48 protein-coding genes and 4 pseudogenes (2 of these 52 cut by a window edge) are annotated in these 57,671 nt (G+C 64.1%); 28 read left to right on the top strand and 24 right to left on the bottom strand.

Annotation, left to right across the window (positions count from 1 at the left end):
* From CU110_RS03645 to CU110_RS03705, 13 genes are all read right to left on the bottom strand, one after another.
* Positions 1-688 carry the 5' portion of a beta-ketoacyl-ACP synthase gene (locus tag CU110_RS03645; RefSeq protein ID WP_127734581.1) on the bottom strand. 632 nt of this gene lie to the left of the window's left edge, so the window shows 688 of its 1,320 coding nt (coding positions 1-688); the start codon lies at positions 686-688; its stop codon lies off the left edge, out of view.
* The gene (locus CU110_RS03650) at positions 681-1,256 is read right to left on the bottom strand and encodes a DUF3261 domain-containing protein (RefSeq protein ID WP_164850262.1); all 576 of its coding nucleotides are present in this window, start codon (positions 1,254-1,256) and stop codon (positions 681-683) included. The genes CU110_RS03645 and CU110_RS03650 overlap by 8 nt, the downstream gene beginning before the upstream one ends.
* Complete coding sequence (locus tag CU110_RS03655) at positions 1,198-2,610, bottom strand: tryptophan 7-halogenase (RefSeq protein WP_127734585.1); 1,413 nt, start codon at positions 2,608-2,610, stop codon at positions 1,198-1,200. The genes CU110_RS03650 and CU110_RS03655 overlap by 59 nt, the downstream gene beginning before the upstream one ends.
* A 36-nt stretch (positions 2,611-2,646) precedes the next feature.
* A complete protein-coding gene (locus tag CU110_RS03660) occupies positions 2,647-5,004 on the bottom strand; it encodes a hypothetical protein (RefSeq protein WP_084207996.1) in 2,358 nt (785 codons plus the stop codon).
* Positions 5,001-5,543: a LolA-related protein gene (locus CU110_RS03665; protein WP_127734587.1), complete on the bottom strand. Its 543-nt coding sequence runs from the start codon at positions 5,541-5,543 to the stop codon at positions 5,001-5,003. The genes CU110_RS03660 and CU110_RS03665 overlap by 4 nt, the downstream gene beginning before the upstream one ends.
* A 48-nt stretch (positions 5,544-5,591) precedes the next feature.
* Positions 5,592-6,155: an acyl-CoA thioesterase gene (locus tag CU110_RS03670; protein ID WP_276317885.1), complete on the bottom strand. Its 564-nt coding sequence runs from the start codon at positions 6,153-6,155 to the stop codon at positions 5,592-5,594.
* Between the two features lie 78 nt (positions 6,156-6,233).
* A complete protein-coding gene (locus CU110_RS16525; protein ID WP_164850263.1) occupies positions 6,234-10,472 on the bottom strand; it encodes an aromatic amino acid lyase in 4,239 nt (1,412 codons plus the stop codon).
* Positions 10,394-11,305, bottom strand: coding sequence for a hypothetical protein (locus CU110_RS03680; RefSeq protein WP_164850264.1), 912 nt, complete (start codon positions 11,303-11,305; stop codon positions 10,394-10,396). The genes CU110_RS16525 and CU110_RS03680 overlap by 79 nt, the downstream gene beginning before the upstream one ends.
* The gene (locus tag CU110_RS03685; protein WP_240665467.1) at positions 11,194-11,877 is read right to left on the bottom strand and encodes a hypothetical protein; all 684 of its coding nucleotides are present in this window, start codon (positions 11,875-11,877) and stop codon (positions 11,194-11,196) included. The genes CU110_RS03680 and CU110_RS03685 overlap by 112 nt, the downstream gene beginning before the upstream one ends.
* A complete protein-coding gene (locus CU110_RS03690; RefSeq protein WP_240499665.1) occupies positions 11,874-12,146 on the bottom strand; it encodes an acyl carrier protein in 273 nt (90 codons plus the stop codon). The genes CU110_RS03685 and CU110_RS03690 overlap by 4 nt, the downstream gene beginning before the upstream one ends.
* Positions 12,136-12,405 (bottom strand): phosphopantetheine-binding protein, encoded by a 270-nt coding sequence (locus CU110_RS03695; protein WP_077375262.1) that lies wholly within the window; start codon positions 12,403-12,405, stop codon positions 12,136-12,138. The genes CU110_RS03690 and CU110_RS03695 overlap by 11 nt, the downstream gene beginning before the upstream one ends.
* Positions 12,398-12,967, bottom strand: coding sequence for a lysophospholipid acyltransferase family protein (locus CU110_RS03700; protein ID WP_240665468.1), 570 nt, complete (start codon positions 12,965-12,967; stop codon positions 12,398-12,400). Before CU110_RS03700 ends, CU110_RS03695 begins: the two co-directional genes overlap by 8 nt.
* A gap of 8 nt (positions 12,968-12,975) precedes the next feature.
* Positions 12,976-13,608 carry a beta-ketoacyl synthase chain length factor gene (locus tag CU110_RS03705; RefSeq protein WP_127734595.1) on the bottom strand — a complete coding sequence of 211 codons (633 nt, stop codon included), beginning with the start codon at positions 13,606-13,608 and terminating at the stop codon, positions 12,976-12,978.
* 79 nt (positions 13,609-13,687) lie between these two features.
* Between CU110_RS03705 and CU110_RS03710 the strand changes: the two genes are divergently transcribed.
* Positions 13,688-15,151, top strand: coding sequence for a TrkH family potassium uptake protein (locus CU110_RS03710; RefSeq protein WP_127734597.1), 1,464 nt, complete (start codon positions 13,688-13,690; stop codon positions 15,149-15,151).
* 52 nt (positions 15,152-15,203) lie between these two features.
* On the opposite strand, the pseudogene CU110_RS03715 reads toward CU110_RS03710, so the two are convergent.
* A pseudogene (locus CU110_RS03715) lies at positions 15,204-16,412 on the bottom strand (1-acyl-sn-glycerol-3-phosphate acyltransferase); the annotation flags it as partial.
* 54 nt (positions 16,413-16,466) lie between these two features.
* Complete coding sequence (locus tag CU110_RS03720) at positions 16,467-17,387, bottom strand: recombination-associated protein RdgC (RefSeq protein WP_084208005.1); 921 nt, start codon at positions 17,385-17,387, stop codon at positions 16,467-16,469.
* 603 nt (positions 17,388-17,990) lie between these two features.
* Here CU110_RS03720 and CU110_RS03725 point away from each other — a divergent pair.
* From CU110_RS03725 to rpsA, 8 genes and pseudogenes are all read left to right on the top strand, one after another.
* Positions 17,991-18,833 (top strand): YHYH protein, encoded by an 843-nt coding sequence (locus CU110_RS03725; RefSeq protein ID WP_164850265.1) that lies wholly within the window; start codon positions 17,991-17,993, stop codon positions 18,831-18,833.
* 120 nt (positions 18,834-18,953) lie between these two features.
* Positions 18,954-19,445 (top strand): annotated as a pseudogene (locus CU110_RS03730) (thioesterase family protein); the annotation flags it as partial.
* Positions 19,446-19,590: 145 nt separating this feature from the next.
* The gene (gene gyrA, locus CU110_RS03735; RefSeq protein WP_127734602.1) at positions 19,591-22,293 is read left to right on the top strand and encodes a DNA gyrase subunit A; all 2,703 of its coding nucleotides are present in this window, start codon (positions 19,591-19,593) and stop codon (positions 22,291-22,293) included.
* A 129-nt stretch (positions 22,294-22,422) separates the two neighbouring features.
* The gene (gene serC / locus CU110_RS03740; RefSeq protein ID WP_077375238.1) at positions 22,423-23,517 is read left to right on the top strand and encodes a 3-phosphoserine/phosphohydroxythreonine transaminase; all 1,095 of its coding nucleotides are present in this window, start codon (positions 22,423-22,425) and stop codon (positions 23,515-23,517) included.
* A 45-nt stretch (positions 23,518-23,562) separates the two neighbouring features.
* A complete protein-coding gene (gene pheA / locus CU110_RS03745; RefSeq protein ID WP_077375694.1) occupies positions 23,563-24,669 on the top strand; it encodes a prephenate dehydratase in 1,107 nt (368 codons plus the stop codon).
* Positions 24,670-24,707: 38 nt separating this feature from the next.
* Positions 24,708-26,963: a bifunctional prephenate dehydrogenase/3-phosphoshikimate 1-carboxyvinyltransferase gene (locus CU110_RS03750; protein WP_127736691.1), complete on the top strand. Its 2,256-nt coding sequence runs from the start codon at positions 24,708-24,710 to the stop codon at positions 26,961-26,963.
* Positions 26,960-27,679: a (d)CMP kinase gene (cmk, locus tag CU110_RS03755; RefSeq protein ID WP_084208009.1), complete on the top strand. Its 720-nt coding sequence runs from the start codon at positions 26,960-26,962 to the stop codon at positions 27,677-27,679. The genes CU110_RS03750 and cmk overlap by 4 nt, the downstream gene beginning before the upstream one ends.
* A gap of 295 nt (positions 27,680-27,974) precedes the next feature.
* Entirely contained in the window at positions 27,975-29,654 is a 1,680-nt protein-coding gene (rpsA, locus tag CU110_RS03760) for a 30S ribosomal protein S1 (protein WP_077375230.1), read from the top strand.
* Positions 29,655-29,767: 113 nt separating this feature from the next.
* Here the strand turns inward: rpsA and CU110_RS03765 are convergent, their stop codons facing one another.
* From CU110_RS03765 to CU110_RS03780, 4 genes are all read right to left on the bottom strand, one after another.
* Positions 29,768-30,610, bottom strand: coding sequence for an RNA methyltransferase (locus CU110_RS03765; protein WP_127734604.1), 843 nt, complete (start codon positions 30,608-30,610; stop codon positions 29,768-29,770).
* A gap of 147 nt (positions 30,611-30,757) precedes the next feature.
* Positions 30,758-32,407, bottom strand: coding sequence for a chaperonin GroEL (groL, locus tag CU110_RS03770; protein ID WP_065392449.1), 1,650 nt, complete (start codon positions 32,405-32,407; stop codon positions 30,758-30,760).
* 56 nt (positions 32,408-32,463) lie between these two features.
* Positions 32,464-32,757 carry a co-chaperone GroES gene (locus tag CU110_RS03775; protein ID WP_043331438.1) on the bottom strand — a complete coding sequence of 98 codons (294 nt, stop codon included), beginning with the start codon at positions 32,755-32,757 and terminating at the stop codon, positions 32,464-32,466.
* A 188-nt stretch (positions 32,758-32,945) separates the two neighbouring features.
* Positions 32,946-33,410 (bottom strand): FxsA family protein, encoded by a 465-nt coding sequence (locus CU110_RS03780; RefSeq protein ID WP_127734606.1) that lies wholly within the window; start codon positions 33,408-33,410, stop codon positions 32,946-32,948.
* 219 nt (positions 33,411-33,629) lie between these two features.
* On the opposite strand from CU110_RS03780, the gene CU110_RS03785 reads away from it, so the two are divergent.
* The 6 genes from CU110_RS03785 (at position 33,630) to rsd (ending at position 40,576) form a co-directional block, all read left to right on the top strand.
* Positions 33,630-34,391 carry an SDR family oxidoreductase gene (locus CU110_RS03785; RefSeq protein WP_084208013.1) on the top strand — a complete coding sequence of 254 codons (762 nt, stop codon included), beginning with the start codon at positions 33,630-33,632 and terminating at the stop codon, positions 34,389-34,391.
* 23 nt (positions 34,392-34,414) lie between these two features.
* Positions 34,415-34,912, top strand: coding sequence for a peptide-methionine (R)-S-oxide reductase MsrB (gene msrB, locus CU110_RS03790; RefSeq protein WP_084208014.1), 498 nt, complete (start codon positions 34,415-34,417; stop codon positions 34,910-34,912).
* Positions 34,913-35,051: 139 nt separating this feature from the next.
* A complete protein-coding gene (locus CU110_RS03795; protein ID WP_084208015.1) occupies positions 35,052-37,475 on the top strand; it encodes a Tex family protein in 2,424 nt (807 codons plus the stop codon).
* 164 nt (positions 37,476-37,639) lie between these two features.
* Positions 37,640-39,238 carry a glutamate--cysteine ligase gene (gene gshA, locus CU110_RS03800; RefSeq protein ID WP_084208016.1) on the top strand — a complete coding sequence of 533 codons (1,599 nt, stop codon included), beginning with the start codon at positions 37,640-37,642 and terminating at the stop codon, positions 39,236-39,238.
* 156 nt (positions 39,239-39,394) lie between these two features.
* Positions 39,395-39,955 carry a disulfide bond formation protein B gene (locus CU110_RS03805; RefSeq protein WP_084208017.1) on the top strand — a complete coding sequence of 187 codons (561 nt, stop codon included), beginning with the start codon at positions 39,395-39,397 and terminating at the stop codon, positions 39,953-39,955.
* A gap of 126 nt (positions 39,956-40,081) precedes the next feature.
* Positions 40,082-40,576, top strand: a complete 495-nt coding sequence (gene rsd, locus CU110_RS03810) for a sigma D regulator (RefSeq protein ID WP_077375202.1) — start codon at positions 40,082-40,084, stop codon at positions 40,574-40,576.
* Between the two features lies 1 nt (position 40,577).
* Here rsd and CU110_RS03815 read toward each other — a convergent pair whose 3' ends face one another.
* Together CU110_RS03815 and CU110_RS03820 are read right to left on the bottom strand one after the other, a co-directional pair.
* Positions 40,578-41,969: an FAD-dependent oxidoreductase gene (locus CU110_RS03815; protein WP_077375199.1), complete on the bottom strand. Its 1,392-nt coding sequence runs from the start codon at positions 41,967-41,969 to the stop codon at positions 40,578-40,580.
* 254 nt (positions 41,970-42,223) lie between these two features.
* A complete protein-coding gene (locus CU110_RS03820) occupies positions 42,224-42,880 on the bottom strand; it encodes an HAD family hydrolase (protein ID WP_077375196.1) in 657 nt (218 codons plus the stop codon).
* A gap of 220 nt (positions 42,881-43,100) precedes the next feature.
* Here CU110_RS03820 and CU110_RS03825 point away from each other — a divergent pair, with 220 nt between their 5' ends.
* Together CU110_RS03825 and ptsP are read left to right on the top strand one after the other, a co-directional pair.
* The gene (locus CU110_RS03825; protein WP_127734608.1) at positions 43,101-43,616 is read left to right on the top strand and encodes an RNA pyrophosphohydrolase; all 516 of its coding nucleotides are present in this window, start codon (positions 43,101-43,103) and stop codon (positions 43,614-43,616) included.
* Positions 43,609-45,963, top strand: a complete 2,355-nt coding sequence (ptsP, locus tag CU110_RS03830) for a phosphoenolpyruvate--protein phosphotransferase (protein ID WP_127734610.1) — start codon at positions 43,609-43,611, stop codon at positions 45,961-45,963. The genes CU110_RS03825 and ptsP overlap by 8 nt, the downstream gene beginning before the upstream one ends.
* Positions 45,964-45,994: 31 nt before the next feature.
* Here the strand turns inward: ptsP and CU110_RS16530 are convergent.
* Positions 45,995-46,252 (bottom strand): annotated as a pseudogene (locus CU110_RS16530) (NRDE family protein); the annotation flags it as partial.
* 64 nt (positions 46,253-46,316) lie between these two features.
* Between CU110_RS16530 and CU110_RS03840 the strand changes: the two are divergent.
* The 11 genes and pseudogenes from CU110_RS03840 (at position 46,317) to CU110_RS03890 (ending at position 56,020) form a co-directional block, all read left to right on the top strand.
* Positions 46,317-47,342 (top strand): hypothetical protein, encoded by a 1,026-nt coding sequence (locus tag CU110_RS03840; RefSeq protein ID WP_127734614.1) that lies wholly within the window; start codon positions 46,317-46,319, stop codon positions 47,340-47,342.
* On the top strand, positions 47,306-47,965 hold the full coding sequence (locus CU110_RS03845) for a response regulator (protein ID WP_127734616.1): 660 nt from the start codon (positions 47,306-47,308) through the stop codon (positions 47,963-47,965). The genes CU110_RS03840 and CU110_RS03845 overlap by 37 nt, the downstream gene beginning before the upstream one ends.
* Positions 47,923-48,705, top strand: a complete 783-nt coding sequence (locus CU110_RS03850; RefSeq protein ID WP_077375183.1) for a sulfite exporter TauE/SafE family protein — start codon at positions 47,923-47,925, stop codon at positions 48,703-48,705. The genes CU110_RS03845 and CU110_RS03850 overlap by 43 nt, the downstream gene beginning before the upstream one ends.
* A gap of 27 nt (positions 48,706-48,732) precedes the next feature.
* Entirely contained in the window at positions 48,733-49,536 is an 804-nt protein-coding gene (gene lgt / locus CU110_RS03855) for a prolipoprotein diacylglyceryl transferase (RefSeq protein WP_077375180.1), read from the top strand.
* A 160-nt stretch (positions 49,537-49,696) separates the two neighbouring features.
* On the top strand, positions 49,697-50,491 hold the full coding sequence (locus CU110_RS03860; RefSeq protein WP_084208021.1) for a thymidylate synthase: 795 nt from the start codon (positions 49,697-49,699) through the stop codon (positions 50,489-50,491).
* Entirely contained in the window at positions 50,488-51,039 is a 552-nt protein-coding gene (locus tag CU110_RS03865; RefSeq protein ID WP_077375174.1) for a dihydrofolate reductase, read from the top strand. The genes CU110_RS03860 and CU110_RS03865 overlap by 4 nt, the downstream gene beginning before the upstream one ends.
* A gap of 273 nt (positions 51,040-51,312) precedes the next feature.
* A pseudogene (locus CU110_RS03870) lies at positions 51,313-51,546 on the top strand (ProQ/FINO family protein); the annotation flags it as partial.
* Between the two features lie 193 nt (positions 51,547-51,739).
* Entirely contained in the window at positions 51,740-52,729 is a 990-nt protein-coding gene (locus CU110_RS03875; protein WP_077375169.1) for a TRAP transporter substrate-binding protein, read from the top strand.
* A 6-nt stretch (positions 52,730-52,735) separates the two neighbouring features.
* On the top strand, positions 52,736-53,329 hold the full coding sequence (locus CU110_RS03880) for a TRAP transporter small permease (RefSeq protein WP_084209616.1): 594 nt from the start codon (positions 52,736-52,738) through the stop codon (positions 53,327-53,329).
* Complete coding sequence (locus CU110_RS03885) at positions 53,326-54,711, top strand: TRAP transporter large permease subunit (RefSeq protein ID WP_077375166.1); 1,386 nt, start codon at positions 53,326-53,328, stop codon at positions 54,709-54,711. The genes CU110_RS03880 and CU110_RS03885 overlap by 4 nt, the downstream gene beginning before the upstream one ends.
* Before the next feature lie 280 nt (positions 54,712-54,991).
* The gene (locus tag CU110_RS03890) at positions 54,992-56,020 is read left to right on the top strand and encodes a porin (protein WP_084208024.1); all 1,029 of its coding nucleotides are present in this window, start codon (positions 54,992-54,994) and stop codon (positions 56,018-56,020) included.
* Between the two features lie 65 nt (positions 56,021-56,085).
* Here the strand turns inward: CU110_RS03890 and CU110_RS03895 are convergent, their stop codons facing one another.
* Both CU110_RS03895 and pgi read right to left on the bottom strand, forming a co-directional pair.
* Entirely contained in the window at positions 56,086-57,069 is a 984-nt protein-coding gene (locus CU110_RS03895; RefSeq protein ID WP_084208025.1) for a carbohydrate kinase, read from the bottom strand.
* On the bottom strand, positions 57,069-57,671 hold the 3' end of the coding sequence (gene pgi, locus CU110_RS03900; RefSeq protein WP_127734618.1) for a glucose-6-phosphate isomerase. 1,032 nt of this gene lie beyond the right edge of the window; the window shows 603 of its 1,635 coding nt (coding positions 1,033-1,635); the start codon falls outside the window, past its right edge; it ends in the stop codon at positions 57,069-57,071. Before pgi ends, CU110_RS03895 begins: the two co-directional genes overlap by 1 nt.

Below are 57,671 nucleotides of genomic sequence, written 5' to 3' on the forward strand. Positions count from 1 at the left end.
GGCTGACGGCCTCCAGACTCATGAAGCCCTTCACCGTCATGTGGCACAGGCTGTCGGCCCCACCGGCGATCACCGCATCACACTGCCCGGAGGCCAGCAGACGCCGTGCGCTGGCCAGGGCCTTGGCGCTGGAGGTGCAGGCGGTGGAGAGGGTGTAGACCGGCCCGCGCGCGCCGCTCAACCAGGCCACGCACTCGGCGGGCGCGCCCAGTTCCTGACGGCGGTATTCAAAGCTCTCCGGCCAGCTGTCGGCGCTCGGCGTGCCCTGGGCAACGGCGGCGCGCTGGGCGTCCATCGCAGCTTCCGTCTCACCGATACCGGAGGTACTGGTGCCCAGCACCACGCCGATGCGCTCCGGCGCGATGCCCTGGCGCTTGAGGGCCTCAAGCTCCGGTGTCAGCTGCTCAAGCGCGGTGGCCAGCAAGCGGTTGTTGCGTGAGCGCAGCGGGGCCGGCCAGTCGCTGTCATCCACCAGCCGCGCGGTGACACGGCCCAGTGACAGCGGCGTGCCGGGACTGAAGTCATCACTGACGCGCAGGCCGCGACTGGCGCTGAACAGCGCACTGCTGATCAGCCCGTGGTCGGCGCCCAGCGGACAGACGATACCGGGCCGAGACAGACGGCATGGGCTGCGAGGGGTGAGGCCATGGCGGGTATCAGGTGCCTCGGGTGTGACGGGTTCAGTCATGCGGGGAAGCTTCCGGTGAGTCGTCAGGGGCGCTGGGGGAAGACAGGGGATCTAGCGTCATCTGCATCTCGGTGGCCGGGTCCCGCAGGATTACGCGGCCTTCGGCGTCGCGGGTCAGCTCGGCCATGCGCTCGCCATCGCGCAGGATGAGGCGCTGCGCGGTCTGGTGAGGCGTGTCCCACTCGCCGTGCTGCACCAGTTGCCAAACGCTGCCGGCAAAGGCGTCATCGATCGCGGCCTGTGGCCAGTGGACCCAGGCGATGCGACGGGCCAGCCAGTCGGCGGTGAAGGGCAGCTTCTCGAGCACCTCGGGGCGGGCCTTCTCGAAGCGGCTGCCATCGGCGTCATGCACCAGTGTCAGCAGTCGCTGGCCCTGCACGCTGAGCAGCACCAGCCGCATGGCCTCGGGCGATTGGCGCAGCACGCCGATGAGGGGCGGCAGGTCGCGAGCCTCGTCCTCAGCGGCGTCTGCTGCCGCGCGATTCTCGCTGGCCTCACTCTTGTTACGCTCAACGCGCAGAATCAGACGTTGGGTGCTGCTCTCCTGCAGGCTCGTCAGGGCCGGCATCGGGCTCTCGGCGCTGAGCGGACCGGGCACGAGCAGGCTGCAGCCGCTCAACAGCAGGCTGATCGCCAAGCGTGGCCAGTGCGGTCAGGCGACGACGACTGGCGCTGACGAAGGGATTGGCCTCGTCCCAGGCGTAGCCGGCGAGGACCGAGCTGATCATCTGGCGAATGCGGTCCGGCGAGCGAGGGTGATAGATGATGTCGGTCAGGCGGCTGTCGTACCAGGCGGTGACAAACTCGCGGAACACCTCGATGCCACGTCGCAATGGCAGCTCGTATTCGCTGGCCCAGTCCGGGCGCTGCTCATCGCGGGTCGCGGTCAGTTCGCGCGCGACCAGCGGCGCGGCGCGCAGGGCGGATTCCAGCGCGATGGTCACGCCGGAGGAGAACACCGGGTCCAGAAACTCGCCGGCATTGCCGAGCAGCGCATAGCCCGGGCCATGCAGGCGGCTGACATCGGCGCTGTAACCGCCCAGCGACTGCACGGCATTGGCGGGCGTGGCATCGCGCAGCAGCTCCGCCAGGCGCGGTTCTTCCATCACCCACTGCCACAGGTGTGTCTGCGCATCGTCCCCGGCGGCAGGCTCGATCAGCTCACGCGGGCCGACCACGCCCAGCGAGGCGCGGCCATTGGCGAAGGGAATCAGCCAGTACCAGACATCCGGATGCCCCGGGTGCGAGGCGATCAGGATAGTGTCGCGACGATAGCCCTCGGCGGGCGGCGCGAGGTCGGCGATGCCATCGTGGACATGGCCGAACAGCGCCATGCGCGGCTCCAGACGCGGATCACGCTCAAGCGATTCGAGCCGCGCCAGCACGCGCCCATAGCCGCTGGCATCCAGCACGAAGGCGGCCTTGAGCTCGCGGCCATCTTCCAGCGTGAGGCAAGGCCCCTGGGCATGGCCGGTGGCGTCGCTCTGCGTGGGGCGAGCGGGAGTGAAGCCCGTGACCGTGACGCCGAATTCGACCTCGGCGCCTGCCGCCCGTGCGCCCTCGATCAGACGCTGATCAAAGTCGGCGCGCTCCACCTGCCAGGTGGTGCCGGGGCCGTCGCTGAACTTGTCGCGGAAGTCGATCACGCGATGCTCGCCGCGCCGGGTGAAGGCCGCACCGGTCTTGCGCTGATAGCCACCGGCGGCGGCGGCCTCCATCAGGCCACAGGCCTCCAGATGCTGCATGCAGCGCGGCAGCAGGCTCTCGCCGATGGAGAAGCGCGGGAAGTGGCTGCGCTCCAGCACGCGTACCGCATGGCCGGCGCGCGCCAGCCAGGCCGCCGCCGCCGCCCCGGCAGGTCCGGCGCCGATGATGATGACTTCCTTGCGTGGTGGGTTGTTGCTGTGATCTGCCGATTCCATGGCATCGTCCCCTGTCGTTGTCGTTATGTGTTCATGTCAACTGCGGGCGAAGGGCACCAGGCACCAGGTGGCCGTCAGCCCCAGCAGGCAGGCCAGCCCCAGTGCGGCCAATGCCGGTGTCTGACTGAAACTCAACAATCCGAAGGCTAGCAGGCTGGAGGCACATGACAGCGAGATCGCCAGCAGACTGGCCTGCGAGGCGCGGCTGGCGGTGTCTCCGCTCCTGTCTTTTTCTGCGCTGCGCGCAGGATGCTCGGCACAGAAGATACCCGCATCCAGGCCAATCCCCAGTACCAGCAGCAGGCCCAGCAGGTGGAACAGGTTGAGGCCGACGCCCGCCAGCGTCAGGGCGGCGAGCGTCAGTACCAGTCCGCCCAGCGGCGGCAGCAGGGCGCGCCAGGTGCTGCGGCGATAGCGCAGCGCCAGCAGCAGGCTGATCACCACCACCGCAGCACTGACCAGCCAGGCCATTTCGCTGCGAATGCTGCCGAGCGTCGTCGAAAGCCTGGCGACCTGATCGACGTACTCGAGGCGGTCATCGCCTGCCGCGAGGCGTGCCAGGGCGGCGCTGCCCTCGGCCGTGACATCACCAAAGCGCACGATGCCGATGGCGGCGGTGCGGGAGTCGAGCCACAGTCGCTGGCCCATCTCACCGGCGGGCAGTGTGACCCAGTCGGCCGGGCGCAACGGATGGGCGCTTTCGATGGCCTGCTCGGCACGTTTCACCAGCGCGGCGGGCAGGCCCGCCTGACGAAGCACCTGGGGCAGCAGGGTGCGGGTGCGTTCACGCATGGCGCCGAGGTTGGCCTGCTGCTGTTCAAGCGTCGGCAGTTGCTGGGCGAGGCTCGCCCAGTGCCCCAGTTGCTGCTGGGCATCCAGCTGCTGGAAGGTGTCTTCCAGTGCCTGCAGGCGCGTGAGCAGCGCGGCATCATTCTCGGCCTGCACGATCAGGTAGCGCAGGCCGTCCGGTTCGGCGAGCAGACGCTGGACCTCGCGCTGCTCGTTGATCAGCGACGCAGGCGAGGGGTTGAGCTGAGTGAGACGGTCATCGCTGCGCAGTCCGTAGAGGCTGGCCAGCGCGGCCACCAGCAGCAGACCCAGCGCCTGCCAGCTGCGCCTGCCGGGAATGGCGCGCGCCAGACAGCCTGCGGCGCGGGCGGCGGAGGAGTCCTCGCGAGTGGCCTGTGCCGGCAGTGGCAGTTGCGGCAGCCACAGGCGTACGCTCAGCCAAGCGCCGAGCAAGCCGAGCGCCGCGAACATGCCCATCTGGCGCAGGCCGGGCATCGGCGTCAGGGTGATGGCCAGATAGGCGGCGAGGCTGGAGCACAGCCCCAGCGTCAGGCCCGGCCATAACGCAGCGAGTCCGCCACGGCCCTTCGTCGTCGCCAGTCGGCGCATGCACTCCAGATGCAACACGTAATCGATGGAGATGCCGATCAGGCTGGCGCCGAAGGCCAGCGTCAGCACATGCAGGCTGCCGAAGGCCCACCAGGTCAGCGGCAGCGCGAACAGCACGCCCGTGGCCACCGGCACCAGCAGCAACGGCAGCCGCCGTGGGGTGCGGAACACCGCCCACAGCAACAGCAGCACGCCGATCAGCGAGCCGAGCCCGATGGTCGACATTTCCTGTCTGGCCTGCTGCGCTCCGGCACTGGCATGGAAGACCAGCCCGGAGCGCAGCAGCCTGACGTCGGGGTAGTCGGCCCTCACGCCATTCACGGCCTGTTCCAGCGCCTGCTGATCACCCATCGCGTAGGCGCTGCCGGTGAGGGTGGCGCTGATCAGCCGATAGCCGCTGCCAGGCTGCTCACCGCTTGACGTCGGCGCGCGCAGCAACAGCTGGCCGCCGGACAGCGACAGGTTGGCGGGTGTCAGCCAGTCCTGCCAGGCGCCGGCGAGACCGAAGGGATCATGGATCAGGTCGCGCTGGCCGCCGGGCTGGAACAGCTGCCTGAGGGCGCGCGCCTGCCACTGCTCGTCACTCAGCTCGGCAAGCCGCGGGGCGATCAGGGCCGGCTGGACCTCGGCCGGCAGGCGCAGGCTGGCGAGGCTCTTGCCGTCATCCAGCGTCGCGAGGGGGGCGAGCGCCTGACGCAGCGCCTGGGCGGCGGCGTCACGCTGCTTGAGTGACGTGGCGCTGGCATCGCGTGCGCCGACCAGCATCACCAGCCGATTGGCGGTGTCCTCCAGCGATTCGGCGCGCGCGGCCAACGGGCTGCGTTCCTGCGCTGGCAGCATGGCGGTGATGCGGGTGTCGATCGCGCCTCGCCATGGGCTCTGCGGGGCGAGCTTCCCGGCCAGCAGCACCGCGCACAGCAGCAGCACGCCGGCCCACAGCCAGCGCCAGGCGGCGCGATCCAGCCCCGTGTCATGCGAGTCGCCGCGCCCTGTCATTCGGGGCACTGATCGCGCGGTGTCAGGGTCAGGGCAAGACGGTCACCGTCGCCGCTGGTGAGGGTCAGGTGGTCAAGCCAGCTGCCACCCTCGATCTCGAGGTGTTCGATGGCCTCGGCCAGACGGGCATCACGCGGTGTCAGGCTGGCCTGCCAGTCATCCGCGCTGCCGGTGAGCTGGAGCGTGAAGTGCTCCTCGAGCGCCTGCCAGTCGCCGTGGAAGAAGTTGACCAACAGCTCCGCCATCGCCTGCTGGTCGGCGGGCAGCGGCTCGCCGTCCGGGCCTTCGCTGGCATTCGGGCGCATCTCGAGACGGTCCTCGATGGGGGAGGTGGTTTCCCACACCAGGCCTTCGGGCGCGTTCGGATCACCGATCAGATGGAACTGGCCACGACTCTTGAGCTGTGCGCCGACATCCTCGAGCCAGCGGGTCTGCTGGAAATCACCGCAGACAGGGGCGGTGCGCGCCAGCTGTTGGGTCAGGGCGCGGGCGTCGAATTCGGCGGGCGTCGAATTCGGCGGCGCTGGCCCCGAAGGCACTGGCAGTCAGCAGCAGGGCAGTGGCGGCAATGGCAAGGCGTGACGTCATCACGGCGTTCCTCGTGTCGGGGGCGGGGTGGCAGGCGCGTCCTCGTCGGCTGTCTGTGACGGGTCTGCCTGCGACGGGCTGGTCTGTGACTGGCTGGCCTGCCAGGCGGCCAGCCGCTCGCTGAGCGCAGGCGGCGAGGCCAGCAGCATCTCACCATCCGCGAGTCCGACGGCGACCTGCACGCTATGGCCACGGGTCAGGCGCTTGCCGCTCTCGACATCGCGGATCACGTAATCGAGCTTGAGGCGGTTTTCCCACTCGCGCAGGCGCGCGGTGACGGCGATGCGCTGGCCGAAGCGCGCCGGGCCCGCGTAGCGCAGGCGCAGGTCGATCACCGGCCAGGCATAGCCTGACTCGCGCATCTGCGGGTAGTTGTAGTCGAGCATGTCGAGCAGCTTGCAGCGGGCGATCTCGAGATAGCGCACGTAATGGCCGTGCCAGGCGACTTCCATCATGTCGACGTCGTGGAAGGGCACTTCCATTTCCACCGTGGCGCTGGGTATCGGCGTTTCGGCGGGCTGGTTCATGGCGTTTTTCTCGCTCGTGGCTGTCTGCTCGCTCATGCGTTGGCCTCGTCTGCGCTCAGGGCCCAGTGGTCGCTCACGGATGTCTGCGCACACATGCATTGGCCTCGTCAGAGCTCAGGCCTCCAGACGCGCCTCACGGATGCGCGCACACAGCAGGCGCAGATCGGCCTCCAGACCGCGATCTTCCTCGAGCGGGGCGATGTCCTCGCGCAGCTCGCTGACGAAGGCCGCCAGGCTCGGTGGCGTGGCGCTGTGGCCGGCGATGGCGGCGCGTTGCTCACAGCCCTGCGCGGCGGCGTGCAGGGTGGCGGCGGCGACCTGCTCGACCAGCGCCAGCACGCGCAGGGCATCCCGCGCGGCGATGGTGCCCATGCTGACCTTGTCCTGATTGTGGCATTCGGTGGAGCGCGAGAAGACGCTGGCCGGCATGGTCAGCTTGAGGGCTTCCGCCGTCCAGGCCGAGGCACCGATCTGCACCGCCTTGTAGCCATGGTTGAGCGGCGCGCGCTCCGGCGTGGCACCGCTGAGGTTGCTGGGCAGGCCACGGTTGTAGCGGCTGTCGACCAGCAGGGCCAGCTGGCGGTCGAGCAGGTCGGCCAGGTTGGCGACCGCCGTCTTGAGGCTATCCATCACCATCGCCACATGGCCGCCGTAGAAGTGGCCGCCGTGGAGGATCTTGCCGGCCTCGACATCGATCAGCGGGTTGTCGTTGGCGCTGTTGAGCTCGGTCTCCAGGAAGCGGCGCCACCAGTCGAGACTGTCCTCGACCACGCCGATGACGTGGGGCGCGCAGCGCGTCGAGTAGCGGTCCTGCAGGCGCGGTGAGTTGATCGGTGTGGCATCGACTTCCGGCGCCGCCGGGTGGGCCAGATCATCACGCAGCCACTGCGCCACGCGGGCCTGACCGGGATGCGGCTTGGCGGCGAACAGGTCGGCATCGAAGTGGTAGGGATTGCCTTCCAGTGCCTGCACGCTGAGCGCGGTGATGCGCGCACTCAGACGGCTGAGGTAGCAGGTGCGACCGAAGGCCAGTGCGGCGAGGGCCGTCATCACGGCGGTGCCGTTCATCAGCGCCAGGCCTTCCTTGGGGCGCAGCACATAGGGTGTCAGGCCGTGCTGGGCGAAGACGTCAGCGGTCGGGCGCAGTGCATGTGGCTGGCCTGCGCCGGGGCGCACCCACACCTCGCGCTCGCCACACAGCACGGCGGCGAGATAGGACAGCGGAGTGAGATCGCCACTGGCGCCCACCGAGCCTTCCTCGGGGATGCGCGGCAGGATGTCGTGGTCGAGCAGCCAGACAAGGCGTTCCAGCAGCGCCAGGCTGACCCCGGAGACACCACGGCACAGCGAGACGAGGCGCACCATCACCACCGCGCGGCTGCTGACCACGTCAAGGTCCGCGCCCATGCCACAGCCGTGGAAGGTGTAGAGGTGGCGTGGCAGGGCCTCGAGGTCTTCCGCGCCTTGCACGGCGCGGGTCACGGAATCGCCGTAGCCGGTGGTGACGCCGTAGACCACGCCTTCCTCCTCCAGCAAGCGTTCCAGCAGGGCGGGGCCGGCCTCGATGCGCGCTCGGAAGGCAGGCGCATCACTCAGACGTACGCCACACCGGCCCTCGGCGACGTCGATCAGCTGCTCGAGGGTGATATCACTGCCGTCGAGCGTCAGCGCCGGGGCAGTGGTCGGGACGTCGGGCGCCTGGTGCCAGAAGTCGAAGAAGTTGAACCATTGCAGCGGGTGGCGTCTGACACGCGCCTCGAGATGACCGGCATGGCGCTGCATGGCCTGCTCAATCCATGCCTCGCGGGTGCTGCGCTTGATGGCGCGGCTGTCATCGAAGGGCGCGAAATCGACCCGGAAGCGGGGATTGGCACCGCCCTGCTCGCGCACGCAGCTCAGGGTGTAGACGTGACAGCGCAGCAGCGCCGCCAGCATGAAGGGGCCCACGGGGAAGGGCGCAGGTTGATCGATGAAGTCGCAGTGCTGGACACGGGCGCGGGTGACGGCGCTGGGGGGAATCGGCACGCGGTCCGCGGCGATGACCACGAAGCCACCGCGATTGACGCGGTCACCCAGCGCCATGGCGGTAGCGGGGGTGATCTCGCTGACCTCGATCATCTGCGGCGGCTTGCGCCCGGTGGCCTGTTCCAGCAACTGGTTGAACTTCTCGGCGTGACGCGTGTGCACCAGCGCGCACAGGTCGATGTCGTGGCGCTCGCCGATGGCATTGATCACATCCAGATTGCCGTGGTGGGCGACGAGGATGATGCCGCCCTCGCCACGCAGCGCGGCATCGCGCAGGTCTTCCGGACCGGTGCCGGTCAGCGAGGAGAGCGGAATCTCGCCGCTCCAGGCCGAGACCTTGTCCATGATCGCCTCACCGAACTGCATGAAGTGGGCGAAGCTTCTGGCCCACAGGCGCACGCCACCAAGTCCGGGCTCCAGGCGTCTGAGGTAATCGAAGGAGGCACGTCGCGCCACGCCGCGCAGCAGGAAATACCACATCAGCACCGGGAACAGCGCGATGCGAAACGGCCAGGCCCCGAGCCGACGGCGGATCGTCACCATCAGCCGCATGCCGCTCAATGAGCCGGTTTCGGACAGGCGGGCCCAGTGCAGCGTGCGCCAGGCCAGTGTCGGCGAGCGCAGCAGCATGCCGCAGAACAGGCGGGTATGCATGGCGCTGATCAACAGGTTGTCGTGGCCGGGGCGGAAGTGGCTGACGCCTCCGGTGGGATAGCTGACACGCACCGGCAGGTTGGCCACCTCGCCCCCGGCCCAGTACCAGCGCACCAGTACCTCGGTGTCGAAGGACATGCGATCGCCACAGTCATTGCGCGCCAACAGGCGATTGGTGGCGGCCAGCGGGTAGAGGCGCACGCCGCACATGGTGTCGCGGATGGCCAGCGACAGGGTGTTGATCCATACCCAGACATGTGAGGCGTAGCGACCGTAGAAGCGGATGCGCGGCACGCTGGCATCGTATTCGGGATAGCCGATCTGCAGGCAGTCGGGATTGTCCTGCATGCCCTTCAGGAAGGCGGGCAGGTCACTGACATCGTGCTGGCCATCGGCGTCCACCTGCAGGGCATGGGTGAAGCCGAGCTGCTCGGCAGCCTGCAGGCCACTGCGCACCGCCGCTCCCTTGCCGCCATTGTGCGTGCGACGCACCAGGTGATGGCCCTCGGCCGCCAGCTGATCGAGTACCTCGGCGCAGGGGGCACTGCAGCCATCATCCACTAGCACGATGGGCAGGCCGAGCGGTGCCAGGCCCGCACAGACGCCGGCGATGGTGGCGGGGTGATCGTAGACCGGGATCACCACGCAGGCGCGCAGACCATGACGCAGCCGTCCACTGGCATGCAGGCCTGCGCGGGATTCCAGCCGGAAGTCGAGCCGCAGGCCCTGGGCGTCTTCCAGCAGGTGAGTGCTCAGCGTGAAGCGCATGCCGGGCAGCAGCAGGTTGGAGAACTTGAGGCGTTCCAGGCGCAGGAAGGGCGCATCGTCCATGCCTACGCCGTTCACCCGCAGTGTCCTGCCTTGCTCGCGTGCCCACTTGAGCATCACCACACCCGGCACCAGCGGTTGGGCGGCGAAGTGGCCGTCGAGATAGACCAGACCATCAGGCACCTCGGCTTCCAGGGTGCTCTGCTGTGGCCCGCTGGAGGTGTCCCCCAGCCAGCGTGGCAGGCGCGGATCATCGAGATCGGCGAACAGCCGCGCGATGGAGTCCGCGGTGAACTTGCCCTGGGCATTGAGCGGCAGGCGCGTGACGAAGCGCCAGTAGCGCGGCAGGGCGATGCGCTCGAAGCCCGGCATCAGCGCGCGGCGCAGGCGGGCGATCAGATCGCGGCGGCTGGCGTGATCCTGCGGCAGCGCGCGCTCCTCCATCACCACCACTGCGCCCAGGCGATGATCGCGGGTGGGCATCGGCAGGCAACGTACCTCCAGCACCTCCGCTTGCTCGCTCAGGCAGCGCTCCACCGCGCTCAGCGAGACCCGCTTGCCGGCCAGCTTGACCAGCCGATCACTGCGCCCCAGTAGCTGGAAGCGTGGTGCCGCGTGGTGCTCGCCTTGCGACGACGTTTCAGCCGCCACTGGCGCGGCGTTGTCGGCCTGCTGCCACCACTGATCAGGCGCTTCCAGAAATGGCGAGCGCACCGCGAAGTCCGGCGAGAAGGTGATCTCTACTGCCGGCAGCGGCGTCCAGTGGGCTGTCTCTTGCTGGCGGCGCCGGGCGATGCCGCCCGTCTCGGTGCTGCCGTAGAGTTCGATCACCGGTGCCTTAAGGCTGGCTTCGGCATGACGGGCAGCCTCTGCCGGCAGCGGAGCGCCCGAAGAAAAGACCCGCAATACCTGATCTGTTCATCGGTCTGTGGCAGACGCGCCAGCTGGGCCGGAGAGCTGACCAGCTGGCAGCGATGACCAAGCCCGGAAAGCTGAGCGATGGCGGCGGCCAGCTGCTCCGGGTAGTGGCAGGCTTCGCTCAGGAACGGCACGCCTTCGCTGAGCGGACGCAGCAGCGAGACCAGCAGACCGTAGATGTGCTGATGGCTGACCTGACTGAGGCTGACGGTGTCCGGCGTGGACGCCAGGGCTGTATCAGGGCCTGTCGCCAGCGGCCATAGCACGCGATGCACGGCCAGTTCGGCCTCGAGCTGGTCGAAGCGCTTGGCGATGCGCAGTGGCTCGCCGGTGGAGCCGGAGGTGCAAAGCTCCAGTGCGATGCGTGCGGCATCGGGCGTGGTGTCCGGTCGTACAGGGGCAGGTGCAGAAGCCGTCGCGGCAGTACCTGAAGGGGCGGGCTGTCCCGGTGGCCAGCCATCGGCGGTGGTCTCGGGGAGCTGGCCGGCGCTGCCGCCCGCCAGACGTGCCAGGGTCTCGGGGCGGTCATCTCCCGGCAGGATCGCCCGCATGCCGCGTTCCCACAGCGCCAGCAGCTGCACGCAGGCGCCCAGCGTGGTGGGCTGGAACAGCACCCAGCGTGCACCGGGCTGGCGGGCGTCGTGATCACCGGGCAGGCAGTCCAGCCAGTGATGCCAGGCGTCCACGCGCGCCATCAGTTCGGCACGCGTCAATGCGCGCAGTGGGTGACCGGGGATGGCCAGCCAGCAGGCCGGCGCCTCGGGTGACTGTTCGGCGAGTTGACGCCAGACATGCTGCGCAGGCGACGGCGAACCAGCCATTCACCGCCGAACAGGAGGCCCATCAGCACATAGCTGATCAGGCCGTTGTAGAGCGTCCAGGTCGCCAGGTCGGCATGCAGGGCCGTCCAGCCGGCGATGCTGGCATTGAAGAGGAAGAAGGCACACCACACCCGGGTGACCTGGCGGGTGTAGCGCACGCCGGCAGGGGGCAGGTCGGGTTCCTTGAGGCGTGCGAGGCGCTCGACCACCGGCATGCCGCGCCACAGGCTGGTGGCGAAGACGCTGAGCATGGCCAGATTGACCAGTACCGGATAGGCCCGCAGCCCGAGTTCGGCCTCGCTCGCCACGCTGATGCCCACCAGCAGGGCGGCCAGACCCAGGCGCAGTGCCGGATGCAGCGGCAGGCGCTGGATCAGCAGGGCGCCGAACAGGATCAAGGCCCACACCCAAGGCGACGAGTGTCCACTGACCGCGCCGCTGTCTGCGGTGAGGCGCGACAGCAGGGCGTAGACCAGCAGTGGCCAGCCAAGAGCGGCCACGATGCCCAGCACGCCGAGCAGCACCCTGCTCAGTGCGGGGCGCGTGCGGCTGTCAGGGGACGACGGCGTCATGCCTGGCGCTGTGTCAGCTGTTCGACGGCGGTGACCACATCGTTGAGCGTGCGCACGCTCTTGAAGTCGTTGGCGTCGATGCGTCGGCCGGTGAACTTCTTGAGCTCGACCACCAGGTCCACGGCATCGATGCTGTCGATGTCGAGATCCTCGTAGAGGCGCGCCTCCGGGTGGATGTCAGCGGCCTCGATCTCGAACAGCTCGATCAGGGTGCTGCGGACATGGGCGTAGATCTCCTCGCGGGAGGGGGTCGGTTGATCAGCGCTCACGACGGGCCTCCACCATCTCGCGCAGCGCGTTGAGGCTGGCGAAGTGGGCCCGGGTGTCCTCGGATTCGGCATCCAGGGTGATGCCGTAGCGCTTCTGCAGCGCGAGGCCCAGCTCCAGGGCGTCAATCGAATCCAGCCCCAGGCCGTCCACGAACAGCGGCTCATCGGCGACGATGTCGTCCGGGGTGATGTCTTCAAGCTCCAGCGTATCGATGATCAGCTGCTTGAGTTCCAGTTCCAGCGAGGTGGTATCACTCATGGGAAATCCTCGCCATGTCCGGCAGTACCTTGAGATTGAGCATCACGCGCTGCGCGGGGATGTGGTACCAGGGCTCGCCCTTGGTCAGCGTGCTGGGCTGGCAGTCGATGAGCACCGGGGTGATGTCACAGGGCGTGCGCAGGGCGATGTTGGCGGCGCCGCGACGGAACTTCAGGGCGCGGCCCGGCACGCTGCGCGTCCCCTCGGGGAACAGGATCAGGGCGTTGCCCTTGGCCAGGCTCTCGCGGGCGGCATCCAGCACGCCTTGTGGCTCGTTGTTGGTGATATAGCCGGCGGCGCGGATCGGCCCGCGAGTGAACGGGTTGCGGGCCAGACGCCCCTTGACCACGCAGTCTGCGTGGGGGATCAGCGCGATCAGGAAGACCACGTCGATCAGTGTCGGATGATTGGCCAGCACCAGCAGCCCCGGGCGCTGCAGACGCTGACAGTCGTGCAGACGGTAGTCGAGCACACCCAGGCCGCGCATCAGCTGGAGGAAGCCGCGCATGGCGTGATGGATGATGCGGCGCGCCAGGCGCTGGCGGCGTTCGCCATCGCGCATGCTTACTGTCAGCAGGGGCAGCAGCCCCCCCAGCAGCAGGCCACCCAGCCCGAAGACGCTGAAGCTGATGGCGGTGGCGATGCCACGCCACAGGCGCCCGAGGGGGGAGGATAGCTGCGGCTCAAGCGCATGGCGACGGCACTGGCATGCTCGGGATAGTCGCCGTGGTGCTGGAAGGCCTCTGGCGCGGCGATATCGGAGAACAGCACGATGACTTCCTCCCGCTCCCCCAGATAGCCGAGCGCTTCGCTCATCAGTGCATCGAACTCGTCACCGCAGGCGGCGAGCGCCTCGAGCGGCTGATGGGACTGACGCGTGATCGAGTACATGCCAAGGATGGCGTTGTGCACCGAGAGCGAGAAGCGTGCGGGTGACAAGGCCTCCTGCGGCTGGGTGGCCGAGTCGAGCAGGGCAAGTATCTTGCTGGTGTCGCCATGTCGGGAGGCGTGGATGATCGGCAGATCGCCCTCAGGGTCGAGGGTGAACAGCAGCTTGCAGCATGCCTGCCCGACCGGACTCAGTCGGCGGCGCAGCATCGCCGGTACCTGTTCGGCACGCGGGGAGGAGGTGATGTCGGTGCGACCGTCGTGGGTCGTGCGTGTCGCACTCGCCTGCCAGGCTCGCCAATCAGTCAGACGCATGAGGTTCCTGTCCGTGAACGCATCGTTGCCATATTGGAGCCTCAGTGTACCGCAGGGGAAACGGCCAGCCCAAGCCTTGATGCGCCGTCTGCAGGTGACGGAGTGGCTGCCGGTGGTCCGGGTGCTCGGCCTGCTGCTGTGCGTGGTGGCGGTGATGATGCTGGTGCCGCTGCTGCTGTTGCTGGAAGAGGGCGATGCGGATGCGTGGGCCTTCGCGATATCGCTGGGCATCACGCTGGGGTCGGCTCTGGTGATGCTGCTGGTCTCGCACCAGGTGGAGCTGCAGCTCAAGCCCCGCGCGATGTTCGTGCTGACGACCCTGAGCTGGGTGCTGGTGTCAGCCTACTCGAGCCTGCCCTTGATCTTCGGCGCGACCCACCTGGGCGTCACCGATGCCGTCTTCGAGTCGGTCTCGGCGATCACCACCACCGGCTCGACCGTGCTGACCCACATCGAAGGACTGTCGGATGGCCTGAAGCTGTGGCGTGGCCTGATGCAGTGGGTGGGGGGGATCGGCATCATCGTGATGGCCATCGCGATCCTGCCGTTCCTGAAGGTGGGTGGCATGCGTCTGTTCCAGACCGAATCCTCGGACTGGTCCGACAAGGTGCTGCCACGTGCCGGGGGTGTCGCCAAGGCGATCGGGCTGGTCTATGTGGGGCTGACGCTGCTGGCGATCCTGAGCTACTGGCTGGGGGGCATGCTGCCGCTGGATGCCGTGGTGCATGGCATGACCTCGCTGGCCACGGGCGGGTTCGCCAACTACGACAGCTCGATGGGCATCTATTCCGATCGCCCGCATCTGCTGTGGATGGCTTCCGCCTTCATGCTGCTGGGGGCGCTGCCCTTCGTGCTGTTCATCCGCGCCTGGCAGGACAGTGCCGGGGTGATGTGGTGCGACGCCCAGGTGCGCGGCTTCCTGCGTTTGCTGGGCTGGGTGATCGCGGCGCTGACGCTCTATCGCGTCGTGCTGGGGGAGGATCTCTTCACGGCGCTGACCCAGGTGACCTTCAACGTCATGTCGGTGGTGACCACCACGGGCTATGCCAGCGATGACTACAGTGCCTGGGGGCCCTTCGCGGTGGTGGCCTTCTTCTATCTGACCTTCGTCGGGGGCTGCAGCGGCTCCACCAGCGGGGGCATGAAGATCTTCCGCCTGCAGATCGGCCTGATCATGCTCGGCAATCACCTGCGCTCGCTGATCCATGCCAACGGGATCTTCTCCCAGCGCTACAACGGGCGCGCCCTGCCGGATGAAGTGGTGCGCGCGGTCATCGCCTTCTCGTTCTTCTTCTTCATCACCATCGGCGGGCTGGCACTGGCGCTGTCATTGATCGGGCTGGATCTGGTGACCGCCGTGACCGGTGCCGTGACCGCCGTCACCAACGTCGGCCCCGGGCTTGGGGACATCATCGGCCCGGCCGGCAACTTCGCACCGCTGCCTGACAGCGCCAAATGGCTGCTGTGCATCGGCATGCTGATGGGGCGCCTCGAGATCCTGACCGTGCTGGTGCTGTTCTCGCCCAGCTTCTGGCGCAAGTAGGCGCTCGCTCGGTGGCGGTGGCCTCGGCGGCGTCCAGCTTCTCGTCGAGATCGATGGACAGGCCTTCACGATTGAGGATCGGGTTGGCGTACTGCACCAGCCACCAGTCCCTGAGCTCACTCGGCACGCCGGCGAGACGATTCTCGAACACGGCGCGCTCGGCACCACTGATGGCGGAGACATCCAGCGCGGCGGCCAGGCGTGGCTCGTCACGCAGCTGCGGACGGCTGGCAGCCAGTTTCTCGAGGGCCAGCTGGTGGCTCGGGTAGAGGGTGTAGTGCTGGAGTACCTGACGGTCGACTTCGGCGACCACGTCGTCCGGAGTGGCGAAATCACCCTTGAGCGGCTCGCCGAACACCAGCTTGACGCGCCCCTTGTGACCGCTGATGCCGGCGGCGATCGACTGGATGTCCTCGTACTGCACCTTCTCGTAGCGCCCTTCATTGGCGATGGCCGCCAGCTCGCGCGCCTTCTGCAGATCGCAGGGGTCGAATTCGTAGCTGATGGACACCGGCACGATGTTGAGCTCGCTGACGCTCTCGCTGAAGGGGCGTGTCTTGTCGGCGGTGCGGGCCGCCATGGTCAGCATCTTGATGATGGCGCTTTCGGTGCCGTCACGGCCATCCTTGGCACGCCCTTCCCGCTGGGCCAGCCAGATGGAGTGCCGATCGTGGATCAAGGAGTGACGAATATAGCCCGACAGTGACTGGTAGGCCGCCAGCATCGCGCGCTTGCCCTTGGCGGAGCGCGGCACGATGAAGCTCTTGTTGAGGCGCATCAGGTCGGTGACGAAGGGCTTCTGCAGCAGGTTGTCGCCGATGGCGATGCGCACCGTGTCGCGGCCGTGACGATAGAGCGCGTAGTTGACGAAGGCCGGGTCCAGCGAGATGTCGCGATGGTTGGACAGGAACAGATACGGCGTGTCTTCCGACAGCCGCTCGAGTCCCACCGTCTCGAAACTGGTGGTGGTGGTATGGATCATGCGCGCCATGTAGCTGGCGATGCGGGTCTGGAAACTGGCCACGTCCTTCACGCCCATCATCTCGCGCTTGATGGCCAGGCGAGCGATCTGGCGCGCCAGCCACGGGAAGCGCTGGGTCAGTCCCGGCAGGCGGAAGCGAGTCAGGGTGTCGAGCAGTTCGCGGTCCTGCTCGAGGCGCACCAGTACCTCACTTACCTCGTGATCGTGGTAGGGGCGAATCCTGGCGAACGGGTCCTGTTCGTCAGGCGTGGCAGGCTTGGGCGTTGCTGTGTCAGTCATCGACGCACGTCATCCGGATTGTCATTCTTGAGAAGAGAAGAAAGGGGGTGGCGCTCAGCTTCCCGGCTGAGCTTCGCCGCCCAGCCAGGCGGTCATCTGCTCGATCACGCCGGAGAGCACCTGGGCCATCAGCGCGAAGTCGGTCTCCAGTCGCAGGATGGGGTCTTCACCATCCTCCTGGGCATTGGCTTCATCGATGACGGCATCGGCGAACTTGAGGCTCTTGAGCGCCATGTCCTCGCCGAGGATCAACGCCACGCGGCCCTCGACTTCTAGTGCCAGCTTGCTGACCACGCGGCCCAGAGTGAGCGCCGTCTGGATTTCCTCGCCGTCGAGGTCGAACTGACGGGCACGCAGCACGCCATCCTCGCCGCCCGGCGCCTTGAGCTCGACCTGATCACCGACGATGAGGTCATCCGGACGCGAGGCCACGTCCTTCAGCCAGGTGGTCATCACCTGGGAGGGCGGCTGGGCGACGGCCAGCGGCGTGACCTTGAGCGAGCCCAGCGTCTGGCGCAGCAGGTCGAGGACTTCCTCGGCACGCTTGGCGTTCGAGGCATTGATGGCGATCAGCCCGCGACGGCTGTCCCACCACAGGTCAGTGCGCGAGGAGCGCGTGAAGGCGCGTGGCAGCAGCTCCTCGTAGATCTGCTCCTTGAGGGTCAGCTTCTCGCGGCGACGCAGCGGACGACCTTCCGCCGTCTCGCGCTCGGCGACTCGCTCCTCGAGTTCTTCCTTGACCACGGCAGTGGGCAGGACACGTTCCTGACGCAGTGCGCTGATCAGATAATGGCCCTGGATCTCGTGGACCAGCATGTCGCTGTTGCGACCGCCCGGTGCCACCCAGCCGATACGCTTGGCTTCGACGCCGGTGACCGGGCGGAAGACATGCTCCGGCAGGGCGTCGGCGAGACGACCCTCTTCCAGCGGTGCGCTATCGTGCAGGCGATACAGTTGCAGGTTCTTGAACCACATGCGACCAGTCCTTGAGTCCGGTGAACGGGGGCTGCCCGTCTGAATGGCGCATATTATGGCGAAACTCATGCGGCGGGTCATCCGCCGTGGACGTGACCCTGCGTCACACTGCGGTTGCCGACCATCGCGCGCGAGCGCAAAGACATACTGTGTGCACGCTGTGGCGCTAGTCTGAGATCGACCTGGCGGTGCACGGTCTGGCGGTTTGCGGTATCGCCCGACAGATATCGCCCGACAGTATCGCCCAGATGCCCAGATATCGACCCGCAGGCATAGACCATCAGATTTGAGACGCGGAGGGCGGCAGAGTGATCGACGACGGTGTTATGAAGACTGCTGTGGGGACTGCTGAGGAGACGGTTGTGGCGGCTTTTGTGAAGAGCAGAGCGTCGGGCGCGAGCGCGCTGAAACGGGCACGGCCACTGACGCTGGCGGCGCTGACCCTGCTGCTGTTCGGCTGCAGCGGGGAGGATGACGCGCACGACAGGGCGGCCAGACCGGCAACGTCAGAGAGCTGGGAACGCCCCGGCGGCGGTTGGACTGGATCCTCAGATATTTGCCGCGGGCGCGATCGTCGGTGAGGTCGAGACCGTCGACTGCACCTTGAGCGGCGGCACGCAGACGACCTGCTATCAGTTCCGCGTGGCCGGTGCGCCCGCGGACCCGGAAACCTCGCCGGAGGGGCCTTTCTGCCCGCCCAATATCCATTCCGGTGAGGAGGAAGGCGGCACCTGGATGGATGGCGAGGGCACCCTCTATCAGGTGGACGGCGAGTTCATCAAGAATCTGGCCACTCTCTATCAGGACAAGGAGTGGCAGATGTACGACGTCAACACGGGCGAGATCACCGTGATCGATGGCGCGCGTGGCTGCGAGGTGGCGGGGAACCCGAACCCCATCGAAGGCTTCGACAACTTCTGTCTCGAGTGTCCGCTGGAGGAACTGGGCGGCGGCATCGAGAAGACTGTCGTGATCCCCAAGGTGCCGGTACCGGCCGCCGAGCCGACCTCGCTGGCCGGCCGCGCCAACACCGGCGTGGCGCTCAATGGCGTGCTGTTCGGCCCGCCGGCACCGCTGGAGCTGATCCTGAGCTCTCACACCCTGGGGGTGCTCGATGATTGTGGCGCGCATGCCAATCCGCATGAGGGCTATCACTATCACACCGCCACCGGCTGCTCCGAGATCGGCATTCAGGAGGATGGCCATTCGCCGATGATCGGCTATGCGCTGGATGGCTATGCCATCTATGCCAGAGAGGACAAGGACGGCAATGTTCCCGCTGGGCTGGATGACTGTGGCGGCGAGACGGACCCGGTGCGTGGCTATCACTATCACGCCTCCGCGCCGGGGGTTAACCAGATCTTCGGCTGTTTCATGGGCGAGAAGGGGCACTTCCTCGACGAGGAGGGAGGCGAGAGGCCGCCGCAGGACCCGCCCGGCGAGTAGCCGCTGGTGGCGTGCAGGGCGGGCGCCATCATTCAACCAAGCGTTTGTTTTTCTGCTCGTGCCCGGCCTAAGATCTGATGACGAGGGCCCGCCGATGAGACCGCCGGCACTTTCAGTCGCACGACACTGACGGTGCGAGGTTATCACCTGGATGGCTATGGGCACGTCAACAACGCCCGGTATCTGGAGTTCTACGAAGAAGGGCGCTGGGAGTTCATGCTCGCGCATCTGGACCTGGCGGACCTCAAGCGCGAGGGCATCGCGATGGTGGCGGTCAATGTCAATCTGGACTGGCATTATCCGGCCACCGTGCATGATGAGCTGGTGATCACCACGCGACTCGCTCGGGTCGGGCGGCGCAAGATGATCATGCATCAGGAGATCCATCTGGGCGAGACGCGCATGGGCGAGGTGCATCCGCGCTCCGGCGCACTGGTCTCCCGCGCGGATTTCACCTTCGTGCTGATGAATACCCAGACCGGACGGGCCATGCCGCTGGAGGGAGAAATCGGCACGCTGCTGGTATCATTGAGGGGCGCGGCAGTGGGCCGCGTGCCCTTGAGGCCGTACTACCGTACTGACATCCGTTTGCGGGCTCGTGTGAGCTGCTAGGTGAGCGCGCAAGTGATATAATCCCGCCACTTCGGTGCCGCGGAGCTGGCACCCCGTGTCCGCTTCACGCCACTGCCGCGCTGCAGTAGCGACCGAGTCGCTGCCGCAGTGGCGCCAACAGTTGAGTTCAAGGATTTGACGAATCATGGGTGAGATCGCCAGAGAGATACTGCCAGTCAACATCGAGGACGAGCTCAAACAGTCGTATCTCGATTACGCGATGAGCGTCATCATCGGGCGTGCCTTGCCGGATGTCCGCGATGGCCTCAAACCGGTTCACCGTCGCGTGCTGTTCGCGATGCACGAACTGAACAATGACTGGAACAAGGCCTACAAGAAATCCGCCCGTGTCGTCGGCGATGTGATCGGTAAATACCACCCGCACGGTGACAGTGCGGTCTATGACACCATCGTCCGCATGGCCCAGCACTTCTCAATGCGTTATGTGCTGGTGGATGGTCAGGGCAACTTCGGTTCCATCGATGGCGACAGCGCCGCGGCGATGCGTTACACCGAGGTGCGCATGGCGCGCCTGGCGCACGAGCTGCTGGCCGACCTCGAGAAGGACACCGTCGACTGGGTCGACAACTATGACGGCACCGAGCGCATTCCTGCCGTGTTGCCGACCAAGACCCCGAACCTGCTGGTCAACGGCTCCTCCGGTATCGCCGTGGGCATGGCCACCAACATCCCGCCGCACAACATGGGCGAGGTCATCGATGGCTGTCTGGCGCTGATCGACAACGGCGACCTGACCATCGATGAACTGATGGAATACATCCCGGGGCCGGACTTCCCGACCGCGGGCATCATCAACGGCCGTGCCGGCATCCTCGATGCCTATCGCACCGGCCGTGGTCGCATCTATGTGCGTGCCGTGCACACCATCGAGCACCACGACAAGAGCGGTCGTGACCACATCATCATCACCGAGCTTCCCTACCAGGTGAACAAGGCGCGTCTGATCGAGAAGATCGCCGAACTGGTCAAGGACAAGAAGATCGAGGGCATCGCCGAGCTGCGTGACGAGTCCGACAAGGACGGTCTGCGCGTGGTCATCGAGACCAAGCGTGGCGAATCCGGTGAAGTGGTCGTCAACAACCTCTTCTCCCAGACCCAGCTCGAGACCGTGTTCGGCATCAACATGGTCGCGCTGCACGAAGGTCAACCGAAGATCCTGAATCTCAAGCAGATTCTGGAATCCTTCGTGCGTCACCGTCGTGAAGTCGTCACCCGTCGTACGCTGTTCGAACTCAAGAAGGCGCGCGAACGCGGCCACATTCTTGAAGGTCTGGCGGTGGCGATCTCGAACATCGATGAGGTGATCGAGCTGATCAAGGGCTCGCCGAGCGCGGCGGAAGCCAAGGAAAAGCTGATCGATCGTGAATGGCAGCCGGGTCAGGTGGTCGAGATGCTCGAGCGCGCCGGTGCCACTTCCTGCCGTCCGGAAGACCTGCCGGAAGGTCTGGGGCTGTCTGAAGATGCCAGGCATTATCGTCTGTCGCCGGCTCAGGCTCAGGCCATCCTCGAGCTGCGCCTGCATCGCCTGACCGGTCTCGAGACCGAGAAGCTGCTGGCCGAGTACTCCTCCATCCTCGAGCGCATCGCCGAGCTGATGGAGATCCTGTCCTCTGCCGATCGCCTGATGGAGGTCATCCGCGAAGAGCTGCGTGAAGTGCGCGCCCAGTACGCCGATGAGCGTCGCACCGAGATCATGACCAGCCGTCGCGACCTGACCATCGAAGACCTCATCAACGAGGAAGACATGGTGGTGACGGTCTCGCGCAGTGGCTATGCCAAGACGCAGCCGCTGTCTGACTACCAGGCCCAGAAGCGCGGTGGCCGTGGCAAGTCGGCGACCGCGATGAAGGACGAGGATGTCATCGAGCACCTGCTGGTCGCCTCGACCCATGACACCGTGCTGCTGTTCTCCAACAAGGGCAAGGTGTACTGGCTCAAGGTCTACGAGATGCCGCAGGCCTCGCGTGGTTCGCGTGGCAAGCCGCTGGTCAACCTGATTCCGCTGGCGGAAGGCGAGTGGGTGACCACCATCCTGCCGGTGCGTGATTACGCCGCCGACAGCTACATCTTCTTCGCCACGGCCAACGGCACGGTCAAGCGTACGGCGCTGAGCCAGTTCTCGCGTCCGCGCAGCGTCGGCCTGATCGCGCTGGACATCGAGGAAGGCGACCGTCTGATCGGCGCCGACATCACCTCCGGCTCCGACCACGTCATGCTGCTGTCGTCCAACGGCAAGGCGATCCGCTTCGAGGAGCAGAACGTGCGTGTCATGGGCCGTACCGCCCGTGGTGTGCGCGGCATGCGTCTGATCGGCGATGCTCAGGTCATCAGCCTGATCATCCCGCGCACCACGGCCATCGATGACAACGAGGCTGACCTCGATGATTCGCTGGATGTGACGGCGGATGGCGTGGAGAGTGCTGATGTGGCAGCCACTGATGTCGCGACGGATGAAGGCGTCGCGACCGGTGAGGTGCCGCAGTGCTACATCCTGACGGCCTCGGCCAATGGCTACGGCAAGCGTACGCGCCTGGAAGAGTTCCCGCTGCGTGGCCGCGGTGGCCAGGGCGTGATCGCGATGCAGACCAGCGAGCGCAACGGCGATCTGGTCAGCGCGGTTCAGGTCAGCGACAACGATGAACTGATGCTGATCACCGACCGCGGCACCCTGGTGCGGACCCGTGTAGCCGAGGTGTCCATCACCTCGCGCAACACTCAGGGCGTGACCCTGATCCGCACAGCGGAAGAGGAGCGACTGGTGACCACGGTGCGTGTCGACGAGCCGGAAGATGTCGTGGTCAGGAAGAAGGCAAGAAGGACGCGCTGAGCACCGATGAACAGGTGCAGGCGGGAGACGCTGCCGAGTCGACGGATACCCCGCCGACAGACGTGGAATAAGACGCTGGATTGCGACCGCCTTCGGGGCGGTCGCTTCACTTTCGGGAATTAAGACGACATGACACGCAAGTTCAATTTCTGCGCCGGTCCTGCTGCACTGCCGACCGCTGTCCTGGAACGCGCACGCGCCGAGATGCTGGATTATCAGGGCCGCGGACTGTCCGTCATGGAGATGAGTCATCGCTCCGACGACTTCGTGGCCATCGCCGAGAAGGCCGAGGCGGATCTGCGCGAACTGCTCGACATTCCGTCCCACTATCGCGTGCTGTTCATGCAGGGCGGCGCTTCCACCCAGTTCGCGGGGGTGCCTCTGAACCTGCTGGGTGAGGGTGGCAGCGCCAACTATCTCTATACCGGTATCTGGGGCAAGAAGGCGATCAAGGAAGCCGAGCATCTGGCCGTGGGCAGCCATGTGGCCGCCTCCAGCGAAAGCAATGGCCTGATTGCCGTGCCGCGTCAGAATGCGATCCAGCTCTCGGGTGATGTGGGCTATCTGCACTACACCGCCAACGAGACCATCGGCGGCCTCGAGTTCGACTACATTCCCGAGGTGGCAGCGGATGGCGTGCCGCTGGTGTGTGACATGTCGTCTTCCATCCTGTCGGGGCCGCTGGATGTCAGCCGTTTCGGTGTCATCTATGCCGGTGCCCAGAAGAACATCGGTCCGGCGGGTCTGACGCTGGTCATCGTGCGTGAAGATCTGCTCGAGCGTGCGCGCAAGGACTGCCCGACCATGCTGAACTGGAAGACGGCCGCCGAGGCGGGCTCCATGTTCAACACCCCGCCGACCTATGCCTGGTATCTCTCAGGCCTGGTGTTCGAGTGGCTGAAGGATGAGGTCGGGGGTCTCGATGCCATGAATGCGATCAATGATCGCAAGGCGCAGGCACTTTATGCGGCCATCGACGGCAACGACTTCTACTCCAATCCGATCGTCACCGAGAACCGTTCACGCATGAACGTGCCGTTCGTGCTGGCCGATGATCGTCTCGACAAGACCTTCCTTGCCGAGTCCGAGGCGGCGGGTCTGCTCAACCTGGCCGGTCACCGCAGTGTCGGTGGCATGCGTGCCAGTCTCTACAACGCCGTGCCGGAAGCTGCCGTCACTGCGCTGGTGGACTTCATGGGCGACTTCGCGCGTCGTCACGGCTAAGGGAGAGGTGAGATGACGGATTCCAAGCAGAATCCTGCGCCGCAGGTGGCTGCCAAGGCGGTCACGCTGGACGAGCTGCGTCAGCGCATCGATACCATCGACAGCGAGCTGCTGCGCCTGATCAGCGAGCGGGCGGGCTGTGCGCAGCAGGTGGCCGAGGTCAAGATGGCGGCCGGTGACGTGGGCGAGGATGGCCAGGTGCAGTTCTATCGTCCTGAGCGTGAAGCCCAGGTGTTGCGCCGTATCATGGCCGACAACCCCGGCCCGCTGAAGGGCGAGGAGATGGCGCGTCTGTTCCGCGAGATCATGTCCGCCTGTCTGGCGCTGGAGCAGCCGATTCGTCTGGCCTATCTCGGCCCGGAAGGCACCTTTACCCAGCAGGCCGCGCTCAAGCACTTCGGTGACAGCGCCGTGACCAAGCCGATGGCCGCCATCGACGAGGTGTTCCGCGAAGTGGAAGCCGGCGCGGTGCAGTACGGCGTGGTGCCGGTGGAAAACTCCACCGAGGGCGTCATCAATCACACGCTGGATTCGTTCATGGGCTCGCAGCTCAAGATCTCCGGCGAGGTGGTGCTGCGCATTCACCATCACCTGCTGGTGGGCCCGAATACGCGTCGCGAGAAGATCTCGCGCATCTATTCCCACGCCCAGTCGCTGGCCCAGTGCCGCAAGTGGCTGGATGCCCACTTCCCGCACGCCGAGCGCATCGCGGTGTCCTCGAATGCCGAGGCCGCGCGTCAGGTGCGCACCGAGTGGCACAGTGCGGCGATTGCCGGTGACATGGCGGCCAAGCTCTATGAGCTGGAGAAGGTCGAGGAGAAGATCGAGGACAGCCCGGACAACTCCACGCGTTTCCTGATCATCGGCGACAGCTCGGTGCCGGCGTCCGGTGATGACAAGACCTCCATCGTGGTGGCGATGCGCAACCAGCCGGGGGCGCTGCATGACCTGCTGGCACCGTTCCACCGCCACCAGATCGATCTGACCCGCGTCGAGACGCGGCCGTCGCGCTCGGGTGCCTGGAACTATGTCTTCTTCATCGACTTCCGTGGCCACCGTGATGATCCGCTCATCACGGAGACGCTGGAAGAGCTGCGTCAGTGCGCGGCGGACGTCAAGGTGCTCGGGTCCTACCCGGTCGGTGTGCTGTGAGCGAGTCGGAACAGGCAGTGACTGGCGCGGCGGCGGACATGCTGTCCTCGGGCGCGGAGCGGCTGGCCGGCGAGCGGCGTATCCTGCTGGTCGGGCTGGGGTTGATCGGTGGCTCGCTTGCCGCCGCATTGCGTGCGGCGGGTCATCGCGGCGAGATTCTCGCCTGTGATCGGGATTCCAACGAGATCTGCCTCGGTCAGCGCATGAAGCTGATCGATGGTGGCAGTACTCAGCTGGCTGGGCTGGTGCCCGGCGCCTCGCTGGTGGTGCTGTGCGTGCCGGTGATGGCGATGAAGGGCGTGATGGCGGAGATCGCACCGCTGCTGGACGATGATGCGGTGGTCACCGATGTCGGTAGTACCAAGGGCGCGATCCGCGACGCGGCGATCGGCGTGTTCGGTCACATGCCGCCGAATCTGGTGCTCGGGCATCCGATCGCCGGTTCCGAGAAGAGCGGGGTGGCGGCGTCGAATCCCGAGCTCTATCGCGATCACAAGGTGATTCTGACACCGGAACCGGACAGTGACCCCGAGGCCGTGGCACGCGTGGCCGCCATGTGGTCGGTGTGTGGTGCTCAGCTGCTGGACATGAGCGTGGCACGCCACGACGAGGTTCTGGCACGCACCAGCCATCTGCCGCATCTGCTGGCGTTCTCGCTGGTGGACAGCTTGGCGCGTCAGGATGAGCGCCTGGAGATCTTCCGCTACGCGGCGGGCGGTTTCCGCGACTTCACGCGTATCGCGGGCAGTGACCCGGTGATGTGGCGTGACGTCTATCTGGCCAACCGCGATGCGGTGCTGGAGGCGCTGGATGAATTCGAGGCCGGGGTAGCGCGAGTGCGTGCTGCCGTGACCGCGGGCGATGGCGAGGCGATGCTGGGGATATTCACCCGCGCCAGCCACGCTCGACACTACTTCAATACCCTATTGAAACAGACGAGTTATCAGACAATGGAACAGCAGAACGTGCGGTACCGTGCACTGCCGGGTGGGCAGGTTCAGGGGCGCATTCGTGTGCCGGGTGACAAGTCCATGTCACATCGCTCCATCATGCTGGGCGCGCTGGCGAACGGCGTGACCGAGGTCGAGGGCTTCCTCGAGGGTGAAGACAGCCTGGCCACGCTGCAGGCCTTCCGCGACATGGGCGTGGTCATCGAAGGCCCGCATCAGGGTCGTGTGACCATTCATGGCGTGGGCCTCAACGGCCTGAAGCAGCCGCCGGGCCCGCTGTATGTCGGCAACTCCGGCACCGCGATGCGTCTGTTCGCCGGCCTGCTGGCCGGTCAGGCCTTCGATACCGAGCTGACCGGTGATGCCTCGCTGACCAAGCGCCCGATGGACCGCGTCGCCAACCCGCTGCGCGAGATGGGCGCGGTGATCGATACCGCCGAGAATGGCCGTCCGCCGCTGCGTATCCACGGTGGTCAGCCGCTCAAGGGGATCCGCTACGAGATGCCGATGGCGTCCGCTCAGGTCAAGTCCTGCCTGCTGCTGGCCGGTCTCTACGCCGAAGGCGAGACCCGCGCCATCGAGCCGGCACCGACGCGTGACCACACCGAGCGCATGCTCAACGGCTTCGGCTACAAGGTCGAGCGTCAGGGCGCCGAGGCGTGGCTGACCGGTGGTGGCAGCCTCGAGGCCTGCCCGATCGACGTGCCGGCTGACATCTCCTCCGCGACCTTCTTCCTGGTCGCCGCGGCCATCACGCCGGGTGCCGATCTGGTGCTGGAGCACGTCGGCATCAACCCGACGCGCATCGGCGTGATCAACATCCTCAAGGCGATGGGTGCCGATCTGAGCATCTCCAACGAGCGTGAAGTCGGCGGTGAGCCGGTGGCGGACCTGCACATCCGCTATGCGCCGCTCAAGGGGATCGACATCCCGGAAGATCAGGTCCCGCTGGCCATCGACGAATTCCCGGCGCTGTTCATCGCGGCGGCCAATGCCGAGGGCATGACCCGCCTGCGTGGCGCCGAGGAGCTGCGCGTCAAGGAGTCCGACCGCATCCAGGTGATGGCGGACGGTCTGGCGCAGATCGGTGTCGAGCACGAAGTCGTCGCCGACGGTATCGACATCCGTGGCGGTGCCTACGGTGGCGGTCTGGTCGACAGTCACGGTGACCACCGTATCGCGATGGCCTTCAGCGTGGCGGCGCTGCGTGCGCAGGGCGAAATCCTGATCGATGATTGTGCCAATGTCGCGACCTCCTTCCCGAACTTCGTGGCGCTGGCCAGTGAAGTCGGCATGCAGGTCGAGAACCTCGGTGCCGTGGCACCCGGACAGGAGGCGTCATGAGTGGTGAAGCGACTCCGCATCACAGCCAGGTGAGCGATGAGCCGGTGCTGACCCTCGATGGCCCCGGCGGGGCCGGCAAGGGCACCATCAGCCGTCTGGTCGCGGCGAGCCTGGGCTGGCACCTGCTGGACTCCGGTGCGCTGTATCGTCTGACGGCTCTGGCCGCCGAGCGTCACGGTGTGGCCTTGGAGGACGAGTCCGCGGTGGCCACCATCGCCGAGCACCTCGATGTCCAGTTCGATGCCGAGGGGGATGCCACTCGCGTGATTCTCGAGGGTGAAGACGTCACGCGTGACATCCGTCTCGAGACGGTCGGCAACAACGCCTCCATCATCGCGGCCCAGCCGCGCGTGCGCACCGCACTGCTGGCACGTCAGCGTGCCTTCGCGCGTGCGCCGGGCCTGGTGGCCGACGGTCGCGACATGGGCACGGTGGTCTTCACCGAGGCGCCGCTCAAGATCTTCCTCACCGCCTCGGCCGAGGAACGTGCCCGCAGACGTCATGCCCAGTTGCAGGAAGCGGGTGTGGATGCTAATATTTCGAGCCTTTTGACAGAAATACAGGCGCGCGATGCACGCGACATGGGCCGGGCAGTCGCCCCGCTCAAGCCGGCAGATGACGGCGTGATCCTCGATACGACGGATCTCGACATCGAGCAGGTGGTCGAGCGCATCCAGCAGCTGCTGGTCGAGTATGGCCTGGTGGCGGAACGCTGAAACGTCAGGACAATCGATTGATAGCCTGCTGCTGCATCAAGGCCTTCGGGCCGGGCAGTGGCAGGCTTCGCTCGCTCTGCGAGCGGAGACGCAGGACAAGGCACGACCCAGATGACACTGCGGTGTCATCAACCCCCCGGCCAGGTGTCATGGGGTGCATCGGCGGCAAGCGGAAAGCCGGTGTATCTCGAACCAGCGTCAACGCCCCCGGGGATATGTAGATATGGCCCGTGCTTGCTGGTGGTACGGAGACTGCGGTGCAAGCCGCCCCAAACGTTGATCATGTAGGAATACCATGAGCGAGAGCTTTGCTGATTTATTTGAACAGTCACTCCAGGACATCAACATGGAGCCGGGCGCAATCGTGTCCGCTACCATCGTCGATATCGATGGCGACTGGATCACTGTCAATGCCGGTCTGAAATCTGAAGGTCAGATTCCGTCTGAACAGTTCCGTGACGAAAGTGGCCAGCTGTCCATCAGCATCGGCGACGAAGTCATGGTCGCGCTGGAAGCCGTCGAAGATGGCTTCGGTGAGACCCGCCTGTCCCGCGAGAAGGCCAAGCGTGCCGAAGCGTGGAAAGAGCTGGAAGCCGCCTTCGAGAAGGACGAGATCGTCAAGGGCGTGATCAACGGCAAGGTCAAAGGTGGCTTTACCGTCGACATCAACACCATCCGTGCCTTCCTGCCGGGTTCTCTGGTCGATGTCCGCCCTGTGCGCGACACCGCCCACCTCGAGAACAAGGAACTGGACTTCAAGGTCATCAAGCTCGACGCCAAGCGCAACAACGTTGTCGTGTCTCGTCGTGCCGTCCTCGAAGCCGAGAACAGCGCTGAGCGTGAAGCCCTCCTGGCCACTCTGCAGGAAGGTCAGCAGATTCAGGGTATCGTCAAGAACCTGACCGACTACGGCGCCTTCGTCGACCTCGGCGGCGTTGACGGCCTGCTGCACATCACCGACATGGCCTGGAAGCGCATCAAGCATCCGTCCGAGATCGTTGCTGTCGGCGACGAGATCAACGTCAAGGTGCTGAAGTTCGACCGCGAGCGCAACCGTGTGTCTCTGGGTCTCAAGCAGCTGGGTGAAGATCCGTGGGTCAACATCAAGGCTCGCTACCCGGAAGGCGCCAAGATCAACGCACGCGTCACCAACCTCACCGACTACGGCTGCTTCGCCGAGCTGGAAGAGGGCGTCGAAGGTCTGGTCCACGTGTCCGAAATGGATTGGACCAACAAGAACATCCACCCGTCCAAGGTCGTCAATGTCGGCGATGACGTGGAAGTGATGATTCTGGACATCGACGAAGAGCGTCGTCGTATCTCCCTGGGTATCAAGCAGTGCACCACCAACCCGTGGGAAGACTTCAGCGGCAAGCACAACAAGGGCGACCGTGTCTCCGGTACCATCAAGTCAATCACTGACTTCGGTATCTTCATCGGTCTGGAAGGCGGCATCGACGGTCTGGTTCACCTGTCTGACATCTCCTGGAACGAAGCTGGCGAAGAAGCCGTGCGTCGTTACAAGAAGGGTGAAGAAGCTGAAGCGGTCATCCTGTCCATCGATCCGGAACGTGAGCGCATCTCTCTGGGCATCAAGCAGCTCGAGAGCGATCCGGTCTCTGAATACCTGGCCGTCAACGACAAGGGCGCCATCGTGTCCGGTCGTGTTGTCGACATCGACGCCAAGGAAGTTCAGGTCGAGCTGGCCACTGACGTCATCGCCATCCTGAAGGCGTCTGAAATCAGCGCTGATCGTGTCGAAGACGCACGCAACGTCCTGAGCGTCGGCGATGCTGTCGAAGCCAAGATCGTCGGTGTGGATCGCAAGAGCCGCCTGATCAACCTGTCCGTCAAGTCCAAGGACCAGGTGGAAGCACCGCGTCGCGATGCTGCCAAGCCGCGTACCCAGGAAGTCGAGAGCAACGGCCCGACGACCATCGGTGACCTGATCAAGCAGCAGCTGGGTCAGGAGTGATCCCGAGACATTCCGCCTCCTCGTGAGGCGGGATGTCCGGATCCACGCTGAGGTGGCATGCCTCTGGTTGCCACCTCAGCGTCTCCGAATCGGTATCCTGCACACGACGCATGTCATGCGCAGGAACGAAAAAAACCGCCACCCTTCGGGGTGGCGGTTTTTTTGTGTCCAGTGGTGGCTTCAGCGGCCGCGGTCTGGCGTTCCAGGTTGGCCAGCATGCCGCGCAGGATGGACAGCTCACGGCGTGTCGGTTCGGCGCGGGCAAACAGTGCACGCAGACGCTCTTCGGTCTGTGAGTGCGGTTGATTGAGGAAGCCGGAACCGCGCAGGGCACGGCCGAGGTGCTCGTGGAAGTGGCCGAGCTGCTCGCGGGTCGGCAGCTGGTCATCCTCACGACGCGCGACCGGAGCCTCGCTGGTCGGCTCCAGGGTGCGACGCCAGGCGCTGCGACACTCGTGGGCGAGTACCTGTACGGCCTGGGAGACATTGAGGATGCCGTAGTCGGGGTTGGTGGGGATGGACACCTGGTGCGTGCAGCAGCCGATCTCCTCGTTGGTCAGCCCGAAGCGTTCACGGCCGAACACCAGCGCCACCTTGCCATCCTGGGCGGTATCGATGACGCGCGCGGCCATCTCGCTCGGCTCATCGAAGTGAGGCAGCGGCAGACTGCGCAGGCGGGCACTGGCACCGATGACCAGCTGGCAGTCATTGACGGCGTCTTCGAGACGCTCGACCACGCGGGCGTTTTCCAGAAGCTCCGCGGCGCCGCTGGCCATGCGTGTGGCTTCCTCATCGGGGAAGCAGCGCGGGTTGACCAGCACCAGGTCCTTGATGCCCATGGTCAGGATGGCGCGAGCGGTGGCGCCGATATTGCCGGGATGGAAGGTCTGCACCAGCACGACACGCACGTTGTCGAGGGTGGCTGGGCTCGAGGCAGAGCTGGAGGTATCAGTCATGAGGAGAAGATCCTGGGCAAGCGAGGCGCGCGGCCTGAGCGGTTGTCGTCATTGATCGTGGGCGTGAATGTCAGGCATGAAAAAACCGCCCCTGCTTGCGCAGGAGCGGTTCGGGTCACGACGGGTGAGTCGTGGGGTGAGGCTGGCTTACATCATGCCGCCCATGCCACCCATTCCGCCCATGCCACCCATGTCGCCGCCGCCGGCAGCTGCCTTGTCTTCCGGGTCTTCGGCGATCATGCATTCGGTGGTGATCATCAGGCCGCCGATGGAGGCTGCGGACTGCAGGGCAGAGCGCGTCACCTTGGCCGGGTCCAGCACGCCCATCTCGAACATGTCGCCGTAGACACCGGTGGAGGCGTTGTAACCGTAGTTGCCTTCACCTGCCTTGACGTTGTTCAGCACGACGGAGGCTTCTTCGCCAGCGTTGGTGACGATCTGACGCAGCGGCGCTTCCATGGCGCGCAGCGCGATGGCGATACCGTGAGTCTGGTCTTCGTTGTCGCCTTTCAGCTCGGTCAGCTGGTTGAGGACGCGAACCAGGGCGGTACCACCGCCAGGCACGACACCTTCCTCGACGGCTGCACGAGTGGAGTGCAGGGCGTCTTCGACGCGAGCCTTCTTCTCTTTCATCTCGACTTCGGTAGCAGCACCGACGCGGATGACGGCAACACCGCCGGCCAGCTTGGCGACACGCTCCTGCAGCTTCTCGCGGTCGTAGTCAGAGGAGGTTTCCTCGATCTGCGCGCGGATCTGGGAGACACGAGCTTCGATGTCGCCTTCGTTGCCGGCGCCATCGATGATGGTGGTGTTTTCCTTGGACATGGTCACGCGCTTGGCGGTGCCCAGGTGGTCCAGGTTAGCCTGCTCGAGGTTGAGGCCGACTTCTTCGGAAATCACGGTGCCGCCGGTCAGGACAGCGATGTCCTGCAGCATGGCCTTGCGACGATCACCGAAGCCCGGCGCCTTGACGGCCGCGACCTTGACGATACCGCGCATGGTGTTGACGACCAGAGTCGCCAGCGCTTCGCCTTCGATGTCTTCGGCGACGATCGCCAGCGGCTTGCCGGACTTGGCGACGCCTTCCAGCACCGGCAGCAGTTCGCGGATGTTGGAGATCTTCTTGTCGACCAGCAGGATGTACGGGTCTTCGAGCTCGACCGCCATGGTGTCCTGGTTGGTGACGAAGTACGGAGACAGGTAGCCACGGTCGAACTGCATGCCTTCGACGACTTCCAGCTCGTCTTCGAAGCCACGGCCTTCATCGACGGTGATGACGCCTTCCTTGCCGACTTTCTCCATCGCTTCCGCGATGATCTCGCCGATGCGAGAGTCGCCATTGGCGGAGATGGTACCGACCTGGGCGATGGCCTTGGTGTCGGTGCACGGCACGGACAGCTCACGCACGGCCTTGACGGCTTCGATGACGGCCTTGTCGATGCCGCGCTTCAGGTCCATCGGGTTCATGCCGGCGGTCACGCCCTTCAGGCCTTCATTGACGATGGACTGAGCCAGCACGGTGGCGGTGGTGGTGCCGTCACCCGCGACGTCGGAAGTCTTGGAAGCGACTTCCTTGACCATCTGGGCGCCCATGTTCTCGAAGCGATCCTTCAGCTCGATTTCCTTGGCGACGGACACGCCGTCCTTGGTCACGGTCGGTGCGCCGAAGGATTTTTCCAGCACCACGTTGCGGCCTTTCGGGCCGAGGGTAGTCTTGACGGCATCCGCCAGGACATTGACACCACGCGCCATGCGCTTGCGAGCATCATCGGAGAAACGAACGTCTTTTGCAGCCATTGTTATCTCTACCTTTAATCAGTAAGTCGTAGCATTTAAACCGGAAACGCTGGAAATCAGCCTTCCACCACGGCGAGGATGTCGCTCTCGCTCATGATCAGCACTTCTTCGCCGTCGATCTTCTGCTTCTCGACGCCGTAGCCATCCTTGAAGATGACGGTGTCGCCGACTTTCACGTCAAGCGGGCGAACTTCACCGTTCTCGAGGATGCGGCCGTTGCCGGCGGCAAGAATTTCACCGCGCGTCGGCTTTTCCTGAGCGCTGCCGGGCAGAACGATGCCACCTGCAGTTTTCTGTTCTTCTTCCACGCGACGGACCACGACGCGATCGTGCAAGGGACGGATGTTCATTGCTCACGTTCTCCTGATGGTAAATCCCGCCATCTGCCGGTCTTTGCCGGCACGTCTGGCGTTCAATGGGGTTGCCTACCGAGTGTTGGGCCTCGCAGAGGCGAGGCCGTTATCCATTGCACCGCTTTTATGGTGGCGAGAGGACAGCTTTCAAGTAGGCGAACATAAAAAAATTTCAAATCTCGTCATCAACTGCGTCGCCTGAAAGGCACGCACTTGAGGTGCCGACTATCGGACTGCCAGTTGCCGGAGTGCGTCTGACGTGACTGACTCTGTGCGGAGAAGCGACCCTTGAAGAAGCGTGCGATGACGTTATTGCCGCTCAGGCCTCGGGTCAGCAGTCCACGCGAGGCCGGCAGTAGGCAGAGCAGTCCCAGGCCATCCGAGAGAAATCCCGGTGCCATGAGCAGCGCGCCACCGAAGATCAGCGCCGCGCCTTCCATCAGTTCACCGGAGGGCATCTCGCCACGTTGCAGGCGCTCCTGGGCACGCATCAATGTCGCGCGACCTTCGCGTCGAATCAGATGCAGGCCCACGGCGCCGGTGATCAGTACCAGTGCCAGCGTCGGCAACAGCCCTATCTGGCTGCCAAGACTGAACAGCACCACGAAATCCAATAACCCGAACAGGGTAATCACTAGCAGTATGGGCATCGTCTCTCCCGAATCCGGTAAATGGCAGCTTGCACCAATGCGTCAAGGGTAAACCAGCAGCAGGATGGGGAACAGTCGAATCGGTGTCATGAAAGGCTCATGACGCGGATGGACGCGGTGCGGGACACTCGACACATTGATCGTGACGCTCGTACGGCATGCGGGCCTCGCACCCGGCAGGCATTTCTCGCTGTCGGCAGACAACCTGGGAGACGGGACATGAAGCTTGACGACAAGGTCATCGCGATTACGGGCGGCGCTCGTGGGCTGGGGCTGGCCATGGCGCGACATCTGGGTGAGAAGGGCGCCGTGCTGGCGCTGCTGGATATCGAACAGGGCGGTCTGGATGACGCTGTCTCGAGCCTGGAAGCGGCGGGCATCAAGGCGCAGGGGTTCGTGACCGACGTCGCGGACGAGGCCTCCGTCACGCAAGCCTTCTCTGCCATCAAGGCGGCGCTGGGTCCGGTGAGTGGTCTGGTCAACAATGCCGGCATTACCCGAGATGGTCTGCTGATCAAGGCGCGTGATGGAGTCGTGGAGAAGACCATGTCGCTGTCCAGCTGGCAGCAGGTCATCGATGTCAATCTGACCGGTGTCTTCCTGTGCACGCGTGAAGCCGCCAGTCAGATGATCGAGGCCGGTCAGCCGGGCGTGATCGTCAACATCTCCAGCATCTCGCGCGCCGGCAACATGGGGCAGAGCAATTACACCGCAGCCAAGGCGGGTGTCGCCGCGATGAGCGTCACCTGGGCCAAGGAGCTGGCGCGCTACAAGATTCGTGTCGGTGCCGTGGCACCGGGCTTCATCGCCACTGAAATGACCGCCGGCATGAAGCCGGAGATGCTCGACAAGATCAAGAGTGGCATCCCGATGCGTGATCTGGGACGTCCGGAAGACATCGCGGGCAGCGTGGCCTTCATCTTCGACAATGATTACTTCACGGGGCGCGTGATCGAATGTGATGGCGGTCTGCGTATCTGAGCCGATGTCTAAGGAGATTCGTCATGCAACGTCGCCAATTCATGGGGCTTGTATTGGGTGGCGGTGCGATGTTGGCACTGCCGGGATTGGCTGCCGCTCGCCCGGAGCTTGAGCTGGAGCGCTCGCCGGACATTGCCGAGCTCGTGCTGGATGATGACGAGTGGCGCGCACGCCTGAGTGCAGAGCAGTATCGCGTGCTGCGCGAGGAAGGCACCGAGCGCTCAGGCTCCAGCGCGCTCAACAAGGAATCGCGTGACGGTGAGTACCGTTGTGCCGGCTGTGACCTTACGCTGTTCACCTCGCGTACCAAGTTCGAGTCCGGCACTGGCTGGCCGAGTTTCTTCGATCATATCGAAGGGCATCTGTTGACCAAGACGGACTACGGGCTGGTGTGGCCGCGTACAGAATATCACTGCGCACGCTGCGGAGGGCATCAGGGACACGTGTTCGAGGACGGCCCCAGGCCCACGGGACTGCGCTGGTGCAACAATGGGGTGGCGCTGCGTTTCGTGCCGGCCTGAGGGGGCCTGTGAAGCTAAAGCAATCCACGGGCTTTGTGGTAACGTGACGGCATCGTGATGCAGGCGGCCCGGTCGACTCAGCGACCGGGCCGCCTGCGTCTTGTCACCAGAATCATAGTCGTGAAGGGATCGATGTTTCATGGACGCTACCGCAACTGACGCCACTACCGCTCGCCCTGCACCGACGCTGTCGCCTGCTGCTACCGCTCGCCGTATCCAGCAGGCGCTGGCGGCGGAGCTGGACGTGCGTGAAGAACAGATCACCGCGACGGTGGAGCTGCTGGATGGCGGCGCCACCGTGCCCTTCATCTCGCGTTACCGCAAGGAGGCGACCGGCGGGCTGGATGACACCCAGATGCGTCTTCTGGAAGAGCGCCTGCGCTACCTGCGTGAGCTGGAAGAGCGCCGTCAGGTGGTACTCGAATCCATTGCCGAGCAGAGCAAGCTGACCGCGAGTCTCGAGCGCGATGTGCTGGCTGCCGACAGCAAGCAGCGTCTGGAAGACCTCTACCTGCCGTATCGCAAGAAGCGTCGTACCAAGGCCCAGATTGCCCGTGAGGCGGGTCTTGAGCCGTTGGCGGATGCCTTGCTTGGCGACCCGACGCTCGTGCCGGAAGACGAGGCAGCTGGCTTCGTCGATGCCGACAAGGACGTGGCCGACCCCAAGGCGGCACTGGATGGGGCCAAGCAGATTCTGATGGAGCGCTTCGCGGAAGACGCCGCGCTTGTCGGTCGTCTGCGTCAGCGTCTGTGGGATGACGGTATCCTCAGTGCCCGGGTGATGAAGGGCAAGGAACAGGAAGGCGCCAAGTTCTCCGATTACTTCGAACACGACGAGCCGCTGCACAAGGCACCGTCGCATCGCGCGCTGGCCATGCTGCGGGGTCGCAATGAAGGCGTGCTGAGCCTCGCGCTCAAGCTGGAAGGCGAGGACGAGTTGCCGCGGCACCCGATGGAGGGTGCCATCGCGGCGCATTTCTCCCTCGAGGACCAGGGGCGCGCCGCGGATCGCTGGTTGAAGGAGGTGGTGCGCTGGACCTGGCGGGTCAAGCTCTATACCCATCTGGAAAGCGAGCTGATCGGCCGCCTGCGTGAGCGTGCCGAGCAGGAGGCCATCCAGGTCTTCGCCGACAACCTGAAGGATCTGCTGCTGGCAGCCCCGGCGGGGCCCAAGGCCACCCTGGGGCTGGACCCGGGCCTGCGTACCGGCGTCAAGGTCGCGGTGGTGGACGCCACCGGCAAGTATGTCGATCAGGCCACCCTCTACCCGCATGCGCCTCACAATCGTTGGGATGCCTCGGTGGCGGAGCTGGTCAGGCTGGTCGAGCGTCATGATGTCGAGCTGATCGCCATCGGCAACGGGACCGCATCACGCGAGACCGACAAGCTGGCCGCCGACGTGCTGACCCGCCTGTCCGGTCGTCGCCTGCAGAAGGTGATGGTCAACGAGGCAGGGGCGTCCATCTACTCCGCTTCGGAATATGCCGCGCGTGAGTTCCCGGATCTGGACGTGACCATTCGTGGCGCGGTCTCCATCGCCCGTCGCCTGCAGGACCCGCTCGGCGAGCTGGTTAAGATCGAGCCCAAGTCCATCGGGGTCGGCCAGTATCAGCATGATGTCAGTCAGGTGCAGCTGGGGCGCAGTCTGGAGGCGGTGGTCGAGGACTGCGTCAATGGCGTCGGTGTCGATCTCAACATGGCGTCCAGTGCGCTGCTGTCACGCGTCGCGGGTCTGAATACCACGCTTGCCGAGAACATCGTCGCGCATCGTGATGCCAATGGCCGCTTCGCCTCGCGCAAGGAGCTTCTGAAGGTCAGTCGGCTCGGGCCACGTACCTTCGAGCAGTGCGCCGGCTTCCTGCGTATTGCCGAGGGTGAGAACCCGCTGGATGCCAGCGCCGTTCACCCTGAGGCCTACCCGCTGGTCGAGCGTATCGCCAAGGCGCATGGCCGTGAGCTACCCAGCCTGCTGGGCGACAGCAGCTTCCTGCGCAGCGTGAAGCCTGCCGAGTTCACGGATGATCACTTCGGGTTGCCGACAGTCACGGACATCCTGCGGGAGCTGGACAAGCCGGGGCGCGACCCGCGTCCTGAATTCCGCTTCGCCGAGTTCAAGGAAGGGGTCGAGACGCTCAAGGATCTCGAACCGGGCATGAAACTTGAAGGTGTCGTGACCAACGTCACCCATTTCGGGGCCTTCGTGGACATCGGTGTGCATCAGGATGGCCTGGTACACATCTCTGCTCTGTCGCAAAAGTATGTTGCCGACCCGCGTGAGGTGGTGAAGGCCGGTGACATCGTCAGCGTCAAGGTGATGGAGGTCGACATACCGCGTGGACGCATCGCGCTGAGCATGCGCATGAGCGATACTCCCGGTGAAAAAGGCGCGGGAGGCGAGGCGCGACGCGGGGGCGAGGGCAATCGTGGAGGGCGCTCCCAGACCGGCGGTGGCCGTCAGGAACGAGGCGGTCGCGCCAGCGGCTCCAGTGAAGGAGGCGGAGCGGCACCCGCCAACAATGCCATGGCAGCGGCCCTGCTCAATGCACGCAAGTCGAAATCATAAGCCTTGAAAGCATTTTTTACGCGCCCATAATGTGGGCATACTGACCTGACGCGAACGGTGGATGCCGTTCGCGTCTTGCATGGCATCCGGTGCAGTCCGCGGGCCATGGTCATCCAACTCGACCGGAGAGGCTGGGCTTCTCCCCATGCGAAAGGGTCAATACCTTGTCCGAGCAACTCGCGTCCGCCATTGCGCGACTCAAGGCCCCCGCCCGTCAGGGACTCTTCGGGCGTCTGCGCCGTGGCATCGAGAAAGAAGGCCTCAGGGTCGACGCCGACGGCCGCATCAGCCAGACCCCGCACCCGCGTGCTCTGGGGTCCAAGCTGACTCACCCGTACATCACCACGGATTATTCCGAGTCGCTGCTCGAGTACATCACGCCGGTCTTCTCGCGTCCCAAGGATTCCCTGGAGTTTCTGGCGGACCTGCATCGTTTCAGCTATCGCAATCTGGGGGATGAGCTGATCTGGCCGGCCAGCATGCCGCCGAGGCTGAACGGCAATGACAGCGTGCCGATCGCGGATTATGGCACCTCCAACACCGGCACCATGAAGCATGTCTACCGCAAGGGACTGGATGTGCGCTACGGGCGCATCATGCAGTCCATTGCCGGTATCCATTACAACTTCTCGCTGCCGGATGATTTCTGGACGCTGCTTCAGAAGATGGAGAATGCCGAAGGCGAGGATGCGCGTGACTTCCGCTCGCGCCGCTACTTCGAGCTGATCCGCAACTTCCGTCGCCATAGCTGGATTCTGCTCTATCTGTTCGGCGCCTCGCCGGGGATCGACGAAAGCTTCCTGGATGGCGGCAATGATGACCGCCTCAAGCGTCAGGCCGACCGCAGTCTGGTCTCGGCCTATGCCACCAGCCTGCGCATGTCGGACCTGGGCTACCAGAACAAGGTCCAGGCGCAGCTCAAGATCTGCTTCAACTCGCTGGACAACTTCGTCGGGACGCTGCGTCACGCCATCGTCACGCCGTGGAAGGACTACGAGAAGCTGGGGGTGAAGCAGGCTGATGGCAGCTGGTCGCAGCTCTCCAGTAACATCCTGCAGATCGAGAACGAGTACTACTCCGACATCCGTCCCAAGCGTGTCACCCGGCACAACGAGACGCCCAGCCAGGCGCTGGAAGGCCGGGGTGTCGAATACATCGAGGTGCGCTGCCTGGATCTCAATCCCTTCCTGCCGGTGGGGATCGACGAGACGCAGATCCGCTTCCTCGATACCTTCCTGATCTGGTGTCTGCTGACCGAGAGCCCATGGATCGATGACGAGGAATGCGCCAACCTTGACGACAGCAAGCGACGCGTCGTGGAGGCGGGACGTGACCCCGAGCTGACCCTGAACGTCAAGGGTGAGGAGCGGCGTCTGCGTGAACTGGCCGCCAACGTGATGGATGAGCTTGGCGAAGTGGCAAGCCTGCTGGACGAGAATCACAAGTCAGGCAGCGAGCATCGCGATGCGCTGGCGGCACTCGCGCCGCGCTTTGACGATGCCCAGACCACGCCCTCGGGCCGTCTGCTGACCAGCATGCTCGACAACGGCAGCAACTTCGTCGATGAAGTGCTGGCACTGGCCAAGGGGCAGGCCGAGCAGTTCAAGACGGAGCCGATGGAGCGTGCACGTGGCTACCTGCTGGATCAACTGGTCGAGACCTCCCTGCAGCAACAGGGCGATATCGAGGCCGGCGACCATCAGGACTTCGATACCTTCATGGCCGAATACTTTGCCTCGGCGCATGCCACGCAACCGGCCTGACTCGTCGATGCAACGCCGATTCATGTTCAGGTCATCCCTGCGCGGCATGATAGGCATCCATCGCTGATCGCGGCGACACCGGCCATCGCGACATCATCGGCGCCTCAGACTTGAGGCGCCGATGATGTCTCTGGCCCATGCCGGCAAGGACAGCAAATGACACACGCGGACAATCAATCAGGACAACAGCCGACACGCCAGGGTGGGGGGCTCGCCTGTCTGGCGCGCTGGAGCGGTCGTCAGTGGTGCCTGCTGGGGGCGCTGGGGTGCGCGTTGCTGCTCGGTGTCGCCTTCGTGCTGCAGTTTGCCTTTGGTCTGGCACCGTGTTCGCTGTGCATCTTCCAGCGCGTGGCGGTGGCCGTGGCAGGCGTCTTCTTCCTGCTGGGTGCCGTGCATGGGCCGGGGCGTATCGGTACCCGCGTCTATGCGCTGGGTGCGCTGGCGGGCAGTGTGGGTGCCATCGTGCTGGCCGGTCGTCATGTCTGGCTGCAATCCCTTCCGCCGGATCAGGTGCCGGCCTGTGGCCCGGGCCTCAACTACATGCTGGAAGTGCTGCCGGTATGGGACGTGATCACCCAAGTGCTCAATGCCTCCGGTGAATGCGCGCAGATCAGTGCCCAGTGGCTGGGGCTCTCGATCCCTCAGTGGTCGTTGATCGGCTTCTGTGCTCTGACGCTGGTACCGCTGGCCATGCTGTGGAGCAGCTTCCGGCGTTGAGGGCATGACGCCTGCCACCATGGTGGGGGGTTGGCAGCGTCCGTCGCATGGAGGATAGTGGGTTGGCAGCGGGGTGAGCACCTGATGTCAGCCCCCACCGTTCGGGTCATGCCAGAGGAGGCGCCCATGCTGGAGGAATGCACCACTGCGGCGGAACGCTTTCGTGGCGTTCATCAGTTGGTTGATCGCTGGCTGGATCAGCGACGCGAGATGCTGGTCTGCTTCATGGATCTGCACGAGGCCTGCGTCAATGATCTCGAGCAGCTCGACATGACACGCGTCAATCGCTTCATCGAGCTGTTGATGGATTACATCTCGGCGGGCCATTTCGAAGTCTATCCTCAGCTCAAGGAAGAGGGGCGTGTCTTCGAGGATACCCAGGCTCTGGCCGCTGCGGAGAAGTTGATGCTGCGTCTGGAGCCCTCGACGGAGCTGGTACTGTCCTTCGATGAAGACTTCTCGAGTCCGACCCGCTGCCAGCACTACCGCACACGCCTGCCCGAGTGGCTGGCCCGTCTTCAGGAGGGGCTGACGGAGCGCTTCGCGCTGGAAGATCAACTGATTCAGCGCCTGCATGCGGTACACGAGCCACTGGCTCACTCGCGGCAACCCGTGGCATGAGTCACATCAGGGAAGAGGCTTCCGGGCGTTCGAGTTCGGTCAGCTCGATCTCGCCGGTGAGCAGGTCACGCTCGAAGGCATCCTTGTCGATGTTGAAACCAAGGAATTCCTGAGCGAGATACATGTCCTTCTCGGCGTTGCCCAGACAGCTGGTGCCACCCGGTGACGGCGTCATGTTGAAGACGATGCCGGTGCCCGGATTGATCTTGGCTTCGCCCATCACGAGCTTCTGCTTGCTCTTGTCGATCAGCTGCGGGCGTACGCCGCCGAAGCCCTTGGCGAAGCTGACATCCTTGACGTCCAGGCTCGGGACGATCTTCTTGATGTCGCCGTGGAACAGGCGCTCACGCAGTACCGGCACCTCGAACATGAAGTTCTTGAAGATGTAGTTGCGGATGTCGCGCACCTTCATCAGGTCCCACAGGGCCTTGACGACGTTGCGGTCCATGCGCAGTACCTTGAGGAACTCCCAGAAGGTCTTGCCGTTGTAGCGCTCCAGCAGCGGCAGCATCAGAGCGGTCGGCCCGAAGCGGGTCTTGCCTTCCACCAGCACGTCCGGGTCGCCGTGGACGGCGGCGAACGGCAGGTTCTCGTTCTGGATGGTGTAGACCTTGCCGTTGAGCACCTTCGGCGTGAAGTAGAAGGAGCCAGCCATCGGCAGGCAGGACTTGTCCAGTCCGTAGCCCATCTTGTGGGCGAACAGCAGGGAGTGACCACCGGCGCTGACCACGACATAGCGTGCGCTGAGCTCGCCCTTGTCCGTCTTGACCTTGTAGACGTCACCTTCCTTGCGGATGTCTTCCACGGCGGTCGAGAGGCGAACGTCGAAGTTCATGCCTTTCTCGGCCGCTGCCTTCTCGCCTTCGCTGACGAAGGCCTCCGACAGGGTGGTGTAGTTGACGGCGGTGTATTCGTCGGTGGAACCCAGCGCGACGATTTCCTCGTCCGGACGGCGACCTTCCACGACCTTCGGCTCAAGCTCAGCGATGTCATCACGCTCGAGCAGCTTCAGATTCGGGAACAGTGGCTTGAAGGTCTCGAAGCGCTTGCGCAGGAACTGGCATTCCTTGGCGCCGACCGCCAGTACCATCTTCGGGTACTTGTAGACGATGTGATCGCGCTCACTCTCGCTGAGCTTGGTGGCGAAGTTGACCACCATGCCTGCGGTGCGCTTGGTCACGCGCGCCTTCTCGACCGTGTAGTTGGTCTCGATGTCGCCGCAGTGGATGGTCTGGGAGTTGTTGCGACCGTGCGAGTTGACGATCGCGACATGGTCGTATTTTTCCACCAGGCCGACCGACGAGAGGTCGGTGTAGCGGGCGAGTTCATAGAGAAGGGCGGTGCCGGACACGCCGCCACCCACAATCAGGACATCGTATGTCGTTGAGGACATGGCTGCTCACGCTCAGAGTTGGTGAGGGACATCCCCCGGCACCCGACCGGGCTACCGGGGGCCGTCCTGCCGTGACGGGGCATGCCTCGTCAGGCTCGACGGTTCGATGGACACACATTATAGACACATCGGACGCGAAATGATTCAGCAAATAAGGTCGACTTTATGGTGAATGCCTGTAGCCACATGAAAACCTTATAGATGAAGCTGCATTCCCTTATAGGTCGATTATTTGTTTTAAAATCAATGGCTTGTCAGTCGCGCAGTGAGATGATGCGCCATCCGCGCTGCTGGGCGGTCGCCAACAGTTGCTCATCCGGGTCCACTGCAATGGCAGTATCGACACGCTCGAGCAGCGGAAGATCATTGATGGAGTCACTATAGAAGGTGCTGCCATCCAGGGTGTGATCACGCTCGGCAAGCCAGGCTTCGAGGCGAGTGACCTTGCCGCCCTGGAAGCTGGGAACTCCGTCGACGCGGCCGGTGTAGCGCCCGTCGATGATCTCGGGCTCGATGGCGATCAGGTCATCCACGCCAAGGCGCTCGGCGATGGGGGCAGTGATGAAGCGGTTGGTGGCGGTGATGATCAGCAGCGTATCGCCGCGTGCACGGTGACGCGCCAGCAGCTCTTCTGCCCGTGCCAGAATGATGGGCTCGATCTTGGCGGCCATGAACTGCTGGTGCCAGGCGGCGAGTTGTTCCGGACTGTTCTCGGCCAGCGGCTTGAGTGAGAAGGCCAGGTACTCGTGAATGTCCAGTTCGCCACTCTGATAGAGCTGGAAATAGCGCTCGTTGGCTTCACGGTAGGTGTCAGCGTCGACAGCGCCTTGTTCAACCAGGAACTCGCCCCAGGCGTGATCGCTGTCCCCGGCGATCAGGGTATTGTCGAGATCAAAGATGGCCAGACTCACGGAGAACTCCTTGCTCAGCCCAGCCAGGTCGCCGGCCCAGTGTTTGCGCGGGTGTACGGGGGCCAACGGAGGATTTCCGAAGGCGGTGTTGCAGTGCAATACGGTGAAGGGGTCGATTATTGCAGACGTGCCTGGCCTTTCACACCGCCAAACCGCGTATTGAAGCGCTTTCAGCCTTTGTGGAAGAATGGTTTCAATTAACGAATCAAAGGTGACATCCGTGATCGACGCTGACGGCTTTCGCCCCAACGTTGGCATCATCATTGCCAACTGTGAGGGCCAGCTGCTCTGGGCGCGCCGGGTAGGACAGAATGCGTGGCAGTTTCCGCAAGGGGGCATCAAGCCAAACGAGACACCGCAACAGGCGTTGTATCGTGAACTCGAGGAAGAGATCGGCCTCAAGGCCGAGGACGTCGAGATACTGGCCTGTACCCGAGGTTGGCTGCGCTACCGGTTGCCCAGACGCATGGTGAGAACGCACTCCCGACCGATCTGCATCGGTCAGAAACAGAAGTGGTTCCTGTTGCAGATCCGCTGTCAGGACAACCGCGTGAGTGTGGATTCCACGCCCAAGCCGGAGTTCGATGGTTGGCGGTGGGTCAGTTACTGGTATCCGCTGGGTCAGGTCGTGGCCTTCAAGCGCGAGGTCTACCGGCGCGCGTTGCGTGAACTGGCACCGCGTCTGCAACGACTGGTGGACGTGAGGCGCGTCATGCTCGAGGTACACCATGCTTGAGGTATTGCGGCGTATCGTTCAGGAGGTCAATGGCGCGCGTTCACTCGACGCGGCGCTGGCGACGATGGTGTTGCGCATTCGCAAGGCCATGAAGACGGATGTCTGTTCCGTCTACCTTCTGGCGCCCGAGACGGACCGATTCGTGCTCAAGGACACCATTGGCCTGCGCTCGTCTTCCGTGGGACAGGTCAGCATGGCGCGCGGTGAAGGGCTGGTGGGCATGGTGGCGCTCAGAGAGGAGCCGCTCAACCTCGAGGATGCCCCGGCGCATCCCCAGTTCCGGTATTTCGAGGAAACCGGCGAGGAGCGCTTCTCCAGCTTCCTGGGCGTCCCCATCATCCATCAGCGCCGCGTGCTCGGCGTACTGGTCATCCAGCAGCACGAGAAGCGTCGTTTCGATGAGGGCGAAGAAGCCTTTCTTGTCACGCTGGGCGCGCAGCTGGCGGGTGTGCTGGCGCATGCGTTGGCGACCGGGGCACTGGGCAAGCTGGCCGGGACCAGCGGCCAGGCGACCTTCAAGGGAGTCGCCGGGTCTCCCGGCGTCGTCATCGGCAAGGCCTTCGTGCTCTCTCCGCCGGCGGATCTGGACTCGGTGCCGGACCTCATTCCCACCGACATCGACTTCGAGATCGCTCGCCTGAAGGAGGCGATCAACGCCGTGCGCGAGGAAATCCGTGTCGCGGCAGAGCGGCTGGCCAGTCGTATCTCCACTCAGGAGCATGCGCTGTTCGAGGTCTACCAGCAGATGCTGGGCGACGCGGCGCTGGGCCAGGAAGTCGAGAAGCGTATCCGGGAAGGGCAGTGGGCGCCTGCGGCACTGGCCGATATCGTGCGCCGGCATGTTCAGTATCTCGAGCGCGTGGATGATGACTATCTGCGTGAGCGCGCCGCGGATATCCGCGATCTTGGCCGGCGGGTGCTCGCGCATCTGCAGGAGGAGGGCGACAGCGGCCCGATCGAGTACCCCGAGAACACCATCCTGATCGGCCATGAGATCAGCCCGGCGACACTGGGCGAGGTACCGCGTGAGCGGCTCAAGGGACTGGTGGCGGTCAGCGGGTCCAGCACCTCCCACGTCGCCATCCTGGCGCGGGCCATGGGAATTCCGACCGTGCTCGGGATGGTGGATCTGCCGCTGTCACGCCTGGGTGGCGCGCCGGTGATCCTCGATGGCCATCGCGGTCGTCTGGTGGTGCGTCCGGAGCATGAGCTCAGCGTGCATTATTCGCGGCTGATCGCCGAGGAGCAGGCGCTGAGCGTGCTGCTGGAGCAGGAGCAGGATCTGCCGAGCGTGACGCCTGATGGCCATGTGATGCCATTGATGGTCAATACCGGCCTGGCGCTGGATGCCGTGGCCTCGCTCAAGACCCGGGTTGGCGGCGTGGGGCTCTACCGCACGGAAGTGCCCTTCATGATGAATGATCGCTTCCCCAGCGAGCAGGAGCAGGCACGACTCTACCGTGAGCAGCTGGCCGGTTTTGCCCCTCTGCCTGTCACCATGCGTACGCTGGATATCGGGGGCGACAAGGATCTTCCCTATTTCCCCATCAAGGAGGCCAACCCCTTCCTTGGCTGGCGCGGCATACGCGTGACACTGGATCACCCGGAAGTCCTGATGGTGCAGCTGCGTGCCATGCTGCGCGCCGCCGAGGGCCTGGACAATCTGCGTATCATGTTGCCGATGGTCTCGGGGATCGAGGAGGTGGATGCCGCGCTGGCGCTGGTCAATCGTGCCTTGATCGAGCTGGCGGAAGACGGTGTCAACGTCTCACGGCCCAGCGTCGGCGTGATGATCGAGGTGCCGGCGGCCCTCTATCAGCTGGAAGCGCTCGCGACCCGGGTCGACTTCTTCTCGGTGGGGTCCAACGACCTCACCCAGTACCTGTTGGCGGTGGACCGCAATAACCCACGAGTGGCGAGTCTCTATGATGCGTGTCACCCGGCGGTATTGCGCGCGCTGGCGCGCCTGGCGGAAGAATCGAAAGCGCTGGGCATGCCGGTGAGCGTCTGCGGTGAGCTGGCCGGTGACCCTGCCGGTGCCTTGCTGCTGCTGGGAATGGGCTTTGATGGTCTGTCGATGAATGCGCCCAGCCTGCCACGTGTCCGTGCCGCCATTCGCCGCGTGTCGTTGGCGGCAGCCCAGGGGCTGGTCAGCGAGGTCCTGTGTCAGCCGACGGCCAATCAGGTGCATGGCCTGCTGCTGGAGCGCATGCAGGCATGGGAGCTGGCGCATCTGTTGCCACCGCGTGACCACACGCCACGGTCTCGCCAGCGCTCAGGGCCTCCAGCCAGTCCCCAAGCGACAGGGTGGAGGCATTGGCCACCGCCTGGCGCACGGCGGCCGTGACCAGCTGACCGCGACTGATGGTGGCCGCATGGGAGGGGCGGTCCAGCTGGCGGACATTGGTCAGCGTCGCCAGGGCGCCGGCCCGATGCATGACCAGCCATCCCCCTCCTGCCACCAGATCACGACCACCACACAGGGCGGTATCCGGCCAGCGGCACAGGCCAGTGGTCGCACGGGCATGAAACTCGTCGCGGTTGCCCAGCAGCGTGAGGCAGTGACCTGTCGTGGCATCTGGCTGCCAATCGAATGCCATCAGGCACATGGCGAGACTCCGAAAGAGGGTGGGCATCTACAGGATGCTCCCAGACCATGTTCTCGCGCCGTCCTCCCCCTGTCGAGCCAGCGTCCTTGACGTGCCGGGCGAGATGCCATTGCTGTCATTGCTGCTGGGCAGCGCCGGTGCCTTGCTGCTGGTCTTCGCGGTGAGCATGCTGATTCTGCAATGGCGCCTGCGTCGCCTTGATCAGCGCCTGGGGCAGCCACTGGAATGGTTGGCACGCCAGAGCGTGCGGCTCGAGCAGGGGCAGGTCATGGAGGAGTATCCCGTCTCGGCCCATCAGGCGTATCCGGCCGACGAGATTCTGCGCCGTCACCGTGCTGCCGTGGCACTGCTGCGCCGTGGTCGTGGCCACGAACTGGATGCCTTGCCACTGCCTGCCTTCGTGATGCGTCATGGCCTGCTGGCGATGGCCAATCCTGCCTTCGAGAAGCTGTTCGGGCTGGTGCTACATGAAGCGCTGGGGCGCTCGGTCGGGAGTCTGCTGATGCTGGAGCCCAACCCGAGCGTACCCAACAGTCGAGAATTGCGCGTCCATGATGCCGAGGGCCGCATGCGGCGCATGCGTCTCGAGCTGTGCCGTTTCAACAACGACCCCGCCCAGGTGCTGGGCGTGATGATTGATGAATCAGAACATGATCAGGCCAGCCAGCAGTTGCTGGTCGCACGCGACAGGGCGCGCGAGGAAGCCCGCCTCAAGAGTGACTACCTGGACATGCTGCACGCCGAGTTGACGCCTCCCTTGCAGGGATTGGTGCGCAAGCTGGGGCAGTTGCGTCGCGAGCGTCATCTGGAGGATGCCGAGCTGAGCCTGCTGCAGGGGCGTCTCGATAGCGTGGCACAGCTGCTGAATGTGCTGACGGAGCGCGACGATGTCGTGCGCACGCCGCTGGAGGAGAATCTGTTCACGCCCGCCGAGGCGCTGGGAGCGCTGCTCAATGACATGCAGCAGCGCTACCACGACGTGGGACTGCCCTTCGAGTGGCAGCTGGGCGCGCTGCCTGCATTGCTGCGTGGCGATGTACGGCGTCTGGCGCAGCTCTTCGAGCATCTGTCGGAAGATGGTTGTCGACGCGCGAGCGCGGGTCGGCATGCTGGCTGAGGCTTGAGCTTCACGATCACTGTGGCCTCGATGTCGGGCGCAATGCGCCTTCCTCGCTGTTGATGGCTCGTCGTCTGGTGGAGGAGCTCGGCGGGCGCTACCGACAGCATGAGACGCAAGGGGAGGAGGTGCTGGAGATCCTGGTGCCGTTGTCCTGGCCGGACAATCCTGTCGAAACTCGCATTCTGGTCGTCGATGATGGTCCGGTGAACGCCATGCTGGCGCGCACGGTGCTCGGCCGCCAGGGGTTGGTGGTGGATACGGCGAGCAGTGGAGAAGATGCGCTGGCCGCGCGCGAGCGCCATTTCTACGACCTGGTGTTCATGGATATCTTCATGCCCGGCATGGATGGCGTCAGCGTTACCCGGAATTGGCGCGAACAGGAGGCCGGGGCCGGCAGTGACAGGCGTAGCGTGATCATTGCCCTGACGGCCAATGCCAGCGAGGCGGACCGCGAGCGTTTCTTCGCGGCAGGTCTGGATGATTATCTTGGCAAGCCCTATCGTCCTCAGGCGTTGATCGACAAGGTTCGCAAATGGCTGCCTCGGGCCACGATGAAGGCAGCTGCAAGGAGTGGGGCATGTGGTGGTGGTATCCCGTGTTGGGGGCCGTGGCGGGTCTGATCGCCGGCCTGTTCGGTATCGGTGGCGGGCTGGTCATCGTGCCGGTGCTGGCGGCAGCCTTTGCGCTGCAAGGTGTCGCCACTGATGTCTTGATGCATCTGGCGATAGGTACCTCACTGGCGACCATCGTGGTGACCTCGCTGTCATCGGCGCGTGCGCATCATGAGCGTGGCGCCGTGCGTCTGGACTGGCTCAAGCGCCTGCTGCCCGGACTGGTGGTGGGAACCGCGCTGGGGGTGGTGCTGGCGGGCGGACTGAGCAGCGAGATGCTCAAGCTGCTGTTCGGTGGCTTCGTGCTGCTGGTCGCCGTCAAGATGGGACTGGATCTCAAGGTGGGTCAGCTGGCGCAGGCGCCGGGGCGTGCCGGGCAGTTTCTTGGCGGTGGCACCGTCGGGGTGGTATCCGCACTCTTCGGGATCGGAGGAGGGACGGTGATGGTGCCGATGTTGACCAGCTGGCAGGCGCGCATGACCGAGGCGGTCGGGACGGCGGCCGCGGCCGGGTTTCCCATCGCCTTGGTGGCAGCGCTGACCAATATCGCGGTGGGCTGGCACGCCCCGGGCTTGCCGGAGCATGCCATCGGCTATGTACATTGGGTTGCCTGGCTCGGCATCGTGCTGGTGTCGGTGCCTTTCGCGCGAGTGGGCGCACGGCTGGCCCATGCGTTGCCGGCGCTGTTGCTCAAGCGGTTGTTCGCGTTGATTCTCGTGATCGTGGGGCTGCGCTTTCTCGTCTCGTGAGCCGACTTATTCATTCAAGGTTTTCTCATGTTGCAATATCCTCAGATCGACCCCGTGGCGTTGGCATTGGGGCCTTTCAAGATTCACTGGTATGGATTGATGTACGTGATCGGCTTCGCGGCGGCCTGGGGGCTGGCGCGTGCCCGGCGCGGGCGGGTCGGCCTGAGTCAGGATGCCGTGGGAGACCTGATCTTCTTCGGTGCGTTGGGCGTGGTGCTGGGTGGGCGCCTGGGGTATGCGCTCTTCTACGGCTTCGACAAGTTGCTGGCGGACCCGGTGTGGATCTTCAAGGTCTGGGATGGCGGCATGAGCTTCCATGGCGGCCTGCTGGGTGTGTTGATCGCCATGCTGGTGTTCGCGCGTCGTCACCAGCTGACCTTCTTCCAGCTGACTGACTTCATCGCGCCGATGGTTCCGATCGGCCTCGGTGCAGGGCGCCTGGGCAACTTCATCAACCAGGAGCTGCCGGGGCGTATCACCGATGTCTCATGGGGCATGGTCTATCCGCTCTACGGGCCGGAGCCACGCCATCCCTCTCAGCTCTATCAATTCGCGCTGGAAGGCGTCGCGCTGTTCGCGATCCTGTGGTTCGCCTCGCGTGAGCCGCGCCAGAAGGGGTTGATCTCCGGTCTGTTCCTGCTCTGCTACGGCAGTTTCCGCTTCATCACCGAGTTCTTCCGCCAACCGGATTCCCAGCTCGGCTTCATCGCCTTCGACTGGCTGACCATGGGTCAGCTGCTGTCGCTGCCGATGGTGCTGTTCGGGTTGCTGCTGATGGCATGGTCGCGTGGTCAGGACGTGGCGCAGCCGCCGCTGCCTCGCGCATCCTGAGGTGGGAATGCAGGTGTGATTACAGGGGGCAATCGGTGTAAACTGGCCCCCTGCCAGATACGCAAGAACGCGGCCATCGGGCCGCGTTCTTGCGTATCTGGCAGCGTAAAATATCGTCAAGTGAACGATTCGAATTCATGAAGAGGCTGGTGCAGGGCCCATGCAACCCTATCTCGATCTGATGCGCCACGTGCTGGAAAACGGCACGCAAAAGGGCGACCGCACCGGTACCGGTACCTTGAGTGTCTTCGGTCACCAGATGCGTTTCGATCTGGCCGAAGGCTTTCCGCTGGTCACCACCAAGAAACTGCACCTGCGCTCGATCATCCACGAGCTGCTGTGGTTCTTGAAAGGCGACACCAACATCGCCTACCTCAAGGAAAATGGCGTGCGTATCTGGGATGAGTGGGCCGATGAGAATGGCGATCTCGGGCCGGTCTACGGTTATCAGTGGCGCAGCTGGCCGAATCCAAAAGGCGGCAGCGTGGATCAGATCACGCATCTGATCGAGCAGATCAAGACCAACCCGGACTCGCGCCGTCTGATGGTCTCGGCCTGGAATCCGGCGCTGGTGGATGAGATGGCCCTGCCGCCGTGTCATGCCCTGTTCCAGTTCTATGTCGCCGATGGTCGGCTGTCCTGCCAGCTCTATCAGCGCAGCGCCGACATCTTCCTCGGCGTGCCGTTCAACATCGCCAGCTATGCGCTGCTGACCCAGATGATCGCTCAGGTCTGTGGCCTCAAGCCGGGGGAATTCATACATACCCTCGGCGATGCCCACCTCTACAGCAATCATCTGGAGCAGGCGCGTGAGCAGCTGACGCGCGAGCCGCTGGCCCTGCCGACGCTCAAGCTGAATCCGGACGTGACGGATCTGTTCGACTTCACCTTCGATGACATCGCCATCGAAGGCTATGAATCCCATCCGCATATCAAGGCGCAGGTGGCCGTATGAGTGACAAGGAATTTTCTCCGCTGAGTGCCGCCGCCGAGACCGTGGTCCCGGTGGCGATGATCGCCGCCATGTCGGTCAATCGCGTGATCGGTGTCGACAACAATCTGCCCTGGTACCTGCCGGAAGACTTGAAGTTCTTCAAGCATGCGACCCAGGGCAAGCCGGTGATCATGGGGCGCAAGACCTTTGCCTCCATCGGCAAGCCGCTGCCCAATCGACTCAATATCATCGTCACGCGTGACAGCGAGTTCCATCACGATGGCGTACGGGTCTGTCACGATCTGGCGGCGGCGCTCAACATGGCGGATCACCATGCGATGATCGAAGGTGTGGACGAGATCATGGTGATCGGGGGTGGACTGATCTATGCACAGGCACTGCCTGTCGCCACGCGTCTGTACCTGACCGAGGTAGCGGTCGAGATCGAAGGCGATGCGCACTTCCCGGAGCTTGGTGCTGACTGGGAAGAAGCTCAGCGTGTGCCGGGAGAAAGTGGTGAAGGCCTGCCTGCCTATGACTTCGTGCGCTATGAGCGCAGGGACGACTAGCGCTTGCGCCTGCCAGCGGGAACTTTACAGTCAGCAGGTACTGACACAGACTGGTGCCAAACGGAACTGCCCATAGCGTGCAAGGGAGGCTCAGGCCTTGACGATGGATCGCCTCGAAGCGCTGTACTCTGCGCTTGAACATGAAGCCGACACCCAGCGACAGCAGCGTGACGGAGAGCGTCAGGCTCGTCTGGCGCTGGAATCGGAAAATGCCCAGCTACGCGAGACGCTGGCCGCGCTGCGCCAGCAGATGCGCCGCCGTCGCCCCAGGCGCTGCTCAAGCAATGGTACAAGCGCTATCCGGATACCTTCTTCAAGGGCCACACCCGTCCCTTGAAGATTGGCATCCATGTCGAGTTGCTGGAGAACGAGCCCTGGGACGAGAAGCTCGTGCGCCGCGCTCTGGCGGGCTACGTCCACTTGCCTCGATACCTGAAGGCCGTTCGTGCCGGCACGCAGCGGGTCGATCTTGAAGGTCAGTCCGTGGGTGCCGTCACTGAAGACGAGGCATTGCATGCACGTCAGCAGCTCGCGGAGCTGACTCGTCAGCAGAAGGAGCGTGAGGAGCAGGCTGCCAGCCAGCGCATCAGCCACAAGCTGAGTGAATTGATGACCAAGCACCGCAGAGCCCCTGTGCGGATTGCCGCACAGGGGCTCTGTCGTTGGTGGGTGGAAATCCGCACATCCGAGAGGAACTGCCATGCGCCTTTTCAAGCCTGCCCTGACAGCCCTGAGTGCCGCCATTCTGATGGCCTCGACCGCTGTCATGGCCGACCCCATCACCATCAAGTTCTCTCACGTCGTCGCGGAAAACACCCCCAAGGGGCAGATGGGCAAGAAGTTCCAGGAGCTGGTCGCAGAGCGACTGGGGGATCAGGTGGCCGTTGAGCTCTATCCCAGCTCCCAGCTCTATGGGGATGACAAGGTGCTGGAAGCCATGCTGCTGGGCGATGTCCAGCTGGCGGCTCCGTCACTCTCCAAGTTCCAGAAATACACGGATCAGCTGCAGGTCTTCGATCTGCCGTTCCTGTTCAAGGACATGGAAGCGGTGGAGCGTTTCCAGAGCAGCGAGACAGGCCAATCCTTGCTGACGGCGCTGGAGCCCAAGGGGCTGGTCGGACTCGGGTATCTGCACAACGGCATGAAGCAGCTCTCCGCGTCCTCACCGCTCACGGTGCCAGATGATGCGGATGGCAAGAAATTCCGCATCATGACCTCTGACGTGCTCGAGGCGCAGTTCGATGCGCTGGACGCCGTCTCGCTGAAGAAGCCGTTCTCCGAAGTCTTCATCCTGCTGCAGACCAAGGCCATCGACGGTCAGGAAAATACCTATTCCAATATCTATTCCCAGAAGTTCTTTGAAGTGCAGCCTTACATCACTGAATCCAATCACGGCGTGCTGGATTACATGGTGGTGTCCTCGGCACGCTTCTGGAATGGGCTTCCGGAGGAGGTGCGTGGCGAGGTCAAGTCAGCGCTGGATGAAGCCATCGCCTATGGCAATGAGCTGTCCCAGGCCAAGAATCTCGAGGCCAAGCAGGCCATCATCGACTCCGGTCAGAGCGAGATCATCACGCTGGACGATGCGCAGCGCCAGCAGTGGGTGGATGCGATGAAGCCGGTGTGGGGTGAATTCGCCGATGATATCGGTCAGGACATCATCGATGCCGCTCAGGATGCCAATCGCTGAGTTGCCATGAAACTTGGATGGCTACACAAGGCAGAAGAGACGCTGTTCTCGCTGCTGCTGGTGGCGATGGTATTGCTGGTCTTCGTCGAGGTGGTGCTGCGTTTCGTCTTCAATACCGGTATCAGCTGGTCCCAGGAAGCCACTCTCTATCTGGCGGGCTGGTTCGTGCTGATCGGCGTGTCGTGGGGCGTCAAGCAGGGCGCGCACATCGGTGTGGATGTCGTGGTGAAGATGCTGCCACTGATCTGGCAGCGGGTGGCTACCCTGGCCGCGCTGGTCATCTGCATGGCGTACTGCGTGATGCTGCTGGTCGGCAGTTACGAATATCTGTCCTTGATGCAGATGATCGGTATCGAACTCGAGGATATCGCGATACCCAAGTGGTATGCCCTGACGATTCTGCCCATCGCGATGCTGCTGCTGATGCTGCGCTTCGCGGTATTGGGCTGGAAGGTGATACGCGGAGATGCCAGCGGTTTCGGCTTTCACGACGAAGGCGAGGACAGCATGCACCTGGTGCAGCCGGCTGACTCGGTCATTGGTGACAGCTCCGATGGTGCCGGTGGTAAACGCGACAGTGATCAGGAACCCAGACGATGACCATAGCCACTCTGTTCGCGCTGCTGTTCGGTGGCATCTTTCTCGGCATGCCGATCGCCTTCGCGCTCGGATTTTCCAGTGTCACGACGATACTGCTGTTTTCGAGTGATTCGCTGGGCTCGGTCGCCATCAAGCTGTTTGAAGCCCTGTCGCATCACTACACCTTGCTGGCGATTCCCTTCTTCATTCTTTCCAGCACCTTCCTTTCGACGGGAGGCGTGGCACGCCGCCTGATCACCTTCGCGACCGATGCCATCGGCCATGTCCGTGGCGGGCTTGCGATGGCCTCGGTACTGGCCTGCATGCTGTTTGCCGCCGTCTCGGGGTCCTCTCCGGCCACGGTCGCGGCGATTGGCTCCATCGTGATCGCGGGGATGGTGCGCCAGGGCTACAGCGAATCCTTCGCGGCCGGGGTGATCACCAATGCCGGTACCCTGGGGATCTTGATTCCTCCCTCCATCGTGATGCTGGTGTACTCCGCGGCCACGGAGGTCTCGGCGGCCAAGATGTTCATGGCGGGCCTGATCCCCGGGCTGTTGATGGGCGGCATCCTGATGGTGGCCATCTATATCGCTGCCCGAATCAAGAAACTGCCTTCACAGCCGTTCCCGGGCCTCAGGACGCTCGCTCGCTCGGGGCTGGTCGCGATGGGCGGGCTGATGTTGATCTTCATCGTGCTGGGCTCGATCTACGGCGGGGTGGCCAGCCCCACCGAGGCGGCGGCGGTCGCGACGGTCTACGCCTGGTTCATCGCAGTGGTGGGCTATCGCGACATGGGGCCCTTGAAGGACGTGCCATGGCGCAGAGGCAACGAAGCATGGGGCAGGGCCGGGTTGCGTGCTCTCTGGCAGGTGCCGGCAGGCCTGGTGGGCTCATTCTCGGACCAGGAGGTCAAGAAGGTGGTGCTGGATGGTGCGCGCGTCTCGATGATGCTGCTGTTCATCATCGCCAATGCGATGCTGTTCGCCCATGTGCTGACCACTGAACGCATTCCTCACACCATCGCCGAGACCATCATCGGCTGGGGGCTGCCAGCCTGGGGATTCCTGATCGTGATGAATCTGCTGCTGCTGGCGGCGGGCAACTTCATGGAGCCCTCGGCCATCCTGCTGATCATGGCACCGATCCTGTTTCCCATCGCGACGCAGCTGGGCATCGATCCGATCCATCTCGGCATCATCATGGTGGTCAACATGGAGATCGGCATGCTGACGCCACCAGTGGGGCTCAACCTGTTCGTCACCGCGGGTATCACCGGCAAGCCGATGACCTGGGTCATTCGTGCCGCACTCCCGTGGCTGTCGTTGTTGTTGCTGTTCCTGGTATTGATCACCTATGTCCCGTCGATCTCACTCTTCCTGCCCAACTGGCTAAGCCAATGAAACCCTCGAGAAAACCCATGGTTGTCATGAATCCTTCATTCTTCCGCTCTAGAGTGTTGGCACGCCAGACAATTGACCGGCGTATTGGTTCAGGACCAGTGATCGAAAACAGTGTTTTTTTCTGTTGCACATCCTGAAAGCCCGGTATATGGTTTCCCTGCGAGCATTGGATAATAACAAGGCCACAGGGTTTTAGAGGCGTCATCAAGCGCCCGGAACCTCGGCCACTGCCACCGGCAGACACGATCGAACAGTTAACGCTAGTTAAGGAACTATCGCGATGAAAAAGACACTTCTGGCTACTGCCATCGCCGGCGCTGCTGCCCTGGCTGCTACCTCCGCTTCCGCTGCAACCGTCTACAATCAAGACGGCACCAAGCTGGACATCTACGGCAACGTTCAGCTGGCATACTCCTATGTCGACCAGCTCGGCGGTGACCCGGAAAGTGAACTGGGCGACAACGGTTCCACCTTCGGTGCCAAGGGTGAGCACAAGATCAACGACGACATCGTCGGTTACTTCAAGGCCGAGTGGGAATACGACGCTGACGAATCCAAGGGCAGCGGCAACGGCCTGAACGATGGCGACCAGTCCTACGTCGGTGCCAAGGGTTCCTTCGGTGACGCGCGTATCGGTTCCTGGGATCAGCTGATGGACGACTGGATCCAGGATCCGATCTCCAACAACGAATACTTCGATCTGACTGATTCCAGCACCCAGATCGACGGTGACAGCCAGACTCGTGAAGGCAACAAGCTGCAGTACATGTCTCCGGTCATGGGCGGCCTGCAGTTCGCTGTCGGTTCCAACTTCGAAGGCGACGGTGAAGACGAGAACGTCACTGATTCCAACCAGGCGTCCTTCTTCGCAGGTGCCAAGTACACCGTCGGCGGTTTCTCTGTCGCTGGTGTGTATGACAACCTGGACCAGTTCGAAGCCACCAACGGCAGTGACATCGGCGACCAGTACGGTATCACCGGTCAGTACACCGTTGACGCCCTGCGCATCGCCGTCAAGGCTGAGCGCTTCGCGGGTGAAGAAGATGACACCGACGTTGATTACTACGGTATCGGCGCACGCTACGGCTACGGCATGGGCGACGTCTACGGCGGCTACCAGTACGTCGACGCTGAAGACAATTCCACTCTTGCTTCTGACAACGGTGGCGACGACAGCTTCAACGAATTCAACCTGGGTGTGACTTACAACATCTCTTCCGCGATGTACACCTACATTGAATACGCCCAGTACGATCGCTCTGGCGATGACGGTGACGGCGCTGCAGTCGGCATCTACTACGGCTTCTAAGACGCTCTCAAACGTCTAGCAAGCTAACGAAAGCCGGTCCCTCGGGGCCGGCTTTTTTACGTCTGTCACTGCATGGCGGTGAGGTCTTCTCGAGTCGGTAGCGCGGCATAGGCACCAGGGCGAGTCACGGCAAAGGCGCCGCAGGCTGCTGCACGCTCAAGCGCAGCCTGAAGATGGCTCTCTTCCTCGCACCAGTCACGCAGCAGGGCTGCATCCACACCGGCTTCGCTGAGCGACGAGAGGAAGCCGCCGATGAAGGCATCACCGCCGGCCGTGGTGTCGATGGCCTTGACTACCGGCGGCGTGATGCTGACGGCCCTGGTCTCGCCGCTCTGCTTGCGCACCAGTGCGCGGATGGTGCCCGGGCCGTCGGTCAGCACGATCAGGCGGACGCCGGCCTGCAGGCGTGCCTGCAGCCAATCGGACTCTTGCTGGCCGTCAGTGAGTGCCTCGACCTCTTCCTGGGAAAGCTTGAGGATATCGGCGTTGTCCAGCAGGCGAGTGACCAGTGACACGTCGACCTGCTGATTCGGCCACAGGTTGTGACGCAGATTGGCATCCACGCTGACCAGGGAGCCAGCAGCACGTGCGCGAGACGCCAGCACGAAGCTGGTGTCCGCGATACTGGCGTCGGTCAGGCTGTTGCTGCACAGATGGAAGATGGCGGGTTGAGCGAACAGCTCCGGGCCTGCATGTTCCGGACGAAACAGCAGGTCAGCTGCCGGCGGACGATAGAAGTCGAAGCGACGCTCGCCATCCTCGTCGCGCGAGACGAAGGCCAGCGCGGTGCGTGCCTCGCTGGTGCGCTTGACGTGATCCAGGCGTACGCCATGGGTGGCCAGTTCGTCGTGCAGGAAGTCACCGAAGCTGTCCTGGCCCAGCATGCCCACGAAGTGGCTGGGCAGCCCGAGACGTGCGCAGGCCACGGCGACATTGGCGGGCGCACCACCAGCGTAGGGCGTGAAGGTTTCCTGCTCGACGGCCTGGCCGCCGAGCTTGTTGGACAGCATGTCGACGAGCGCTTCGCCGAATGCGATTACCGGAGTCATCAGGAGGTTGCTCCCTTGGTGGTGGCCGTCGGGGTGTCTCCTGCGGCCGGGAAGTGCTCGCGCACCAGTGCCAGCAGGCCCTGGGTGGAGGGATCGAAGGCCTGGACGTCAGTATCGATGCGTGCGCTGATCTCGCCTGCGATGCGCTTGCCGAGCTGCACGCCCCACTGGTCGAAGGAGTTGATGTTCCAGATCACGCCCTGCACGAAGACCTTGTGCTCATAGAGAGCGATCAGCGCCCCCAGGTTGCGCGGTGTCAGCTCATCAAGCAGCAGCGTGCTCGAGGGACGGTTGCCCGGGCAATTGTAATGCGGGTCGAGGTTGCTGCCGTCCTGGCTGCCTTCCATGAAGGCATTGGCCTGGGCCAGCATGTTGGTGATCAGTGCGAAGTGGTGCTCTTCGGTACCCGGCTCCGGCTTCAGGGAAGCGATGAAGTCGATGGGCACATAGCGAGTTCCCTGGTGCAGCAGCTGGAAGAAGGCATGCTGACCGTTGGAACCGGTCTCGCCCCACACGATCGGGCCGGTCTTGTAGTCGACAGGACGCCCGAAGATGTCCACCGACTTGCCATTCGATTCCATGTCGAGCTGCTGCAGGAAGGC

Source organism: Cobetia sp. ICG0124, assembly GCF_004006355.1.
Taxonomy (GTDB): Bacteria; Pseudomonadota; Gammaproteobacteria; order Pseudomonadales; family Halomonadaceae; genus Cobetia; species Cobetia marina.

What these genes read in the sequence shown, in the direction of transcription:
- CU110_RS03720 (WP_084208005.1), bottom strand. Translation starts at nt 17,387, where the DNA reads ATGTGGTTCAAGAACCTGCAACTGTATCGCCTGCACGATAGCGCACCG.
- rpsA (WP_077375230.1), top strand. Translation starts at nt 27,975, where the DNA reads ATGAGCGAGAGCTTTGCTGATTTATTTGAACAGTCACTCCAGGACATC.
- CU110_RS03850 (WP_077375183.1), top strand. Translation starts at nt 47,923, where the DNA reads ATGTGGTGGTGGTATCCCGTGTTGGGGGCCGTGGCGGGTCTGATCGCC.
- ptsP (WP_127734610.1), top strand. Translation starts at nt 43,609, where the DNA reads ATGCTTGAGGTATTGCGGCGTATCGTTCAGGAGGTCAATGGCGCGCGT.
- CU110_RS03785 (WP_084208013.1), top strand. Translation starts at nt 33,630, where the DNA reads ATGAAGCTTGACGACAAGGTCATCGCGATTACGGGCGGCGCTCGTGGG.
- CU110_RS03650 (WP_164850262.1), bottom strand. Translation starts at nt 1,256, where the DNA reads ATGCCGGCCCTGACGAGCCTGCAGGAGAGCAGCACCCAACGTCTGATT.
- CU110_RS03685 (WP_240665467.1), bottom strand. Translation starts at nt 11,877, where the DNA reads ATGACGCCGTCGTCCCCTGACAGCCGCACGCGCCCCGCACTGAGCAGG.
- CU110_RS03815 (WP_077375199.1), bottom strand. Translation starts at nt 41,969, where the DNA reads ATGTCCTCAACGACATACGATGTCCTGATTGTGGGTGGCGGCGTGTCC.
- msrB (WP_084208014.1), top strand. Translation starts at nt 34,415, where the DNA reads ATGCAACGTCGCCAATTCATGGGGCTTGTATTGGGTGGCGGTGCGATG.
- CU110_RS03670 (WP_276317885.1), bottom strand. Translation starts at nt 6,155, where the DNA reads ATGAGCGAGCAGACAGCCACGAGCGAGAAAAACGCCATGAACCAGCCC.
- CU110_RS03780 (WP_127734606.1), bottom strand. Translation starts at nt 33,410, where the DNA reads ATGCCCATACTGCTAGTGATTACCCTGTTCGGGTTATTGGATTTCGTG.
- CU110_RS03880 (WP_084209616.1), top strand. Translation starts at nt 52,736, where the DNA reads ATGAAACTTGGATGGCTACACAAGGCAGAAGAGACGCTGTTCTCGCTG.
- CU110_RS03895 (WP_084208025.1), bottom strand. Translation starts at nt 57,069, where the DNA reads ATGACTCCGGTAATCGCATTCGGCGAAGCGCTCGTCGACATGCTGTCC.
- CU110_RS03710 (WP_127734597.1), top strand. Translation starts at nt 13,688, where the DNA reads ATGCGCCGTCTGCAGGTGACGGAGTGGCTGCCGGTGGTCCGGGTGCTC.
- CU110_RS03775 (WP_043331438.1), bottom strand. Translation starts at nt 32,757, where the DNA reads ATGAACATCCGTCCCTTGCACGATCGCGTCGTGGTCCGTCGCGTGGAA.
- cmk (WP_084208009.1), top strand. Translation starts at nt 26,960, where the DNA reads ATGAGTGGTGAAGCGACTCCGCATCACAGCCAGGTGAGCGATGAGCCG.
- CU110_RS03795 (WP_084208015.1), top strand. Translation starts at nt 35,052, where the DNA reads ATGGACGCTACCGCAACTGACGCCACTACCGCTCGCCCTGCACCGACG.
- CU110_RS03655 (WP_127734585.1), bottom strand. Translation starts at nt 2,610, where the DNA reads ATGGAATCGGCAGATCACAGCAACAACCCACCACGCAAGGAAGTCATC.
- CU110_RS03705 (WP_127734595.1), bottom strand. Translation starts at nt 13,608, where the DNA reads ATGCGTCTGACTGATTGGCGAGCCTGGCAGGCGAGTGCGACACGCACG.
- CU110_RS03680 (WP_164850264.1), bottom strand. Translation starts at nt 11,305, where the DNA reads ATGGCTGGTTCGCCGTCGCCTGCGCAGCATGTCTGGCGTCAACTCGCC.
- CU110_RS03660 (WP_084207996.1), bottom strand. Translation starts at nt 5,004, where the DNA reads ATGACAGGGCGCGGCGACTCGCATGACACGGGGCTGGATCGCGCCGCC.
- CU110_RS03890 (WP_084208024.1), top strand. Translation starts at nt 54,992, where the DNA reads ATGAAAAAGACACTTCTGGCTACTGCCATCGCCGGCGCTGCTGCCCTG.
- CU110_RS03875 (WP_077375169.1), top strand. Translation starts at nt 51,740, where the DNA reads ATGCGCCTTTTCAAGCCTGCCCTGACAGCCCTGAGTGCCGCCATTCTG.
- lgt (WP_077375180.1), top strand. Translation starts at nt 48,733, where the DNA reads ATGTTGCAATATCCTCAGATCGACCCCGTGGCGTTGGCATTGGGGCCT.
- CU110_RS03805 (WP_084208017.1), top strand. Translation starts at nt 39,395, where the DNA reads ATGACACACGCGGACAATCAATCAGGACAACAGCCGACACGCCAGGGT.
- CU110_RS03765 (WP_127734604.1), bottom strand. Translation starts at nt 30,610, where the DNA reads ATGACTGATACCTCCAGCTCTGCCTCGAGCCCAGCCACCCTCGACAAC.
- CU110_RS03865 (WP_077375174.1), top strand. Translation starts at nt 50,488, where the DNA reads ATGAGTGACAAGGAATTTTCTCCGCTGAGTGCCGCCGCCGAGACCGTG.
- CU110_RS03885 (WP_077375166.1), top strand. Translation starts at nt 53,326, where the DNA reads ATGACCATAGCCACTCTGTTCGCGCTGCTGTTCGGTGGCATCTTTCTC.
- groL (WP_065392449.1), bottom strand. Translation starts at nt 32,407, where the DNA reads ATGGCTGCAAAAGACGTTCGTTTCTCCGATGATGCTCGCAAGCGCATG.
- gyrA (WP_127734602.1), top strand. Translation starts at nt 19,591, where the DNA reads ATGGGTGAGATCGCCAGAGAGATACTGCCAGTCAACATCGAGGACGAG.
- CU110_RS03860 (WP_084208021.1), top strand. Translation starts at nt 49,697, where the DNA reads ATGCAACCCTATCTCGATCTGATGCGCCACGTGCTGGAAAACGGCACG.
- CU110_RS03695 (WP_077375262.1), bottom strand. Translation starts at nt 12,405, where the DNA reads ATGAGTGATACCACCTCGCTGGAACTGGAACTCAAGCAGCTGATCATC.
- CU110_RS03700 (WP_240665468.1), bottom strand. Translation starts at nt 12,967, where the DNA reads ATGCGCGATGGCGAACGCCGCCAGCGCCTGGCGCGCCGCATCATCCAT.
- serC (WP_077375238.1), top strand. Translation starts at nt 22,423, where the DNA reads ATGACACGCAAGTTCAATTTCTGCGCCGGTCCTGCTGCACTGCCGACC.
- rsd (WP_077375202.1), top strand. Translation starts at nt 40,082, where the DNA reads ATGCTGGAGGAATGCACCACTGCGGCGGAACGCTTTCGTGGCGTTCAT.
- CU110_RS03750 (WP_127736691.1), top strand. Translation starts at nt 24,708, where the DNA reads ATGCTGTCCTCGGGCGCGGAGCGGCTGGCCGGCGAGCGGCGTATCCTG.